50 protein-coding genes and 1 pseudogene are annotated in these 52981 nt (G+C 67.0%); 25 read left to right on the top strand and 26 right to left on the bottom strand.

Features of this window, described 5'->3' with window-relative positions:
* Positions 1–1022: 1022 nt before the first annotated feature.
* Positions 1023–1619 (top strand): chalcone isomerase family protein, encoded by a 597-nt coding sequence (locus DA1_RS26065; protein WP_034389622.1) that lies wholly within the window; start codon positions 1023–1025, stop codon positions 1617–1619.
* Here DA1_RS26065 and DA1_RS26060 read toward each other — a convergent pair.
* The 9 genes and pseudogenes from DA1_RS26060 to DA1_RS26025 form a co-directional block, all read right to left on the bottom strand.
* Positions 1594–3009 carry a sensor histidine kinase gene (locus DA1_RS26060; RefSeq protein WP_013804691.1) on the bottom strand — a complete coding sequence of 472 codons (1416 nt, stop codon included), beginning with the start codon at positions 3007–3009 and terminating at the stop codon, positions 1594–1596. The two genes, DA1_RS26065 and DA1_RS26060, sit on opposite strands and share 26 nt — an antisense overlap.
* A complete protein-coding gene (locus tag DA1_RS26055; RefSeq protein WP_013804692.1) occupies positions 2978–3664 on the bottom strand; it encodes a response regulator transcription factor in 687 nt (228 codons plus the stop codon). The genes DA1_RS26060 and DA1_RS26055 overlap by 32 nt, the downstream gene beginning before the upstream one ends.
* Complete coding sequence (locus tag DA1_RS26050) at positions 3642–4142, bottom strand: hypothetical protein (RefSeq protein WP_034389620.1); 501 nt, start codon at positions 4140–4142, stop codon at positions 3642–3644. The genes DA1_RS26055 and DA1_RS26050 overlap by 23 nt, the downstream gene beginning before the upstream one ends.
* A gap of 170 nt (positions 4143–4312) precedes the next feature.
* Positions 4313–5005, bottom strand: a complete 693-nt coding sequence (locus DA1_RS26045; RefSeq protein WP_034389616.1) for a hypothetical protein — start codon at positions 5003–5005, stop codon at positions 4313–4315.
* A 232-nt stretch (positions 5006–5237) separates the two neighbouring features.
* Positions 5238–6176 (bottom strand): polyamine aminopropyltransferase, encoded by a 939-nt coding sequence (speE, locus tag DA1_RS26040; protein ID WP_446717862.1) that lies wholly within the window; start codon positions 6174–6176, stop codon positions 5238–5240.
* Positions 6177–6182: 6 nt separating this feature from the next.
* Positions 6183–6533 (bottom strand): annotated as a pseudogene (gene speD, locus DA1_RS31610) (adenosylmethionine decarboxylase); the annotation flags it as partial.
* A gap of 152 nt (positions 6534–6685) precedes the next feature.
* The gene (locus DA1_RS26035; protein WP_034398059.1) at positions 6686–7363 is read right to left on the bottom strand and encodes a phosphoglycolate phosphatase; all 678 of its coding nucleotides are present in this window, start codon (positions 7361–7363) and stop codon (positions 6686–6688) included.
* A 152-nt stretch (positions 7364–7515) separates the two neighbouring features.
* Entirely contained in the window at positions 7516–9270 is a 1755-nt protein-coding gene (locus DA1_RS26030) for a methyl-accepting chemotaxis protein (protein ID WP_034389614.1), read from the bottom strand.
* 71 nt (positions 9271–9341) lie between these two features.
* Positions 9342–9818 carry a chemotaxis protein CheW gene (locus DA1_RS26025; RefSeq protein WP_034389613.1) on the bottom strand — a complete coding sequence of 159 codons (477 nt, stop codon included), beginning with the start codon at positions 9816–9818 and terminating at the stop codon, positions 9342–9344.
* 332 nt (positions 9819–10150) lie between these two features.
* On the opposite strand from DA1_RS26025, the gene DA1_RS26020 reads away from it, so the two are divergent.
* From DA1_RS26020 to DA1_RS25995, 6 genes are all read left to right on the top strand, one after another.
* On the top strand, positions 10151–11848 hold the full coding sequence (locus tag DA1_RS26020; protein ID WP_034389611.1) for a methyl-accepting chemotaxis protein: 1698 nt from the start codon (positions 10151–10153) through the stop codon (positions 11846–11848).
* Between the two features lie 74 nt (positions 11849–11922).
* Positions 11923–13158 (top strand): HD-GYP domain-containing protein, encoded by a 1236-nt coding sequence (locus DA1_RS26015; RefSeq protein WP_034389609.1) that lies wholly within the window; start codon positions 11923–11925, stop codon positions 13156–13158.
* 267 nt (positions 13159–13425) lie between these two features.
* Positions 13426–13797, top strand: coding sequence for a response regulator transcription factor (locus DA1_RS26010; RefSeq protein WP_034389607.1), 372 nt, complete (start codon positions 13426–13428; stop codon positions 13795–13797).
* Entirely contained in the window at positions 13797–14561 is a 765-nt protein-coding gene (locus DA1_RS26005; RefSeq protein ID WP_034389605.1) for an HD-GYP domain-containing protein, read from the top strand. The genes DA1_RS26010 and DA1_RS26005 overlap by 1 nt, the downstream gene beginning before the upstream one ends.
* A 9-nt stretch (positions 14562–14570) precedes the next feature.
* Complete coding sequence (locus DA1_RS26000; protein ID WP_034389603.1) at positions 14571–15410, top strand: ABC transporter substrate-binding protein; 840 nt, start codon at positions 14571–14573, stop codon at positions 15408–15410.
* Between the two features lie 26 nt (positions 15411–15436).
* Entirely contained in the window at positions 15437–17962 is a 2526-nt protein-coding gene (locus DA1_RS25995) for a sensor histidine kinase (RefSeq protein WP_034389600.1), read from the top strand.
* Positions 17963–17994: 32 nt separating this feature from the next.
* Here the strand turns inward: DA1_RS25995 and DA1_RS25990 are convergent, their stop codons facing one another.
* Positions 17995–20598, bottom strand: a complete 2604-nt coding sequence (locus tag DA1_RS25990; RefSeq protein ID WP_034389599.1) for a putative bifunctional diguanylate cyclase/phosphodiesterase — start codon at positions 20596–20598, stop codon at positions 17995–17997.
* 243 nt (positions 20599–20841) lie between these two features.
* Positions 20842–21756 carry a LysR substrate-binding domain-containing protein gene (locus DA1_RS25985; protein ID WP_034389598.1) on the bottom strand — a complete coding sequence of 305 codons (915 nt, stop codon included), beginning with the start codon at positions 21754–21756 and terminating at the stop codon, positions 20842–20844.
* 162 nt (positions 21757–21918) lie between these two features.
* On the opposite strand from DA1_RS25985, the gene DA1_RS25980 reads away from it, so the two are divergent.
* From DA1_RS25980 to DA1_RS25955, 6 genes are all read left to right on the top strand, one after another.
* Entirely contained in the window at positions 21919–22668 is a 750-nt protein-coding gene (locus tag DA1_RS25980; protein ID WP_013804706.1) for an SDR family NAD(P)-dependent oxidoreductase, read from the top strand.
* A 74-nt stretch (positions 22669–22742) separates the two neighbouring features.
* A complete protein-coding gene (locus tag DA1_RS25975; RefSeq protein WP_034389596.1) occupies positions 22743–23744 on the top strand; it encodes a TRAP transporter substrate-binding protein in 1002 nt (333 codons plus the stop codon).
* A 17-nt stretch (positions 23745–23761) separates the two neighbouring features.
* Entirely contained in the window at positions 23762–24316 is a 555-nt protein-coding gene (locus tag DA1_RS25970) for a TRAP transporter small permease (RefSeq protein ID WP_034389591.1), read from the top strand.
* A gap of 13 nt (positions 24317–24329) precedes the next feature.
* The gene (locus tag DA1_RS25965; protein ID WP_034389590.1) at positions 24330–25589 is read left to right on the top strand and encodes a TRAP transporter large permease; all 1260 of its coding nucleotides are present in this window, start codon (positions 24330–24332) and stop codon (positions 25587–25589) included.
* A 33-nt stretch (positions 25590–25622) separates the two neighbouring features.
* Positions 25623–26483, top strand: a complete 861-nt coding sequence (locus tag DA1_RS25960; protein WP_034389588.1) for a transketolase — start codon at positions 25623–25625, stop codon at positions 26481–26483.
* Positions 26480–27487: a transketolase family protein gene (locus DA1_RS25955; RefSeq protein ID WP_034389586.1), complete on the top strand. Its 1008-nt coding sequence runs from the start codon at positions 26480–26482 to the stop codon at positions 27485–27487. Before DA1_RS25960 ends, DA1_RS25955 begins: the two co-directional genes overlap by 4 nt.
* 58 nt (positions 27488–27545) lie before the next feature.
* Here DA1_RS25955 and DA1_RS25950 read toward each other — a convergent pair whose 3' ends face one another.
* Positions 27546–28232, bottom strand: a complete 687-nt coding sequence (locus tag DA1_RS25950; RefSeq protein ID WP_034389584.1) for a winged helix-turn-helix domain-containing protein — start codon at positions 28230–28232, stop codon at positions 27546–27548.
* Positions 28233–28265: 33 nt separating this feature from the next.
* Positions 28266–29432, bottom strand: a complete 1167-nt coding sequence (locus tag DA1_RS25945; protein WP_230590696.1) for a hypothetical protein — start codon at positions 29430–29432, stop codon at positions 28266–28268.
* A gap of 12 nt (positions 29433–29444) precedes the next feature.
* Here DA1_RS25945 and DA1_RS31425 point away from each other — a divergent pair, with 12 nt between their 5' ends.
* The 3 genes from DA1_RS31425 to DA1_RS25935 all read left to right on the top strand — a co-directional run bounded on the left by DA1_RS31425 (position 29445) and on the right by DA1_RS25935 (position 31699).
* On the top strand, positions 29445–30038 hold the full coding sequence (locus tag DA1_RS31425; RefSeq protein WP_230590695.1) for a hypothetical protein: 594 nt from the start codon (positions 29445–29447) through the stop codon (positions 30036–30038).
* A 128-nt stretch (positions 30039–30166) separates the two neighbouring features.
* Positions 30167–31213, top strand: coding sequence for a porin (locus DA1_RS25940; protein ID WP_013804713.1), 1047 nt, complete (start codon positions 30167–30169; stop codon positions 31211–31213).
* A 198-nt stretch (positions 31214–31411) separates the two neighbouring features.
* Positions 31412–31699 (top strand): CzcE family metal-binding protein, encoded by a 288-nt coding sequence (locus DA1_RS25935; RefSeq protein WP_224986389.1) that lies wholly within the window; start codon positions 31412–31414, stop codon positions 31697–31699.
* Between the two features lie 67 nt (positions 31700–31766).
* Here DA1_RS25935 and rpe read toward each other — a convergent pair whose 3' ends face one another.
* Entirely contained in the window at positions 31767–32450 is a 684-nt protein-coding gene (gene rpe / locus DA1_RS25930; RefSeq protein ID WP_012202654.1) for a ribulose-phosphate 3-epimerase, read from the bottom strand.
* Positions 32451–32566: 116 nt separating this feature from the next.
* On the opposite strand from rpe, the gene apaG reads away from it, so the two are divergent.
* The 4 genes from apaG (at position 32567) to DA1_RS25910 (ending at position 37569) form a co-directional block, all read left to right on the top strand.
* Complete coding sequence (gene apaG, locus DA1_RS25925; protein WP_034389582.1) at positions 32567–32974, top strand: Co2+/Mg2+ efflux facilitator ApaG/CorD; 408 nt, start codon at positions 32567–32569, stop codon at positions 32972–32974.
* A 52-nt stretch (positions 32975–33026) separates the two neighbouring features.
* Positions 33027–34994 carry a transporter-like protein TlpB gene (gene tlpB, locus DA1_RS25920; RefSeq protein ID WP_012202652.1) on the top strand — a complete coding sequence of 656 codons (1968 nt, stop codon included), beginning with the start codon at positions 33027–33029 and terminating at the stop codon, positions 34992–34994.
* 198 nt (positions 34995–35192) lie between these two features.
* Positions 35193–36455: a cation:proton antiporter gene (locus tag DA1_RS25915; protein WP_034389577.1), complete on the top strand. Its 1263-nt coding sequence runs from the start codon at positions 35193–35195 to the stop codon at positions 36453–36455.
* Positions 36445–37569 carry a YbdK family carboxylate-amine ligase gene (locus tag DA1_RS25910; RefSeq protein ID WP_013804717.1) on the top strand — a complete coding sequence of 375 codons (1125 nt, stop codon included), beginning with the start codon at positions 36445–36447 and terminating at the stop codon, positions 37567–37569. Before DA1_RS25915 ends, DA1_RS25910 begins: the two co-directional genes overlap by 11 nt.
* 20 nt (positions 37570–37589) lie before the next feature.
* Here DA1_RS25910 and DA1_RS25905 read toward each other — a convergent pair whose 3' ends face one another.
* From DA1_RS25905 to DA1_RS25890, 4 genes are all read right to left on the bottom strand, one after another.
* The gene (locus tag DA1_RS25905) at positions 37590–39710 is read right to left on the bottom strand and encodes an alpha/beta hydrolase domain-containing protein (protein WP_034389576.1); all 2121 of its coding nucleotides are present in this window, start codon (positions 39708–39710) and stop codon (positions 37590–37592) included.
* A gap of 108 nt (positions 39711–39818) precedes the next feature.
* Positions 39819–40802 (bottom strand): Bug family tripartite tricarboxylate transporter substrate binding protein, encoded by a 984-nt coding sequence (locus tag DA1_RS25900; RefSeq protein WP_034389575.1) that lies wholly within the window; start codon positions 40800–40802, stop codon positions 39819–39821.
* Positions 40803–40850: 48 nt separating this feature from the next.
* The gene (locus DA1_RS25895) at positions 40851–41222 is read right to left on the bottom strand and encodes an AtuA-related protein (RefSeq protein WP_034389574.1); all 372 of its coding nucleotides are present in this window, start codon (positions 41220–41222) and stop codon (positions 40851–40853) included.
* Positions 41219–42643: an acyclic terpene utilization AtuA family protein gene (locus tag DA1_RS25890; protein ID WP_051940484.1), complete on the bottom strand. Its 1425-nt coding sequence runs from the start codon at positions 42641–42643 to the stop codon at positions 41219–41221. The genes DA1_RS25895 and DA1_RS25890 overlap by 4 nt, the downstream gene beginning before the upstream one ends.
* Before the next feature lie 70 nt (positions 42644–42713).
* Between DA1_RS25890 and DA1_RS25885 the strand changes: the two genes are divergently transcribed.
* The 5 genes from DA1_RS25885 (at position 42714) to DA1_RS25865 (ending at position 47477) form a co-directional block, all read left to right on the top strand.
* Entirely contained in the window at positions 42714–43613 is a 900-nt protein-coding gene (locus DA1_RS25885; protein ID WP_034389573.1) for a LysR family transcriptional regulator, read from the top strand.
* 65 nt (positions 43614–43678) lie between these two features.
* A complete protein-coding gene (thiL, locus tag DA1_RS25880) occupies positions 43679–44644 on the top strand; it encodes a thiamine-phosphate kinase (RefSeq protein WP_034389571.1) in 966 nt (321 codons plus the stop codon).
* A gap of 38 nt (positions 44645–44682) precedes the next feature.
* Positions 44683–46344 carry a DUF4139 domain-containing protein gene (locus DA1_RS25875; RefSeq protein WP_034389570.1) on the top strand — a complete coding sequence of 554 codons (1662 nt, stop codon included), beginning with the start codon at positions 44683–44685 and terminating at the stop codon, positions 46342–46344.
* 130 nt (positions 46345–46474) lie between these two features.
* A complete protein-coding gene (locus DA1_RS25870) occupies positions 46475–46975 on the top strand; it encodes a phosphatidylglycerophosphatase A family protein (protein WP_174549418.1) in 501 nt (166 codons plus the stop codon).
* Between the two features lie 10 nt (positions 46976–46985).
* Entirely contained in the window at positions 46986–47477 is a 492-nt protein-coding gene (locus tag DA1_RS25865; RefSeq protein WP_034389567.1) for a CinA family protein, read from the top strand.
* Here DA1_RS25865 and DA1_RS25860 read toward each other — a convergent pair.
* The 8 genes from DA1_RS25860 to DA1_RS25825 form a co-directional block, all read right to left on the bottom strand.
* Positions 47458–47772 (bottom strand): helix-turn-helix domain-containing protein, encoded by a 315-nt coding sequence (locus DA1_RS25860; protein ID WP_034389565.1) that lies wholly within the window; start codon positions 47770–47772, stop codon positions 47458–47460. The two genes, DA1_RS25865 and DA1_RS25860, sit on opposite strands and share 20 nt — an antisense overlap.
* 33 nt (positions 47773–47805) lie before the next feature.
* Positions 47806–48630 carry a YecA/YgfB family protein gene (locus DA1_RS25855; protein WP_016450524.1) on the bottom strand — a complete coding sequence of 275 codons (825 nt, stop codon included), beginning with the start codon at positions 48628–48630 and terminating at the stop codon, positions 47806–47808.
* A gap of 149 nt (positions 48631–48779) precedes the next feature.
* On the bottom strand, positions 48780–49301 hold the full coding sequence (locus DA1_RS25850; RefSeq protein WP_255288198.1) for a hypothetical protein: 522 nt from the start codon (positions 49299–49301) through the stop codon (positions 48780–48782).
* 12 nt (positions 49302–49313) lie between these two features.
* Positions 49314–50408 (bottom strand): type VI immunity family protein, encoded by a 1095-nt coding sequence (locus DA1_RS25845; protein WP_034389561.1) that lies wholly within the window; start codon positions 50406–50408, stop codon positions 49314–49316.
* A 34-nt stretch (positions 50409–50442) separates the two neighbouring features.
* Complete coding sequence (locus tag DA1_RS25840; RefSeq protein ID WP_051941052.1) at positions 50443–51531, bottom strand: type VI immunity family protein; 1089 nt, start codon at positions 51529–51531, stop codon at positions 50443–50445.
* Between the two features lie 38 nt (positions 51532–51569).
* Entirely contained in the window at positions 51570–52325 is a 756-nt protein-coding gene (locus tag DA1_RS25835) for a hypothetical protein (protein ID WP_034389558.1), read from the bottom strand.
* A complete protein-coding gene (locus DA1_RS25830; RefSeq protein WP_034389556.1) occupies positions 52322–52726 on the bottom strand; it encodes a hypothetical protein in 405 nt (134 codons plus the stop codon). Before DA1_RS25830 ends, DA1_RS25835 begins: the two co-directional genes overlap by 4 nt.
* Positions 52723–52981 (bottom strand): DUF4123 domain-containing protein (locus tag DA1_RS25825; protein WP_155737670.1); only part of this gene is annotated, 259 nt, incomplete at its 5' end. The genes DA1_RS25825 and DA1_RS25830, both read right to left, overlap by 4 nt.

Below are 52981 nucleotides of genomic sequence, written 5' to 3'. Positions count from 1 at the left end.
GGCGTGGGCTGGGTCAGGGTTGTGGAAGCGGTACTCATGGCGCAACCCCTCCCACGGCAGACGCGCCAGCGTGGGGCGCTTGATGGGTGGAGGGGAAGGCAGAAAAAGAAGTGCCGTACATGACGTACATGATTTACTCCTCAGCGAGACGGGAACCACCCGTCTGTGTTCTTACGCACAAACAGGTGGACGGGATGTTAAGAACACGTGCTGAGCCGTGCGGACGCCCTTGCGGGTAGCCCCATCCCGCCCGTAACCGCAGGGACGTGGGCATGCACCCACGATCCGACAATTCAGACGTGACAAGGCCTCCTTAACGGCGAGGCCGCACCGCTCAACAGTCAAGTGTTCTTACGCACCAGCCCCTGAACAGGGGGCCGCCGCAATGATAGAGGCTTTCAAGACGGCAAATGCCCCGAAGCCCCAGGCCGAGCACAGCGAAGGCCCGCCCCCACTCCCCGTATGTCAGCGCCTGCGCCGTGGTGGTTGCGGGGTTGCAGTCCTGCCGAAGGACAGGACTGCTTCGTCATCTGACTCGCCGTGATTGTTTGAACGTAGCGCGCAGCGCGAAGTGAGTTTCACGGCGAACCCCGCAACCGCCACGGCGCAGGTTGCCCCGCAGCGCAGCGAAGGGGTCGCGGACATTCGGGCGCTTTTCTTTGCTCACTTTCTTGTAGCGAGACAAGAAAGTGAGTCGGCCGCCGGGCCGAAACCCGGCCTCGAAAAGAAACGCCCCGACAGGGGCTTGCAAAGAGAACCAGCGGTGCAACGCACAGACAAGGTGGACGGGATGTTAAGAACACGTGCAAAGCCGTGCGGACGCCCTCGCGGATAGCCCCATCCCGTCCATAACCGCAGAGCCGTGGGCATACACCCACGACAAGAACAGCGGACCGAGCAGGATGATAGCCACCCTCCATCGGCCCGCGAAAACCCTGTTGCCACCCCCACCCGATCCCCACAACATGTCGCCCGGACGTAACAAACCGCAACCGGGCCACAGGCCCCGCGCAGGAGACACCATGACCGCCTTGCCCCGCTGGATGAAGACAGCCGCCCTGGCCATGGCGCTGGCGATGCCGCTGGCCGCCACTGCCCAGGAGCCGCCGCGCACCGTCGCGGGCGTGGCCTATCCCGCCCAGGCGGGGGTGGGCGGCCAGACGCTGCAGCTCAATGGCGCGGGCATTCGCTACAAGGCCATCTTCAAGGTCTACACGGCGGGCCTGTACCTGGAAAAGCCGGCCGCCAGCCTGCAGGAGATCGCGGCCCTGCCCGGCCCCAAGCGCGTGAGCGTGACCATGCTGCGCGAGATCGATTCGACCGAGCTGGGCAAGCTGTTCGCGCGCGGCATCGAGGACAACATGGAGCGCGCCCGCTTCTCGCGCCTGGTGCCCGGCGTGCTGCGCATGAGCGACATCTTCACGCAGCACAAGAAGCTGCTGCCGGGCGAGAACTTCTCGGTGGACTGGGTGCCGGGCCAGGGTGCCCAGGTCTTCGTCAAGGGCCAGGCCCAGGGCGCGCCCTTCCAGGAGCCCGAGTTCTTCCAGGCGCTGCTGGGCATCTGGCTGGGCCCTCACCCGGCCGACGATCAGCTCAAGAAGGCATTGCTGGGCGGTTGAACGGCTGCGCGGGCTCCTGCACCGGCCCGGCAAAGCGTGCCTGGATCTCCAGCCCCGTGGCACCGGGCAGGGCCGTGAGCGTCCAGCCATGGGCGCGCGCAATCTCCAGGCAGATGGGCAGGCCCAGGCCTGCGCCCAGGTCGCGCCGCTCGCTGCTGCGCCAAAAGCGCTCGAAGATGCGCGGCAGGTCCTCGGGCGGCACGCCACGGCCCTGGTCCAGCACCGAAAAGCCCAGGCCGCAGGCCTTCACGGTGACGGTGGCGCCCTGCGGGCTGTGCTGCACGGCGTTCTCGATCAGGTTCTTGAGCAGCACGAACAGCGCGCCCCGGTCGGCACGCCAGGCAGGCGAGCCGTCCTTGACTTCGCAGTGGATGTGCACGCCGCATTTTTCGGAGGCGCGGGCCATGAAGTCGCAGACCTCGCCAATGATGTCGGCCGGCGCAATGTCTTCCATGCGGTAGCGCTGGTGCTCGCAGACCTCGGCCAGGTGCAGCAGCTGCTGGACCTGGCGGGCCATGTGGTCCACGTCCTTGAGCAGCTCGGGGCTGCGCCGGTCCTCGGGCTCCAGCTCGATCTGCACGCGCATCAGGGCCAGAGGCGTCTTGAGCTCATGCGCGGCCATGGACAGGAATTCCTGCTGGTTCCTGAAGCCGGCCTGCAGCCGGTCCAGCACGTGGTTGAAGGCCTCGACCAGGGGCGCGAACTCGCGCGGCAGATCCTTGGGCTGCAGGCGCGTGCCCAGGGTCTGCGGGGTGATGCGCTGGGCATCCTGCGCGGCCACGCCCAGCGGCCTGAGCATGCGCTGCAGCGTGCGGTGCGTGGAGAACAGGAACACCACCAGGAAGACCACGCCGATGGCCACCATGCCGCGCCACAGCGCGGGCAGGCCCACCGATTCGCGCAACCAGTCCACCATGCGGTCGCTGACGGCTATCTGCACGTGCCACGTCGTGCCGTCGTGGACCAGCGTGGCCGTGCCCGCGCGCATGACCACGCCGCCGCGCTCATAGGCAAAGGCCTTGAGCTCGGGGTCGAAGCCCTGGCCGGTCTGCGTCAGCGGCTGCATTTCGCCGTTGGGGGCGAAGACCACGCGGCCGCGGGCGTCGGTGATGCGCAGCTGCATTTCCTCGCCCAGGCTGGTCAGCATCCAGGCCTTGAGTTCACGCTCGCTGAACCCCTGGGGCACGCCCTTGGCATCGAAGCTCACCCACTCGGCCAGCTTCTCGGCCGCATGCCCCATGCCGCGCTGCAGCGCGTAGCTGTCGAAGGGCTTGGCGACAAGAATCACCAGCGCGCCGACCAGCAGCGCGCTGAACACCATGCTCAACCCATAGACGGCCAGCAGCCGCGAGCGCAGGCTACCGGGCCAGCAAAGGTTCGCGAAGCGCATAGCCCTGACCCCGGATGTTGACGATTTCCATGCACGAGCCGGCCGCGGCCAGCTTGCGGCGCAGCCGGTGCAGGGCCACATCGAGGGCGTTGGGCGTGACCACGCTGCTCATGCCCCAGGCCGCCGCCTCCAGCGTGGAGCGGCGCACCGTGGCGCCGGCCTTGCGCACCAGGCTGAGCATGATCTGCAGCTCCGCCGGCGGCAGCGCGATGGCCGAGCCCGCGCAGTGCATGCACGCCTGCTGCGGGCTGATGCTGATGTCGCCCAGTTGCGGCGCCAGCTCCTGCACCAGGGCCGGGCGGCGCAGCAGGGCGCGCACGCGGGCAATCAGTTCTTCCATGGGAAAGGGCTTGGTCAGGTAGTCGTCGGCACCGGCCTCCAGGCCGCCCACGCGGTCGCTGAGCGCGTCACGGGCCGTGAGCATCAGGCAGGGCGTGGAGCGGCCTGCGGCGCGCAGGCGCTGCACCAGTTGCAGGCCGTCGCCATCGGGCAGGCCGCGGTCGATGACGATGACGCCGTAGTCGATGTCCTGCAGGGCCAGCCAGGCCGTGGAGATCTGGTGGAAGACATCGGTCTCTATGCCGGAGTTGGCCAGCGAGCGGCTGACCAGCGTGGCCAGCCTGGCATGGTCCTCAATTAATGCGATGCGATTCATGGTTTCCGTCGTTGCCGCACAGGGACAGCAAATGCTCCCTGATCCCGGTGATGCGCTGCGGCGCCATGGGCTCGACCAGCACATGGATGACCCACAGGTCCTCGACCATGGCGCGGCATTGCAGGGCAATGTCCTCGGACACCAGATCGTCGGCGCAGGCCGCGTCCACGAAATCAAACCATATGTTCTGGAATCTTGCGCGGGTCAGCAACTGTGCGGCCGTCTTCTGGCCGCGCTGGCGGGACAGGGCATGCTCGCAGACGCAGCGCACGTAGGCGCGCAGGTGGCGCGCAGGGCCTGGCGGCTCCTCGGCCAGCGCCTGCAGCAGGTCCTCGCGGAACTTGAGGATGAGCAGCTCGAAGATCGTCTCCAGCCGCACTGCACGGTGCTGGCTGCATTCTTGGAAGCGCGAACCCAGGGAATACGCCTGGCCCGCCGCCTGGATACCTATCACGTCCTGGTAGATGGAGGCTTGCATTGCGATGGCACGTTCTGTCGTTTCAGGCTCCGTCGGTCCGCCGCGAGAGCAGCAAACCTTCGGGGAAAACGGCCATGCTCCCCGATTGCGTCTTACTGGCGACTTACCGGCCCCTGAATCTGCCCCATTACACCGGGAATATGCAGACGGCCGGTTTGATCAATATTGGCTCAAATATCTTCCCGCCAGCCAGCAACATACCTGACCAGCGCCCACTGTGCCAGCCACAGTGCCATATAGCCAAAGGTCTCCACCAGCTCCTCCAGCACGATCACCTGATAATCAAACCATTGCTGCAGGACAATGAAACCATGACCTTCCGCATTGGTGGATATCACCATGGCCGCGACAAATATCGCCAGACTGAATATCGGCAGCGCATTCTCGCGCACCAGGCGCTTGATGACCTTTTTCCAGACACCGTGGCGCACAAACCAATAGCAGCACAGCAGCAGCATGGCACCCACCACCCATTTGACGGCGGGCCGGTACCACAGCACCTGGGAGCTGATCACCGGCCCCCACCTGCCAGCCTCCAGGCTGGGCAGGAAAGCCGCGCCCCAGGCCAGTTCACGCCCCAGAAAGGCCAGCCAGAACAGGGAGGCGATCCACCACAGTGGCGCTGCAAAGGAGCCCTTTTGCCGCCGCGCCGCAACCAGGGCCGCCACCATGCCCAGCAGCAGGGTCACGGCCTGGATATTCTCCAGGAATCCATTTTCCCAGCTCAGGCTTTGCGGCAATACAAAGCTCAGGGGAAAGCTCAATACCAGTCCCGCCAACAAAGCCCAATTCCAAAGCCGCAGCAAGGAATCATCATGGTATTTGGACGCGGATATTCTTGTTTTTGAAAGGGAAGCAGTCATTTTGATACAGGGCGTCTGGCGCTTTATCTGTTGATATGGTTTTTGCAAGCACGCAATATCCCGGAATACTTACCAGGAAGCCGGAAAAATGGCGGGCGCACGGGCCTTCCCGCCGTTTTTCATTACAGCAGACTTGCCACCAGATTGCAGCACTGTGTCAAATTTGCCCTGCCGGGCGCGCAGTTGCCCCCGCAGCGGGCCGGGCTCGGCCCGTTGCCAGAACGGGCCAGGCTCAGGCGACGCGGACCGCGCGCGGGGGCAGCGCCGCCAGGGGCGCGGGCTGCACCAGGTCGCGGTAATAGTTGGGCAGCGCGAACAGTGCGGGGTGCACTTCGGCGTTGTAGTAGCGCAGGTCGGGCAGGCGGCGCTCGGCCAGGCGCTGGCGCAGCTGGGCGGGGGGCAGCGCCGCCGCGTCCAGCGTGTCGGAGGCCACGGCCAGGCCCCAGTAGGCGCCGTACAGGGGGATGTAGAGGCCGTAGCAGCGCACGATGGCAAAGCGCTCGCGCAGGCTGGCCACCAGCCGCGCGACCTGCCCGCCATGGAAGACGGGGCTGCCCAGGTGCAGCACCAGGGCGCCGCCCGGCGCCAGCACGCGCTTCATGCGCGCCAGGGCCTGGTCGGAGTACAGCGCGCTGGCAGGCGTGTCGGGGTCGGTGAGGTCCATGAGCGCGAGGTCGAAACGCTCTTCGGTGTGCTCCACCATGGCCATGCCGTCGCCTATGCGCAGCTGCAGGCGCGGGTCATCGAACACGCCGCGGTGCACCTGCTGCAGGTGCGTGCGTGCGGCCTGGACCACGGCCTCGTCCAGCTCGGCCACCACCACCTGCTCCATGGACGGGTGCTTGAGCAGCTCCTCGGCCGCGCCGCCGTCGCCGCCGCCCAGGATCAGCGCCTTGCGCGGCGCCGGGTGGGCCAGGGCCGCGGGGTGGACCAGGGCCTCGTGGTAGAAGAATTCCTCGCCTTCGGAGGTCATGAAGCGCCCGTCCAGGCGCAGCACCTTGCCGAACTGCGGCGTGTGCAGCAGCTCCAGTTCCTGATGGGGCGTCTGCACGGTTTCGCGCCGCGTGGCGCGCCAGCCAAAGCGCGCATGGGGCGTGAGCGCCTCCAGCGCCCAATCGCCCTCATCGGCCGCCGCCTCGTCCTTGGCGCCGGGGCCGATGTCGCCGCGCATGAGCTGCTGGCGCACGACGCGGCCCGGCGCGTAGGCGGCGATCACGCCCTCCATCAGCGCGCGGGCCTTGCCCGAGTTGTCGGCGGAGAAATTGCAGACGTAGACATCGACGGTGACGCACCCGGTCTCGGGCCAGGTGTGTATGGCCAGATGCGATTCGGCCAGCAGCACGGTGCCGGTGACGCCGCCGGGCTGGCCCTGGTAGTCCGGGAACTTGACCCAGCGGTCCTCCACCAGGGTCAGGCCGGCCTGCGCGGTCTGTGCGCGGCACAGGGCGGCGATGGCGTCGGCGTCGAGCATGTGGCGCGCGTCGCCCTGGCATTGGTAGAGATCGGCGGTCAGGTGCAGTCCGTGCATGTCGCGTGCTTCCTCCTTGTCTGTGGCCGGATTACGGCCAGGATGGCAAAGCAGACGACTCTAGCAAAAACATAAATCGCACCGTCAAAGTGCGTTAACCATCACCAAACCTCATTCTTCTCTCAACAACACCGACACCAAGCCCCAGCAGGTCAGGCCAGCTCGGTCAGCGCATCGACAAAGCCGTCGGCATCGACCTGGCGCACGGGCTGGCCGTGGTTATAGCCGTAGCTGACCAGCACCACGGGGCAGCCCGCGGCGCGCGCGGCCTGGGCGTCGTTGCTGGAGTCACCCAGCATCAGCGTGCGCGCGGGGGAGGTGCCCAGGGCCTCGCAGGTCTTGAGCAGGGGCAGAGGGTCGGGCTTCTTGCGCTCGAAGGAGTCCCCGCCGAAGACCTGCTCGAACAGCGGCGCCAGGCCTTTTTGCTCCAGCAGCGGCTGCGCGAAGGACAGCGGCTTGTTGGTCAGGCAGGCCAGGCGCAGGCCGCGTGCGCGCAATGCCTGCAGGCCTTCGAGCACGCCCGGGTAGACATCGGCGAACTGGCCGTTGAGCTGCAGGTAATGGTGTTCGTAGCGTGTCCAGGCCTGGTCATAGGCGGCGTCCACGTCGGCCGCGCCCACATGGGCCAGCACCGATCGGATCAGGTGCTCCGAGCCCTTGCCCACCATGTTCTCTATGGCCTGCGGGGCGATGGCCGGCAGTTGCAGGTCCGCCAGCATGCGGTTGAGGGCTTCGGCGAAGTCGCCCAGGGTGTTGACCATGGTGCCGTCGAGATCGACGATGGCGGCATCCAGGTGCGTGGGGTTCAACGGAATAAGGTTTGCAATCATGGCCATGGAGTATCGATAACCGGGGGCTGCCTGCGCAGGAACAGCGCTGAAAATATCAGAACTTGCACGGGCCCTGGACTTGGGCCCTGCGGCCCCTGGCAGACCCGGCATGGCGGCGGCCGCGCACCCCGGCGCTCGCAAGGGGCCGTTGATCAGAACGACACCCAGTCGTCCTGCTCCTGCGCTTGCGCCTGCTTGTGCGCAGGGCTCACCGGGCTCACGGGGCGCAGCACGGGCCGGGCAGCCTGGCGTGCGGGGAGTGCCGCTGTCGCGGGTGCCGGCTTGCGCGCCCGCACCGTCGGTTGCGGGAGCGGCGGGGTTGAGGAAAGCTGCGCCGCATGGCCTCCCAGCTGGAAGATCGACACGGCCTGCACCAGCTGCTGTGCCTGCGTTCTGAGGCTGGCCGCTGCCGCCGCACTTTCCTCCACCAGCGCCGCATTTTGCTGCGTTACCTGGTCCATCTGGCTGACGGCCTTGCCGACCTGCGCTACCCCCGCGCTTTGCTCATCACTGGCACTGCTGATCTCACCCATGAGATCTGTCACGCGCTGGATGGAATGCAGCACTTCCGCCATGGTGGCTCCGGCTTGGTCAGCCAGCTCGGTACCCTGTTTGACGCGAGTGGCGCTGGTGGCGATGAGCTGCTTGATTTCCCGGGCTGCCTGCGCGCTGCGCTGCGCCAGGTTGCGCACCTCACCGGCCACCACGGCAAAGCCTTTTCCCTGCTCGCCCGCGCGGGCCGCCTCGACCGCGGCGTTGAGCGCCAGGATGTTGGTCTGGAACGCGATGCCGTCGATCACGCCCACGATTTCGCCGATCTGGCGCGAGCTTTCGCTGATGTCCTGCATCGCATTGACGACCTCCTGCACGGAGCCGCCGCCCTTGGTGGCCACCTGGCTTGCTCCCAAGGCGAGTTGATTGACCTGCCTGGCGTTGTCCGCGTTTTGCTTGACGGTGGTCGACAGCTGCTCCATCGACGCTGCGGTCTCCTGCAAGGCACTGGCCTGCTGTTCGGTGCGCTGGCTCAAGTCGGCATTGCCATTGGCGATTTCCGTGCTGCCGCCGGCGACCCCGTCGGCATTGTTGCGAACTTCATGGACGACAGAGACCAGACTCTTGAGCATGGCATTGAGCGATGCCTGGACGCTGCCTTCAGGGGCTTGGTGGCGAAGCAATTCAGGGCTGAGATTGCCCTGGGCAATCTGTTGCGCGACGTCGCCCAGTTGTGCCGGCTCCGCACCCAGGGCACGCGTCAGGCCGCGTGCTATCAGTTGCCCCATCAGCACAGCCAGGACAAAGGCCATGACGCTGGCGGCGATCAGTATGTTTCTGCGGTGCGCGTAGGCCTGCGCGGCCTCCTCGATCATCTGCTGTGAACGCAGGCGGGTCAGTTCACTGTACTGGCGGGTGGCCTCGATCAGCTGCGCCAACAAGGGCCGGCACTCTTCGTTCATCTTGCGGATCGCTGCCTCCTTCTGGTTTTGCAGAGCCAGGGACACGATGTCGGTAGCGACCGGTCCATACCGTTGCTCCACGCCCGCAATTTTGGCAACCAGATCGCGTGCATCGGCCGCAACATCCTTCGAAGCCATTTTGGCCTGGAGTTCGGCCAGCGAGGTGTTGACGTCGGTGTGCGCGGAGGTCACGGCATCCTTCTCCGCCGCCAGGTCTGCAGGCGAGGTCACCAGCACCAGGTTGCGCGCCGCGATCGCCCGGCGGTCCACGGCTGTGCGAACCCTCTCTGCCAAGTGTGCACGGGCGTTGATGCCTTCGACAAAGCGGACAAGATTCAGATTTGCCTCGCTCAACGCCTGAAGGGCCAGCAGGGACACCACCATGGTGAGAAGCGCCAGGCAAGTGAAGGCCGCGGAAAGTTTGGTCTTGACAGTCCAGAAGCGAGGATTCATGACGCGTCTCCAGTGGGATGGGCAAATTGCGGTGTACGGGCGGGGAAAAGGGGCGTGCCGGAGCACATTGCTCAGCTCGCAGCGCAGTCCGGCAGGGCTGCCGTGGCCGTCGCCAGGAGCTTGTCGGCATCGATGAGCAGCAGCGAACGCTTCTCGAGCACGCCCATGGCCAGCAGGCAGTCATTGACCAGGCCCCCGCCCATGGCGGGCACGGCGCGCAGGTCCTGCGGCATGAGCGTCACCACGTCGGTGACCCCCTCCACCACCATGCCCGTCACTCCGCCAGGCAGGCGCAGCATGATGGTCACGGTGCAGGCGTCGTACGGCTTGGGCGCAAGCCCCAGCCTGAGCCGCAGATCGATGACGGGAATGACCTCTCCGCGCAGTTCCAGCACGCCGTTGAAGTAGGCAGGGCCGTTGGCAATGCGCATGGGCGACTCGTAGGACCGGATCTCCTGCACTTGCAGCAGGTCGATGCCGAACTCCTCATCGTCCACACGGAAGGAGAGCCATTGCTTGGTGGTGTCGGTCTTCAGTGCATGCGGCATCTTTATCACTCCAATCAAATTTATTTGATGAATTTGATAAAAATTTAACAGAGAGCAAAGAACAGCACAACCGGTTGTTACATTTTTGGTGGGCTTGATGCCTCGCCGCGCGAGCCAGCCGGAACGCGTCACCAAGCGCTGCTGCACTGTGGCGACCGCTTATCCAGAGAGGTAGAGGACTGGGTGATGGCTCGGGCGCAGCGCATCCCGGAGCAATGGCCCAGAGAAACTGAATTGATAAATTCAATCACTCAAGATGGGCGCAAGCTTGGTAAATTATCAAATAAATCATATTGATCAAAATTACCAACCGCATCCCGGGAGCCCCCACCATGTTCCTCCGCCTTCTGTCCATCCGCACACGGCTCATCGTTGCCTTCACCCTGCTCCTGCTGCTGCTCAGCACGGTGGCGGCCATCGGCTCCCTGCAGATCGCCCGGGTCCAGTTCAATGCCAACGACCTGGGCACCAACTGGCTGCCTTCCACCAATGTGCTGGCCTCGATCCGGGCCACGGCCAACGCGGCACGCCGCGCGGGGCTGCGCCACGTGATCGAGGTGGACGCGCAAAGGAAGCGCGCCCAGGAGGACCTGCTGCTGCAGGCCCAAAAAACCCTGGAGTCGGAGCTGGCCGTCTATGAAAAGCTGGTGTCCTCGCCTGAGGAGCGGCAGCTGTATGACAGGATGCTGGTGCTGTGGAACGCGGCCCGCGCCGCTGACCGCAAGATGGTGGAGCTGTCCAGTGGGGGGCCCGAGCAGGCAGCCCAGGCGCGCGCAATGGCCACGGGCGCGGCCGCTCAGGCATTCGCCCAACTCATGGACGTCGTCGGCCAGGACATCGCGCTGAACCAGGAAGGCGGACGCAAGGCCACCGAGCAGGCCGAGAAGGACTACCACCTGGCGCTGTACCTGCTCGGCGGCCTGGCCGCCCTGGCCGTGGTCTTGGGCGCCGTGCTGGCCTGGGCGATCACGCGCTCGATCACCGAGCCCCTGCGCATGGCGGTCTCGGTGGTGGACACCGTGGCGCACGGCGACCTCACGGCCAACATCGTGGTGCAGGGCAGGGACGAGCCAGCCCAGTTGCTCTCCGCCATGAGCAGCATGAACGACAAGCTGCGTGAAATCATGGGCCGTGTACGCCAGAGCAGCGACTCCATTGCCACGGGATCGAGCGAGATCGCCTCTGGCAGCCTGGACCTGAGCCAGCGCACCGAGCAGCAGGCCAGCAACCTTGAGGAGACGGCTGCCTCGATGGAGGAACTCACAGCCACGGTGCGCACGAATGCAGACACGGCCCAGCAGGCCAACAAGGTGGCCTCGGCCGCCTCGGCCTCCGCTGTCGAGGGGGGCAAGTCCGTGGCCCTGGTGGTGCATACCATGCAGGACATCTCGGAGGCCTCGCGCAAGATTGCCGAGATCACGAACGTCATCGACGCCATTGCCTTCCAGACCAATATCCTGGCGCTCAACGCAGCCGTGGAGGCCGCGCGGGCCGGCGAGCAGGGCCGGGGCTTCGCGGTGGTCGCCAGCGAGGTGCGCGCGCTGGCCCAGCGCTCGGGCACGGCGGCCAAGGAGATCAAGGAGCTGATCGGCGCCAACCTGCAAAAGGTCGAGCAGGGCACCGAGGTGGCCACCCGGGCCGGCGAGCAGATGGGCCGCATCGTGGAGCAGGTGCGCAGCGTGGACACCATGATCAGCGAGATCTCCAGCGCATCGGCCGAGCAGGCGGTGGGCATCCGTCAGGTCGGCGAGGCGGTGAGCCAGCTCGACCAGATGACGCAGCAGAATGCGGCGCTGGTCGAGCAAAGCTCGGCCGCTGCAGGCAGCCTGGAGCAGCAGGCCGCCGCCCTGGCGCAGATCGTCTCCACCTTCAAGATGCATCCCGAGCATGGCGCAAGCCAGCCTGGCGGGCCGCGCGCCGCGACCGCCCAGGCCATGGCCCCCAGGCAAGCGCAGCCCTCCAGGCCGCCACGCCTGTCGCCTGCCCGTGCGCAGCCGCAGGTCAAGGATGAGGAATGGGCAGCCTTCTGACCTGGATTCGTACCGAAGCAGGCAAAAGGCGGCAAGATGGTGCATACATGTGAGCCGTTGTGGGGTCCGAGTTCATGATCAAGCGCATCAGCGTGCGCCAGTTGCGGCTGGGCATGTTTCTTGAATGCTTTTGCGGCAGCTGGATGGAACACCCGTTCTGGCGCAGCCGCTTCAAGCTGCAAGACCCTGCCGACCTGGCGAGGATCCTGCAGTCCCCCATCCAGGAAGTGTGGATCGATACCGCCAAGGGCCTGGATGTTGCGCAAGGCGGGCCGTCTTTCACCCGCGAGCAGGTGGACACCGTGATCGACGCCCAACTGTCCGAGATCTCGCAGCTGGCCGAGTTGGAGTGCGAGCTGCGGCCCGTTGCCTTCGAGGAGGAGGTGAAGCGGGCCGCCCGCATCTGCCACCAGTCCAGGCAGGCGATCACCGCCATGTTCCGCGAGGTGCGCATGGGCAGGGAGATCAACCAGGACGAGGCCCGCTCCGTGGTCGCCGAGGTGTCCGATTCGATCATCCGCAATCCGAGCGCCATGGTCAGCATCGCCAGGCTCAAGACCAGCGACGACTACACCTACATGCACTCGGTGGCGGTCTGCGCCTTGATGATCGTGCTGGCACGCCAACTCGACCTGCCACCGCAGCAGGTGCGCGAGGCGGGCTATGCGGGCCTGCTGCACGATATCGGAAAGATGGCTGTCGCCACCGCCATCCTGAACAAGCCGGGGCGCCTGACGGACCAGGAGTTCATCGAGATGCGTGAGCATCCGGCGCGAGGCCTGGAGTTGCTCAAGGCCGGTGGCGTCGATGACCCGGTCGTGCTGGACGTCTGCCTTCACCACCACGAGAAGGTGGATGGCACGGGCTACCCCCACAGGCTGCGCGGCGAGGACATCAGCCTGTTCGCGAAGATGGGCGCGGTTTGCGATGTCTACGACGCCATCACCTCGGACCGCCCCTACAAGCGCGGCTGGGATCCTGCGGAGGCGGTGCACAAGATGGCCGAATGGAGTGCCGGCCACTTCGACAAGACCGTTTTCCAGGCCTTCGTCAAAAGCATAGGCATCTATCCGGTGGGCTCCCTGGTGCGGCTGACCACGGGCAGGCTGGGTGTGGTCATCGACCCGGGCCGCCAGTCCCTGACCTGTCCGCAGGTCAAGGTGTTCTATTCCACGGCCAGCGGCATGCGGATGGCACCGGAGACCGTTGACCTGGCCCGGCCTGGGTGCACGGAGAAGATCGTCAGCCGGGAAGACCCTGCGAAATGGGGCTTCACCGATCTCGATGCACTGTGGAAGGACGAGGCCTAGGAACGGGCCCTGCGCACAGGCGCAGCGGCAGGTCTGCGACGAACCTGCCTCAGGGCTGCCACCTGCCCGGCTGGCGGCTCAGTTGCGCCTTCTGCCCCCCAAGCGTTTTGCCTGCCTGCGACTTGTCGCGATCGTGCATGGGTCGCGCCCACCGGAGCACCTTGCCCGGCGTGGATCTGATAGAAAATTTCAATAAAATTTGATGAAATTGATATTTATGATTCACATGTCGGATCAAATTTCCGTTTCGGCATGAAAGATCTCCCCATGCAAAAAATACTCATCGTCGAAGACCATGCAGACATCCGCAAGCTGCTGCGCATGACGCTGGAACTCCGTGACTTCGAAGTCGTAGAGGCTTGTGACGGCGATGAAGCCTGGACGATGGCCCAGAGGCTCAGGCCCGACATCGTCCTGCTCGACATCATGATGCCGGGCACCATCAATGGCCTGGAGGTTTGCAGCCGCATCAAGAGCTCCTACGAGCTGCTGCATACGCTGGTCATCCTGCTGACGGCCCGGGGCAGCGCCGAAGACCGCAAGGCGGGCATCCTCGCCGGAGCCGACGAATACCTGGTCAAGCCCTTCAGCACATTGAAGCTGCTGGAGACGATCGAAAGCCTGCAGAGGATCGACTGATGGCCCAGTACCAGACCGGCACCCCGAGGGAGCCATCGCGACGTTTCGATCCTGCAGCCGTGGAGCAGATGGAGCTGCTCATCCAGGACTTCGGCCGCATGTACCGCGAGCGCAACGATCTTCTCAAGGAAGTGACACGTGCCCACCACGAGACCCTGCTGCGCCTGGCCATGGCCGCAGAGCTCAAGGATGACGATACTGGCTCGCACATCGTCCGCATCGGCTACCTGTCGGAGGCCCTGGCCCTGCGCCTGGGCTGCCGCATCGAATTCGCCAGCCTGCTGCGCAAGGCGGCCCCGATGCATGACATAGGCAAGGTCGGCATTCCGGACACCATCCTCAAGAAGGAGGGCCCGCTGGGACCCGAAGAGCGCCTCGTCATGAACCGGCATGCCGAGATCGGCGCACGCCTGCTGGGCCAGTCACGCATCCCCGTGTTCCAGATGGCCGCCGAGATCGCCGCAAGCCACCATGAACGCTTCGACGGCAAGGGCTACCCGCAGGGATTGGCAGGCGAAGAAATCCCGCTGTCGGCTCGTATCACGTCCATCGTCGATATCTTCGACGCGCTCACCATGGACCGGGTGTACCGGCCGGCGTTCGGGCTGGAGCAGGCCCTGGAGATGATCGCGGCGGAACGGGGCAAGGCCCTGGATCCCGGAATCGTCGACGCTTTCATGGACAACATCGAAGAGCTCGATGCGCTGCGCCTGGCGCTGACCCGGCAGGCTCCGTCCTTCACCGAACTGATCGACACACCCTGAAAGCCCGCCATGCGCCCATCATCGACCTGTTTCGGCGCACCGCCTCAACGGCGCGTGCTGGCCCATCTGGCAGCCGCTGCCGGATTGCTGCTGTGTCTTGTGCAATGGTCCGGTTGCGCCGAGGCAGGCGAGGTGCTGGACCGGATTGCTGCCACGGATGCCCTGCGCGTATGCATATGGCCAGACTACTACGGCATCACGTTCCGTGACGCGCGCACAGGCAGGCTGACGGGCATCGATGCGGAGCTCTCGGTGGAGCTGGCCAAGGACCTGGGCGTGCGGGTGCAGTATGTGGACTCCTCCTTTCCCAGGCTGATACCTGACCTGCTGGAGTCGCGCTGCGATGTCGCCATGTTCGCCGTGGGCATTCTTGCCCAGCGCCAAAAGCAGCAGCGCTTCACGCGGCCGTATCTGAGCAGCGACATCTACGGTGTGACCACCAAGAGCAATCAGACCGTGCAATCCTGGGCGGACATCGACCAGCCTGGCGTGCAGGTCGCCGTGCAGCGCGGCACCTTCATGGAGCCTGTGATGCGCGAGACGCTCAGGCATGCGCGCCTCGTGCCCATCGAGCCACCCCAGAGCCGGGAAAAAGAACTCATGGCGGGGCGCGTGGACGTGTTCATGACCGACTACCCCTACAGCCGCAGGCTGCTCGACAGCTCCGACTGGGCCCGGCTGATCGCGCCGCCCAAGCCGTTCCATGTGCTTCCCTACGGCTACGCGACCAGTCCGGCCGACACCCGGTGGCTCGCTCGCCTGGACCAGTTCGTCTCCGACATCCGGCGCGACGGCCGCCTGGCCCGGGCGGCCCGCAACAACGGCCTGACCGCGATCGTTGCCCCCTGACCCTCCTTGCGCAGGAGCCCATCACCATGCCGCACAGAGCCGCCATGCATCGCTTCCTGGGGGCCAGGCGCAGCGCCCACATCAAAGCCTTGATCCTGAGCTTTGCGCTGTGCGTGCTGGCGGGGCTTGTGCTCTTCATCTGGGGCCAACTGCACACCCAGGCCGAGCAAAGCAGATCCCAGGCCGCATTGCTCAGCCGTGTACTGGAAGATCAGACCGGCAAGACCTTCGAGACCGGCGATGTCGCCCTGGCGAGCCTGGCCCACAATCCGGTCATCCTGTCCGCCGACAGCCCGCGCGCCGCGCGCGAGGCGGCCATGGCGCAAGTGGTCGCCCAACTGCCGGTTCTGCGCAGCATGGCGCTGCTCGATGGCCAGGGCCACATCCTGGCGAGCACGCAGGCGGGCGAAGCCGGCCTGCAGATCGAGGTGCAGCAGTTGCTGCCGGACAACGCATCGGCTCCGGTCCTGGGCAAGGTACAACTGGGACGCCTTGTCAGCGGCCGCAGCCTCTCTTCCCTGACATTGGCCCCGCATGCAATTCCGCGGGGCGTCCACTACCTGCCCCAGATCCTGGCCTTCGAAAACGACAGCGGCGCACCCGCCTTGCTGGTGGGCCTGATCAATCCCGATGCCGTGGCCAACTTCTACCAGGCCACGCTGGAAACCCTCAGCTACGAGGCGGTGCTGCTGAGCTACGACGGCCAACCGCTGGCCAGCACGAACGCAGGCGGGGGCGTACAAACGGCCTCTGCACGCAAGACCCCCATCTTCCAGAAATGGCTGCCAGGCAGCGAATTCGGCTCCTACATTGGCGCCGGCCTGCTAGGCCCCCATGAGATCGTGTCCTTTCGCACGGTCCGCAACTGGCCCCTGCTGCTGGTGGTGGAGGAGCCCTACGCGGCGGCGATCGCGCGCTGGCGTGACGATGCCTTCGCCTTCTTTGGGGCCGGACTTGCACTTCTTGCCCTTGTGTTGGGCCTGAGCGCGTCGGTGCTCAAGACCCGCAGGGTGCAGAAGTCGGCACAGCAGGCCATGGAAAAGGCCCAGGCGCGCATAGCCCGCAGCGAGCATGAAATGGCCGTGCTCATGCGCAGCGTGCAGGAGCTGATCTTCCGCACTGACAGCCACGGCCGGCTGACCTTCGTGAACGCCCGCTGGGAGCAGTGGACCGCGCAGCCCAGCGCCGAGGCGGTAGGGCAGCCGCTGGAGGGCATCGTGCATGAAGCCTGCAGGCCCCAGATCCAGGCACTGCTCGACCCCCAGGCCAAGCTGGTCCTGCGCAACTGCCAGGCGCGCTTTCGACTTCCCGACGAAAGGGAAATACTCTGCGACATCGCCGTGGTTCCCCTGCTGCGCGAGGGCCGGCTGGTGGGCTTTGCCGGCAGCGCCGTGGACGTGACCGCCCGCTGGAAGGCCCAGCAGGAGCTGCAGACCCAGCTGGCCTTCCAGCACCTGCTGTTCGAGACCACGCCCCTGCCCATGCTGGTCACGAACGCGGGCCAGCGCGTGGCCCTGGTGAACAAGGCCTGGGAAGACTTCTTTGGTAGGTGCCGCTACGCCGTGCTTGGCCATGAGGTCGAGGGCCTGCACTCTGGCGACCATGACCTGCTGCAGATGCACGGCAATGAGGATGTGATGCGTTCAGGCCAGCCCATGGTGCTGGAGGCCCGGCTGCCCCATGTGGACGGCAGCTACCGCGACGTGCAGATCTCCAAGGCGGCAGTCAAGGATGCCCAGGGCCGGATCACCGGCGTGCTCAGCATTTTTGTGGACGTGAGCGAATTCCGCGCGGCCGAGCATGCCATCCACGAAGCCCGCGACGCGGCCGAAGAGGCCTTCCGCGTGAAATCGGAATTCGTGGCCAACATGAGCCACGAGCTGCGCACCCCGCTGCAGTCCATCATGGGCTTTGCCGAGCTGGGCGGCCTGCGCTCTCTCGGCAATGCCGCGATGGCAGACATGTTCAACGATATCCATGCAGCCGGCCAGCGCATGCTGGCCCTGGTCAACGACCTGCTGGATGTCGCCAAGCTGGAAAGCGCCGTGGGAACCATCCACCTGGAACGCACCGACCTCAGAAGCCTGATACGGCCCGTGGTGCGCGAGCTGGAGCCGCAGCAGCAGCACAAGCTCATCGACCTGCGGCTGGAGCTCGACGAAACGCCGCTGATCGCCAAGGCCGACCCCGTGCGCTTTCAGCAGGTGGTGCGCAATGTGCTGGCCAATGCCATCAAGTTCTCGCCCATCGGCGGACGCATCGATGTGCAGGGCCGCATCGACGGACAGGGCGACATCTGCATTGCCGTCTCCGACCAGGGCCCTGGCATTCCTCCGCAGGAACTGGACAAGATCTTCCAGCCCTTCGTGCAGTCCAGCAAGACCAAGGACGGCTCGGGCGGCACGGGCCTGGGCCTGGCCATCTGCCGCAAGATCATCGACACCATGGACGGCACCGTCGTCGCCAGCAACGGCCCCGCAGGAGGCGCCATGTTCTGCATCACCTTGCCCACCCGCAATGCCATGGAAACCCGTCCAGCAGAGTTGACATAGCCGGCACCGGCGCCGGTGCCGGGACGCGAAGCTCAGGCCTCGGACGGCATATGCCGCCCATGCGCCAGCCAGTTGTCCCCGGCCTGCCAGCGCGCGGCCCAGGCGGGCAGCTGGTCGGCGGGCATGGGCCGGGCGATGCCGTAGCCCTGGGCCACGTGGCAGCCCATGTCGCGCAGGCGGCGCGCATGCTTGGGCGTTTCCACGCCTTCGGCCACCGATTCGAGCTGGAAGGTGCTGGCCAGCTGGATGACGCCTTCGACGATGCCCAGGTCGTCCGGGTCGGCCAGCATGTCGCGCACGAAGCTCTGGTCGATCTTGAGCGACTGCACGGGCAGCTTGCGCAGGTAGGTGAGCGAGGAGTAGCCGGTGCCGAAGTCGTCCAGCGCAAAGCGTATGCCCAGCTGCCGGCACTGGCCCATCACCTGGATGGCCTGCTCCATGTCGGCGATGGCGGCGCTTTCCAGGATTTCCAGCTCGATCAGGTGCGGCGGCAGGTCCGGGTGGCAGGCCAGCACCTGGGCCATCTTGGCGTGGAAACCGCCGTCCAGCAGCTGGTTGGCGCTGACGTTGATGCTCACGCACAGGTCCAGTCCCTGGCCGAACCAACGCGCCGCCTGGGCCACGGCCTCGCCGATGACCCAGTCGCCCAGCGGCCGCTCCAGGTCGCTGCCCGCGATAAAGGGCAGGAACTCGCCCGGCGCGCGCAAGCCCTGGCGCGGGTCATGCCAGCGCAGCAGGGCCTCGGCACCCACCAGCTTGCCGCCGCCCAGCTCCACCTTGGGCTGGTAGTGCAGCAGGAATTCACCCTTCTCCAGCGCCTGGCGCAGCCAGCCCAGCTGCAGGCGGCGCGCATGGGCCTTGCGGTCGTTTTCCGGATCGAACAGCTGGTAGCGGTTGCGCCCGGCCTGCTTGGCCACGCACATGGCCTGGTCGGCATGGCGCAGCAGCAGGTCGGGGTCGGCCTGGTCGTCGGGGTAGAGGCTGACACCCACGCTGGCGGTCACGGACAGCACCCGGTCCTGCACGGGCACGGGACGGCTGGCCGCCTCCAGCACCCGGTCGAGGATGGTGGAGCAGTGCTCGGCCGAGCCGATGTGCGACAGCAGCAGCACGAACTCGTCGCCGCCGAGCCGGGCCAGCGTGTCCTCGGAGCGCAGCACGCTCTTGAGGTGGGCGGCCACGCCCACCAGCAGCGCATCGCCCGCGGCCGCGCCGTGCAGGTCGTTGATTTCCTTGAAGCCGTCCAGGTCCAGGAAGCACACGGCCAGGGAGCGACCCTCGCGCGCGGTGCGCAGCATGGCTTGGTTGAGCCGGTCGATCAGCAGGCGGCGGTTGGGCAGGCCGGTGAGCAGGTCGTAGTGCGTGACGCGCTCGAGCTCGGCCTCGTGCGCCTTGATGTGGCTGATGTCGGTGAAGACGCCGATGTAGTGCTCGATCTCGCCACCGGCGCCCTGCGCGGCGGAGATGGACAGCATCTCGGCGAAGATCTCGCCCGTCTTGCGGCGGTTCCAGATCTCGCCGTGCCAGAAGCCGTCGCGCTCGATGCAGGCCCAGATCTGCCGGTAGAACTCCGGCCCGTGCAGGCCCGAGGACAGCACGCGCGGTGTCTTGCCGATCACGTCCTCGGGCGCATAGCCGGTGATGCGGGTGAAGGCGGGGTTGACGCGCGTGATGAGCCGCCCCGGATCGACCACCATGATGCCCTGGTGGCTGCTGTCGAACACCACGGCGGCCTGGGCCAGCTCGCGCTCGAAGCGCTTGCGCTCGGTGATGTCCCGGGAGATGCCGAACAGGCCCGCGATGTGGCCTGCGGTGTTGCGCACCGGGCCCTTGGTGACCAGGAGGTCCAGCGTCCGCCCGGGCGCCACCGTCAGTTGCTCCTCATGCGTGGCCACCTCCTGGCGCAGCACATCCCGGTCCTTCCTGCGGATGGCGCTGGCGATGCCGAAGGGAAAGAGCGCGAAGTCGTCCTTGCCCACGATGTCCTCGGCCTGGCGGCCCACCAGGCTGGCGGCGGCCCGGTTGACCAGCAGGTAGCGCCCGCGCAGATCCTTCACGAAGACGGCGTCCGAGGTGCCCGAGATCACCGAGTCCAGCAATTGCCGCTGCATGTTGGCCTTGCGCAGCGAGCGCTGCAGCGTCTCAGCCAGCACGCTCACGGCCAGGCCGTTGACGGCCACCACGCCCCACTGCGCCCAGTCGCGCACGGCGACGCCGTCGGTCTGGTCCAGGCTGTAGGCGGCAAAGGCCGTGGCCAGCAGGCCCGGCCCCAGGCCGCCGATCAGCGCACTGACCAGCACGGGCAGCATGAACAGCAGCAGCAGCGAGCGTTCACCGAAATGGCTGGCCAGCGTGCTGCTGGCGGCCAGCACGGCCAGGCTCATGGCCAGGGCAAACAGATAGGAGGCCCAGACCGGAAAACGGCGCGGCCCCATTTCCTGGGTGATGGCGGAGGCGCCGCCGCTGTGCGCGGCCGGCACCGAGCACAGCGCGAAGAACAGCAGGAAGTCCGTGGCCAGCACAAAGAACAGCCCTTTGACGACGGAAAGCCAGCCGATATCCGCACTCCCTGCCAATGCGAACAACAGCTTGTCGGACAGAAGGATCCAGCCGAATGCGAACAATCCGTAGCTCACCGTGATCAGTCCGATAAATCGGCGTCTTGCTGATTTGGCCATTTCAGCGTGGCACTCCCTGTGTGTATGGCTGTCCCGAATTATTGCCAATCCCTGCTGGCAATCACGTCGTCATTCACCGAAAACAGGGGCAATAAAACCATTTGCCGCACACTGGCTCATTCATAGAGAAATTGCATCGCAGGTTTTTCGCAATGGGTGCAGGAATATCCGTTCTGCCCTTTTTCGGGGCTGGCGGCCAACTCAGTCCGGGCTTTGGCGGCAGGGCTGCTGCTCGGTGCGGGCAGCCTCGGCATGCAGCCAGGCCAGGAAGGCCGCCACGGCGGGCCGCCGGGCGTTGCGCGCGGGGTAGACGGCAAAGTGGGCCTTGACGCGCAGGGCCCGGTCCACACCGAAGGGGGCCACCAGCCGGCCGTCGGCAATGTGGCCGCCCGCATTCATGGCGCTTTCCAGCGCCACGCCCAGGCCCTGCGTGGCCGCGTCCAGCGACATCTGGGCGCGGTCGAAACGCACGGCAAAGCGCTCTGGCGCGCGCAGCTGCGAGAACGACTGGAACCAGTCCGACCACTGGACGATGCTGACGTTGCTCTGGATCAGCGGTACATGCAGCAACTGCTGCACGCGCTGCAGCCCATGCTCGGCCACGAAGGCGGGGCTGGCCAGCGGCAGGATGTGCTCCTCGAACAGGGGCTCCACCTCCAGCTCCGGCCACTGCGCAATGCCGTAGCGGATGTCGATATCGGCCTGGCCCAGCGCGAAGTCGCTGTGCGAATGCGCAGCCGACAGGTTCAGCGCAATGTGCGGGCAGGCCCGCGCAAAGTCCCGCAGCCGGGGCATGAGCCAGAGGCTGGCGATGCTGGGCGCGCAGTGCACGTAGAGGCTGTTGCTCATGCTGTGGCGCAGGTCCTCGGTCGCCGAGACGATGGCCGCCAGCGCGCCACCGACGCGCTCCAGGTAGGCCTGCCCCGGGCGGCTCAGGCGCACGCCATGCGCGCTGCGCTCGAACAGGCGCACGCCCAGCTGCGCCTCCAGCTTGGCCACCTGGTGGCTGACGGCCGAGGCCGTCAAGTGCAGCTCGGAAGCGGCCAGCGCGAAGCTGCGCCGGCGCGCCACGGCCTCGAAGGCCTGCAGGTGGGCACTGCTGGGAATGGATGCCATGGCAAGTTCCTCGAAGACGCGGGCAGCTCACGGGCAGACCCCGGGAGACCCCGTACGTGAGCTGAAGAACCGTCATCTTAGGCTGATGAAACATCGTTTGTCTTCATGCTCATGACAGCCCAAGATGGCTGCATCCACCACCACTACAGCGGAGACAGGCACATGCTGCTCAAGGACAGGGTCGCCATCATCACCGGCGGCGCAGGGATCAACGGACTCGGTTTTGCCACGGCGCGCCAGATGGCCGCCCAGGGGGCCCGCGTGGCCATCCTCGACCTGGAGCGGGCCGATCCGGCCGGCGCGGCCGCGCGGCTGGGCGACGGGCACCTGGGGCTGGTGGCCGACGTGACGGACAAGCCCTCGTGCGAGGCGGCGGCCGCCGCCGTGCTGCGCGCCTTTGGCCGCATCGACGCGCTGGTCAACAACGCGGGCATCACGCAGGCCGTGGGCACGCTGGAGATCGGCGGGGCCGACTACGACCGCGTGCTCGACGTGAGCCTGCGCGGCACGCTGTACATGTCCCAGGCCGTGCTGCCGGCCATGCGCAGGCAGCAAGCGGGCGCCATCGTCTGCATCTCCTCCGTCTCGGCGCAGCGCGGCGGCGGCATCTTCGGCGGGCCGCACTACTCGGCCGCCAAGGCCGGGGTGCTGGGCCTGGCCCGCGCCATGGCGCGCGAGTTCGGCGGCGATGGCATACGCATCAACTGCGTCACGCCGGGCCTGATCGAGACCGATATCACCCAGGGCAAGCTCGGCCCCGAACGCAAGCGCGAGATCTCCGCCACGATTCCGCTGGCACGCCTGGGCCGCGCCGACGATGTGGCCGGCGCCTGCGTGTTCCTGGCCAGCGACCTGGCTGGCTATTGCACGGGCATCACGCTCGATGTGAACGGCGGGATGCTCATCCACTGACTGCATCCTCACCCGCACCCCACCGGCCTGGCCATGGCGCGCATGGCCCCCCAAAAAGCAAAGGAGACAAGACCATGCAGAACAAGCATTTCCAACGCGCTGCCCTGGCCGCAAGGGCCTTGGCAGCCTGCGCCCTGCTGCTGCCGGCACTGGCCGGCGCCCAGGCCGTGAAGCTCACGCTGGGCCACGGCGCGGCGCCCGACAATCCGCGCCACCTGGCCTCGCTGAAGTTCGCTGAACTGGTGAAGGCGCGCAGCGCGGGCCGTATCGAGGTGCAGGTCGCCCCCTCGGCCCAGCTGGGCGACGACGCGGCCATGGTGACGGCCCTGCGCACGGGCGCGCTGGACCTGTCGGCCAATTCCCAGGGCGCGGTGGCAGCGGCCGTGCCCGAGTACGCGGCCTATGGCATGCCGTTTCTCTTCGCCACGCCGGCCCGAGCCTTCCAGGTGCTGGACGGGCCGCTGGGCCGGGAGCTCGCCGACAAATCGGCCGCCAAGGGCATGGTGGTGCTGGGCTACTGGGACAACGGCATACGCCACATGACCAACAGCAAGCGGCCCCTGCGCAGCGTGGACGATCTCAAGGGCCTGAAGATGCGCACGCCGCCCGACGCGGTGCTGGTGGACATCATCCAGGCCCTGGGCGCCGAGGCCCAGCAGATCAAGTTCGCCGAGCTGTACGTGGCCCTTCAGCAGGGCGTGGTCGACGGCCAGGAGAACCCGCTGGCCAACTTCCACGCCAGCAAGCTGTACGAGGTGCAAAAGCACCTGACGCTGACGGGCCACATGTTCCAGATGACGCCACTGATCATGGGCAAGCGCAGCTGGGACCGGCTGCCGGCTGCCGACCGCACGCTGCTGACCGAGGCCGCGCAGGAGGCCACGGCCTACCAGCGCCAGCTGGCGCGCGAGGCCGACGACAAGCTGCTGGACGACATCCGCGCCAAGGGCGTGGAGGTCAGCACCATCGACGCGCGGGCCTTCGCCCAGGCCACGGCCAAGGTGCAGGACAAGTGGCTGGCCAGCCCTGCGGGCCCCTATATCGCCAAGGTCGTCAAGGCCGCAGGCGCGCAGTGAAGTGCAGGGAGCCATCCATGAACCTCATCGAACGCCTGGTCACGGGCCTGTGCCGCGCCGTGCTGTGGGCCAGCACCCTGGTGATCTTCGTGATCCTGGTGTGCAACACCGCCCTGCGCTATGCCAGCGGCGCCAGCCTGCAATGGGCCAACGAGGTGCCCGAGCTGCTGTTTCCCTGGCTGGTGATGTCGGGCGTGGTGCTGGCCGCCGCCCATGGTGCCCACATCACCACCAGCTTTCTGGTCGAGGCCCTGCCGGCCCGCGTGCAGCGCGCCACGGCCGTGCTGGGCTGGCTGGCCGTGGCCGCCCTGTACGCCACGCTGGCCTGGTCCACGCTGAACATGCTGGAGATCGTGCATGACGAGCGCAGCCAGATCCTGGGCATTCCCGGCTCGCTGACCTATGGCTGCGTGATGGTGGGCATGGCGCTGCTGGCCTTGCTGGCCCTGCAGTCGGCCTGGCGCGCCTGCATGGCGGGCGGGGACCGGGCATCCGCAGGGGCTGCAGATGCGGCCGATGCCCCAAGTGCCGATGCCGAACCCGCGCGGCCCGTGGCCGCCGTGCACTGGTGAAGGGGGCAGGTCCATGTCCTTCATCATGCTTTTCGTCTTCATGGCGGGCGCCGTGATCGCCATGCCCATTGCCCACGCGCTGCTCATGGGCGCCATGGCGGCGGCCGCCACCTCGGACCGCGTGCCGCTGGACCTGCTGGTGCAGCAGATGGTGGCCCAGGTGCAGAGCTTTCCGCTGATCGCCATCCCGTTCTTCATGCTCACCGGCTCGCTGATGATGGGCGGGCGCCTGGGCGAGGCCCTGGTGGGCGTGCTGTCGGCGCTGATAGGGCGCTTTCACGGCGGGCCGGCCCAGGTGGGGGTGATGTCGTCCACGCTGTTCGGCGGGGTGTCGGGCTCGGCCGTGGCCGATGCCTCGGCCATCGGCTCGCTGATGATCCCGTGGCACAGGCGGCTGGGCTACCCGCCCGCGTTCTCGGCGGCCACGCTGGCGGCGGCGGCCACCATCGACATCCTGATCCCGCCGTCGATCCCCATGATCCTGTTCGCGCTCAGCGCCAATGCCTCGATTGCGGCGCTGTTCGTGGCGGGCATCCTGCCGGGGCTGCTGATGTGCGCGGGCTTCATGGGCGTGTGCTGGTGGGTGGGCCGCAGGCGCGGCTTTCCGCGCGACACCACGCCCTTTGCCTGGCCCGCCTTCCGGCGCCACCTGCTGTACGCCAGCCCGGCCCTGCTGCTGCCGGTGCTGATCATCGTGTTCCTGCGCTTCGGCATCGCCACGCCCACCGAGGTGGCCGTGCTGTCCACGCTGTATGCGGGCCTGGTGTCGGCCGCCATCTACCGCGACCTGGGCTGGCGCCGGCTCAACGATGCGGTGGTGCATGCGGGCCTGGCCACGGGCGTGGTGCTGCTGGTGATCATGGCCTCGTCGGCCATCGGCTGGCTGCTGACCTTCGACCGCATGCCCGACGGCATCGTGCAGTGGGTGCAGTCGCATGTGCATTCGGCCTGGCTGGTGATCGTGCTGATGAACCTGCTGATGCTCTTCATCGGCATGTTCATCGACCTGCCGGCCGCCGTGCTGCTGCTCACGCCGGTGTTCGTGCCACTGGCCCAGAGCATCGGCATGGACATGACCCAGCTGGGAATCATGATGGTCGTGAACCTGGCCCTGGGGCTGTACACGCCGCCCGTGGGCACGACGCTGTTCATCACGAGCTCGCTGGCCCGGGTCAAGGTGGGCCATACCGTGCGCGAGCTGATTCCCTTCTACCTGGTGGCGCTGGCGGTGCTGGCGCTGGTGTCCTATGTGCCGGCCAGCATCCTGCGCTGAGCCGCGCGCCCTTCCATCCCGAGGAGACGATGCATGAACCAAGAACTGCAACAGCGCCTGGACCGGCTCGCGGCCTGTGCCTGGCGCATACGCCGCCGCGCCCTGCAAATGGGCGAGGTGCAGGGCCAGGGCTACATAGGCCAGGCCCTGGGCTGGGCCGATGTGCTGGCCGTGGCCTATGGCGACGCGCTGCGGCTGCGGCCCGATGAGCCCGGGTGGGAGGGCCGCGACCGCTTCCTGCTCTCGCACGGCCACTACGCCATCGCCTTCTACGCGGCCCTGGCCGAGGCGGGCATCCTGTCCGACGAGGAACTCCAGACCTATGGCAGCGATGACAGCCGCCTGCCCATGTCGGGCATGGCCAGCTATACACCGGGCATGGAAATCTCGGGCGGCTCGCTGGGCCAGGGCCTGCCGATCGCCGTGGGCATGGCGCTGGCGCTGCGCCACAAGGGCAGCGATGCCTTTGTCTACAACTCCATGTCCGACGGCGAGCTGGACGAGGGCTCGACCTGGGAGGCCGCGCTGTCCGCCGCCCACCACGGCCTGGGCCGGCTGATCTGCCTGGTGGACGTGAACAACCAGCAGGCCGATGGCCCGTCCATGCGCATGCTGGGCTTCGAGCCGCTGGCCGACAAATGGGCCGCCTTCGGCTGGCATGTGCAGCGCGTGGACGGCAACGACCTGGCCCAGGTCGTCCAGGCCTTCGACGCGGCACGGGCGCTGGCCGAGGACCAGCCCCGCGTCATCCTCTGCGACACGCTGATGGGCAAGGGCGTGCCCTTCCTGGAGCAGCGCGAGAAGAACCATTTCATCCGCGTCGATCCGCCCGAGTGGCAGCAGGCCCTATCCATCCTGGACGCATCGCAACCCCTGGAGCCCGCCCTGCCATGAACATGCCTCTTGCCACCCCCAAGCCCCGGCCGACCACCTCGGCCATGATTGCCTCCATCGCCGCCGAGGGCCAGCGCGTACAGGCCGCGCCCTTCGGCAAGGCCCTGGTGGAGCTGGCCGCCAGCCGGCCCGATGTGGTGGGCATGACGGCCGACCTGGCCAAGTACACCGACCTGCACCTGTTCGCCCAGGCCCACCCCGAACGCTTCTTCCAGATGGGCATGGCCGAGCAGCTGCTGATGGCCGCCGCCGGCGGCATGGCCAAGGAGGGGCTGACGCCCTTTGCCACCACCTATGCGGTGTTCGGCACGCGGCGGGCCTATGACTTCATCCACCAGGTGATTGCCGAGGAAAACCTGGACGTCAAGATCTGCTGCGCCCTGCCCGGCCTGACCACGGGCTACGGCCCCAGCCACCAGGCCACGGACGATCTGGCCATGATGCGGGCCGTGCCGGGGCTGACCATCGTCGATCCCTGCGATGCGCTGGACATCACCCAGGCCGTGCCCCAGATCGCGGCGCACCGCGGCCCCGTCTACATGCGGCTGCTGCGCGGCAACGTGCCGCTGGTGCTGGACGAGTACGACTACCGTTTCGAGCTGGGCAAGGCGAAGATGCTGCGCGAGGGCCGCGAGGTGCTCATCATCTCCAGCGGCTTCATGACCATGCGCGCGCTGGAGGCCGCCCAGCTGCTGGCCACGGACAACGTGGGCGCGGCCGTGCTGCACTGCGCCACCATCAAGCCGCTGGATGTGCAGGCCGTCGTGCAGGCCGTGGCCAGCGGGCCGCGCCTGGTGGTGGTGGCGGAGAACCATTCGGTGGTGGGCGGCCTGGGCGAGGCCGTGGCCGGCGCCCTGCTGGAGCGTGATGTGCGACCCGCGCGCTTTCGGCTGGCGGGCCTGCCGGACGCCTTCCTTGATGCGGGCGCCCTTCCCACGCTGCATGAGCGCTACGGCATCAGCGCCCACGCGCTGGCGGGGCGCATCCGGCAGTGGCTGGGCTGAATGCCCGGCGTTGTGGCGGCGGGCGCACCAGGGCAGAGCAGGGCAGTGCAGATCAGGGCTACTTGGCCAGATCCCCGTCGCGCAACGCCAGCAAGTAGCCCATGCCGCGCACCGTGTGCAGCAGCTTGACCGCATAGGGATCATCGAGCTTGCTGCGCAGCCTGCACACCGCCACATCCACCACGTTGTTCAGCGCATCGACGGGCAGGCTCCAGACCTGCTGCACCAGTTCGGCGCGCGTGACCACATCGCCCTGGCGCTGCAGCAGCAGCCACAGCACGGCGAATTCCTGGCGAGTGAGGTCCAGTCGCCGGCCGGCACGCTCGACCCGCTTTTTCGACAGGTCCAGCACCAGATCCGCCAATGTCAGGCGCAGGCCCTCCTGGCCGGCAGAGCCTCGCATCCGCAGCCGTGCACGGGCCAGGAACACCGGCAACCTGACGGGTTTGACCAGGTAGTCATCGGCGCCGTTCTGCAGGCAGAACACCTGGTCCTCCAGACTGTCGTTTGCGGTGACCACGATGGTGGGCGTGCCGCCCGCCTGGAGCAGGTCCTGCAGGACCGCACGCCCGCTCTGGCCAGGCAGGTCCAGATCCAGCACGAGCAGGCTGTAGGCGCGGCTCAGTGCCAGGTTGCGGCCCTGCAGACCGTCATGCACGACATCGACGTTGAATCCGTCCTGGCACAGGCCCTGGCACAGGTACTGCGCCGACGGCGGGTGGGCATCCACGATCAGGATCTTCATGTCATTTCCTTCGCACGCGGGCACAGGCGAGGCTCAGGCCAGCACCTGCCGGAGGATCTGCTGCTGCCGCCTGGCCCATTTCGTGCCAACGCGAATGGCCTCGCGCTGCCGGGAGGAGGCGGAGGCGAAAAAGACCGTTTCACTGATCTGCAGGCGGTGAAACAGCCGCCGCATCTGCAGGGATCGGGCCCTCAGCGAGCCTTCCGGCGCCAGGGATTCCCCGTGCTGCGCCGAGAACATGGACGCGGCCTGCTCCAGGCAGCGCTGGGCATCGGGCGTGGTCGCGGGCACGGCACGGGGCTCGCACAGCCGGGCCTTCGCCACCAGGGGGTTGTGGCCCACCACCAGCCCCCAGGGACGCATGGCGGTCGAGGGATTGACCGACAGCGCCTCCAGCTTGGTGAGCCCGAACACGCGCGCCAGGCGCAGGCGCATGGCCAGCAGCGGGGCATCTGGCTGTACGGCCTCGATGGCCGCGAGGGCCTCCTCCTCGTTGTCACCGCCCACGGGCAGCAGCAAGGAACGCAGCAGCAGCCCGGCCAGCACGTCTCCCTTGGCCGCTGCAGCATGGAGCAGGGCCACGCCCTGTTCCATGGGTTCGATGTGCGTGGCATCACGCAGCACCAGTGCACCCAGGCGGCGCTCGGCCTCGGGCAGTCCGTGACGTGCCGCCTTCTCCAGGCAAAAGCGTGCCAGGGTGGGATTGGCCACCGAGCTGCGGTAGTCGGAGCAGATGCGGAACAGGTGCAGCCAGGCGGTGACGATGCCGCCATCGGCAGCGCGCAGCAGCAGGGCTGCGGCCTTGCGCAGGTTCTGCGCATTCACGAGGTTTTCGGGAGCCAGGTGTGCACAGGGCAGCCCCGAAAGCGCCCGTCCAAGCACGTGGCAAGCGCGCACGTCGCCATTGGCGGCGCATCGGTCCAGGCTGGCTTCGATACAGCCCACGGTCAGCCGTCCCAGGTCATGGCCCGCCACCTCCGCCTGGTGGACCAGGTCGGCAATCAGCTGCTGCATGACCGGGCCATGAGCGGCATGAGGCAGGTCGCGCAGGAGCTCCAGCATCCGCACGGCGCGGTGCGACTGGCCCTTGGCCATGGCCTGCCGGGCCTCGCAGGCCATGACTTCGGCAATGTCCAGCGGCTGTATGGCGCGCAGGATCTGCAACGCCTGCAGCAGCTCGCCGGATGTGTGCACAGACACGCTGCTTGCCAGATGGCTTGGCAGGGCGGCGCTGCACTTGCCAAGGCACTCCAGCGCCAGATCGAGCTCCCCCCGGATGAGATGCCATGCGGCAAGCTTCTGGCGCCCGACATCCTCATACTCCGCCGCGATCCTCAGGGTCTCCAGCAGCCCGTGCTCCAGCAACTCCCTGAGCGGCAGATGCAAGGCTATGCAGACCGAGGCCTGGCGCCTGGCCTGAGGCAGTGCGGCCTGCAGATACTCCAACCCCACCGGGATGCTCCTGGAAACGCCGGGGCCCCCGGTCAGATACGCCTCCCCGAGCTGAAGCCTGGCACCCGTGTCCCCTCGCCTGGCCAGCATCCTCAGCTTGACATCCTCGCGCCGCATTTTTCTGTCCCCTCCTATCTTGCGATACCCGCTCACAGCCGTATCAACAACCCGATACGAATTGATTTTTTCTTCTTTACCGGATTCAACCCACGGGATGCTATCAATCTCCAGAATCCATCTACCCAACAGAAAAGTGACATTCAAGACATATTGAAGAAAGATAACTGCCATGAATGGAATTGCAATCCATTGGTGTTGGCCGGACGGAACATGTTGAGCCCTAAAAACCTGTGATTGGCTTGCCACCCCCCGTCGATTCCTTTTCAAGCCTCCTGGCGCCGTCCTGTGAATTCTAGTATTTACAACAGCATCCGTTTTGAAATGGATGCGCATGGAATCCACATTCAATACAAGGACCAGGCATGAAATTCAATCGTATATTGGCGGCCGCACTGCCCGTCATTTCGCTGGCGGCCAGCGCGCAGTCATCCATCACCCTGTTCGGCATCGTTGACGTCAATGGGCGCTACGTGAAGAACAGCGATCTGCCCAGCAACATGACCATGAACAACAGCGGGCTGTCATCGGGCCGGTTTGGCTTTCGCGGCACCGAGGATCTGGGCGGCGGATTGAGGGCCGAGTTCTGGCTGGAGTCAGACCTCTATGCCGACACCGGCACGACAAACGCCAATGGCAAGTTCTTCCAGCGCCGCTCCACGGTGAGCTTGGCGGGCGGCTTCGGCGAGCTGCGCCTGGGCCGCGATTTCACGCCGGCCGCGCAAAATCCCACCAAGTTCGACCCGTTCAACGTGATCGGCCTGGCAAACTCCAACATCATCAGCCGCCTGCCTGGCACCTTCTCGAACTACTACCGCAGCGACAACGCCATCCAGTACTTCACTCCCAAATGGAGCGGTTTCCAGGCAGAAGTGATGTATGCCCTGGACGAAGACCCCGTGAGCAGCGCCGGCCGCCATTTCGGCAGCCGCCTGACCTACGACAACGGTCCTCTGAACCTGGCGCTCACCTATGGCTCGACCGATGTGAATGCTGCGGGCACCAAGCTCAAGCAATACGGCGCAGGCGCCTCCTACGATTTCGGCTTTGCCAAGCTGATGGGGTATTTCCAGCGCGAGGACCTGCCCTATGGCACCTATGGAACCCGCATCGCGGGCTCCGAGGACCGCTGGCAGGTCGGCCTTACCGTGCCCGTGGGGGCGAACTACATCCGCGCCTCCTATGTGCGCACCGATTCGCGCCGTGGCCCGGTGGCCTTCAATGGCAGCGATGCCAACAGGTATGCGATCGGCTATGTGCACAACCTGTCGCGGCGCACGGCGCTGTATGGAACCCTTGCACGCGTGACCAACAAGGGCGGGGCCAATTTCAGCCTCAATGGCGGCACCACCGGACTGGCTGCGGGCGGCAGCTCCACAGGCGCTGAACTCGGCATGCGCCACAGTTTCTGAAAATTTCCACGCATTTGCGGCAATATGGCTGAAATGTCATCCGGCTGCCCTGATATATAGAAGCCGATGACTCTACAGTCTCCGCCATGGACTGAATACAGTTCATGGCGGATTTCATGAATCCGCCCATGTATCCGCCCTATTTCGGAGGCATATTCAATGAAATCCATATTCATATTGGGCACCGCAGCAATCGTCATGGCTGCATTGCCGGCCCATGCGGAACGCTTTGCAAACGGCAAATCCTATTACGGATCGCCCGCGCCTGCGGGCGTCTACCGTACTGTCGATCTATCGCAGAAAGCGCCCATCAATATCGCCTGCGGCGAAACCGTGAATTTCACCAGCCAGGGCCGCACATTCGCGTGGAAGGTCAGCTCCATCCAGCACAACCATGTCCCGGTAGCGCGCTTTGCGCCGCCCGGTTTCGACACGCAGGGCAAGAGCATCTTCGTCATGCCCGGAGAGCATGAGCTGGGCGGCTGAAAGCGCCGTTGGCAACGAAAAGGGCCCGCAATTCGCGGGCCCTTTTTTGCTGGAGGCAGGCCGAAGCTCAGGCGGCCAGGGCGCCGCGCATGGCGTCGATCACGGCCTTGTAGTCAGGCTTGCCGAAGATGGCGCTGCCCGCCACGAAGGTGTCGGCACCGGCATCGGCCACGCGGCGGATGTTGGTTTCCTTGATGCCGCCGTCCACTTCCAGGCGGATGTCGCGGCCGCTGGCCTCGATGCGCTTGCGCGCGGCCTCGATCTTGCGCAGCGTGCTGTCGATGAAGCTCTGGCCGCCGAAGCCGGGGTTCACGCTCATCAGCAAGATGAGGTCGATGTCGTCGATGACCCAGTCCAGCACGTCCAGCGGGGCGGCGGGGTTGAACACCAGGCCGGGCTTGGCGCCCTGGGCGCGGATGTTCTGGATGCTGCGGTGCACGTGGGCCGTGGCATCGGGGTGGAAGCTGATGTAGTCGGCGCCGGCCTTGGCGAAGGCCGTGGCCAGTTCGTCCACGGGCGAGACCATCAGGTGCACGTCGATGGGCACGGGCTGGCCGTCGGGCGTCTTCGCATGGGGCTTCAGGGCCTCGCAGATCATGGGACCGAACGTGAGGTTGGGCACGTAGTGGTTGTCCATCACGTCGAAGTGGATCCAGTCGGCGCCGGAGGCGATCACATTCTTGACCTCATCGCCCAGACGGGCGAAGTCGGCAGACAGGATGGAGGGGGCGATGCGGTAGGTGGGGCTCATGGCCTGCGATTGTCGCAGCTAGCCCATGCCGGCACCAGCGACGGCACAAAGCCATGGACGGCGGCGCGTGGGGACGTTCGCAAGCCGGTACATTGCGGGCAGTTACCATTGCCGCCATGCCCATGAACGAGTTCCAGGTCCAGGTACGCCCCGCCTTTTTGCCAGAGCAATCCGCTCCAGCGGCGGGCGTATACGCCTTCTCCTACACGATCACCGTGACCAATACCGGCCAGGTGCCGGGCCAGTTGATCGCGCGCCACTGGATCATCACCAACGAACTGGGCCATGTCGAAGAGGTCAAGGGCCTGGGGGTGATCGGCCGCCAGCCGCTGCTGCAGCCTGGCGAGACCTTCGAGTACACCAGCGGCTGCCAGCTGCGCACGCCCAACGGCAGCATGCAGGGCAGCTATCTGTGCATCAGCCACGAGGGCGAGGTCTTCGAGTGCAGCATTCCGCGATTCCAGCTGATATCCGGTGCCGGCGGCGACAGCTTTCCAGACCCTGACAACCGCGTGCTGCACTGAGCGCGTTCCTCGGGGGAGGCGCTAGTCTTCCGCCCTGCCGCAAGACCCCTACATGAAGCGAATCACCCAAGACCTGCCCGGCCTTCTGGCCGCACTCGACCCCGAGGCCGACCTCGCGCACCGCCATATCTGGCTGATCCACCTGCTGGAGTGGGTGCGCGCGCCCAAGCCGTCGGTGGACGGCGCCGTGCAGCGTGTGCAGTTGCTGGTGGAGGCCGTGGAGGCCGACCCGGCCGTGCGCCAGCGCCTGCATGCCTGGTGGCTGCGCTTCATCGACACCGTGGACATCACGGCGCTGCTGGCCGATTTCGGCTTTGCGCCGCGCACCAACATGTTCAGCGAGCTGTCCGAGCGCGCACGCTACAAGCTGCTGCCCAGCACGCCCGAGACGGTGGATGCCTCCGAGCTGTTCATGCTGGCCATGCCCGACGAATTCGACGCGCGCTGGCTGCACGCGCTGGAGGCGCCGCTGCTCGAACGCATCGCACTGCTGCTGACCGACGGCAGCGAGGGCCAGGGCAGCAGCTTCTGGCAGAACAGCCTGCTGGGCTCCATCACCTATTGCACGGGGCAGATCCTGTCCACGGGCTTTTCGCCCGAACTGCGCCTGCGCATGGACGAGCAGGCGCGCGACGACCAGCCCTTCCACGCCCTGATCCACGACGCCGAGAGCCTGCGCGTGGAGGTGATGCACGCGCTGCGCACCAATGACCGGCGCGATGCGGCCGAGGCCCGGCTGCGCGAGCGCCTGGATGCCTGCCGCGCGGCCGTGACATCGGTCTACACACATTTCGAGTCCGAAGGGATTTCGGTGGGCCTGGTGTTCCGCCTGCGCCAGCTGCGCGCGCGCATCCTGCGCGTCAGGCGGCTGCTGGACTGCCTGGTGGCCGACAACCGCGCCACCGAGACGGCCGACCTGCTGGCCAACCTGGTGTCCGTGGGCATTGAGCGGCGCAGCCTGCGCGCGCTGCTGTCCACCAACACCTCGCTGCTGGCGGCCAAGGTGGCCGAGCGCAGCGCCGAGACAGGCGAGCACTACATCACGCGCACCGGCCGCGAATACCTGTCCATGGCGACCAAGGCCGCTGGCGGCGGCTTTGTGATGGCCTTCACCACGCTGCTGAAGTTCGCGCTCTACGCGCTGGGGCTGTCGGCGTTCTGGGGTGGGCTGGCGGCGGGCATCAACTACTCCATCAGCTTTGTGCTGATCCAGCTGCTGCACTTCACGGTGGCGACCAAGCAGCCGGCCATGACGGCACCGGCCATGGCCGCCAAGCTCAAGGACCTGCGCGCCAGCGAGGCCATCGAGGAGTTCGTGGACGAGGTCGCCCACCTGGTGCGCTCGCAGGTGGCGGCCGTGCTGGGCAACGTGCTGGTGGTGCTGCCCATGGTGCTGCTGCTGTCGCTGGGCTATGCCCAGCTGTTCGGCCACACGCCCATCGACGGGCCGCATGCGATTGCCGTGCTCGACTCGCTGAGTCTGCTGGGCATGTCGCCGCTGTTCGCGGCCTTCACGGGCGTGCTGCTGTTCGCCAGCAGCCTGATCGCGGGTTGGGCGGAGAACTGGTTCGTGCTGCGCCGGCTGGACTCGGTGATCCGCTACAACCCCGGCATCACGCGCTGGCTGGGCGCCAAGCGTGCCGACCGCTGGGCGCATTTCTGGCGCAAGAACATTTCGGGCTTTGCCGCCAACGTCTCGCTGGGCATGATGCTGGGCCTGGTGCCCGCTTTCGCGGCCTTCTTCGGCCTGGGGCTGGAGGTGCGCCACGTCACGCTGTCGGCAGGCCAGATCGGTGCCGCCATGGCGGCCCTGGGCTGGCAGGTGCTGCACTCCGACATGTTCTGGTGGGCGGTTGCCCTACTGCCGGTCAATGGCGCGTTGAATGTCACTGTCAGCTTTTATCTGGCATTCCGCGTTGCGATGAGGGCACACAATGTCAGCGGAGTCGACCGCTCGCGCATCTATTCGGCCATCCGCCGCCGTCTGCGCACAGCGCCGCTGAGTTTCTTCCGCCCCTGAGCCTGCGGGACCTCGGGAACCACGCGGAACCCACGTGCTGGCGTGCCCGCCCGGCCTTGCAGCCCGGCAGTCACGCCAGTGGATCGCCAACGAAGTGTCCCCGTGCCAGGCGCACGGGACGCGGGCTTGCCCGCGCCGCAGGGAAGGCCCTGCGGAGCTTCGCTTGCGGGCCACTGGCTCGCGCAAAGGACCTCGCTTATGAATGACATGCTGAGCTTCTGGGAACCGTGGCTGCGGCCATCGGCCGGGTTGGCCACGGTGCAATGGTCCCTGCTGCTGGCCGTGGCCACCATGGTGGGTTACGCCTGCCAGCGCCATGCGGCCCTGCCCAAGGTGGTCGGCTATTCGCTGGTCGGCGGCATTGCCGGGCTGATCGGCTTTGGCGCCAACACCGCCTGGCCGCTGCAGGGCACGGGATTGTTCCTGCTGGAGCTGGGCGTGGCCATCGTGCTGTTCGAATGCGGCGGGCGCATCACGCTGCGCTGGTTCCGCCACAACCCCATGGTGCTGGTGCAAAGCGTGGCCGAATCCGCGTTGACCTATGTGCTCGTCTCCCTGGTGCTGCGCTGGCTGGGCGTGGCCCCCGAAGTGGCCGGGCCGCTGGCCCTGGTGGCCATGGCAGCCTCGCCCCTGGTGCTGACGCGCGTGGTGGCCGACATGCGTGCCGCAGGCGCCGTGACCGATCGCGGCCTGGTGCTGGCCACCCTGTCCACGCTGTATGCGCTGGCCCTGGGCAGCGCCAAGGCGGGCATGCTGACGCAGCCCAAGGCGGGCTTCGTGGCCTCGATCATGCCGGTGCTGGTGGTGCTGGGCGTCTCGGTGGCCGTGGCCCTGGTGCTGGCCGTGCTGATGCGCCTGGCGCTGCGCTTCATGAGCCCGGCCAGCGAGAACACCTCCATCCTCTTTCTCACGCTGATCTCGGCCAGCGTGCCCGTGGCCTCGTACCTGGGCGGCTCGGCGCCGCTGGCGGCGCTGCTGGGCGGCATCCTGCTCAAGCAGTTCAACCCGCGCCCCTGGGCCTGGCCGCGCCAGCTGGGCACGGCGGCCTCGCTGCTGACCATGCTGATGTTCGTGCTGGTCTCCACCGTGGCCGCGCAGGCCGACTGGAGCGCGCCGGTGGCCGGCGTGGTGGGCGCCGTGATCCTGGCACGCCTGGTCGCCAAGACCATGGGCGTGGCCGTGGGCAATGTGGGCACGGGCGCCAACTGGCGCCAGGCCTTCTGGGTGGGCTGCGCCATGGCACCCATGTCATCGGTGGCGCTGCTGATTGCATCGCAGTTCGTGGCCGCCGCGCCCGAGCTGGGCGCGCAGATCGCAGGCGTGGCCCTGCCCACCATTTTGGTGATGGAGGTGCTGGGCGCCGCCCTGGCCACCGTGGCCATCTACCGCTCCGGCGAAAGCTCCCGTCCCTGGAAGCCGCTGAGCCGCACGAATACCGCAGGAGATGAACGTGAGTCTTGAAGCCTTCAACTCGTCCGAACCGCTGACCCTGGGCGTGGAGCTGGAACTGCAGCTGGTCAACACCCACGACTACGACCTGGCCCCCTACGCCGAGGACATGCTGCGCCTCATGCTCAAGAACCCGCTGCCCGGCAGCGTGGTGCCCGAGATGACGAACAGCATGATCGAGATCTCCACCAGCGTCTGCCATTCGGCCTCGGAGGTGCTGGGCCAGCTCAGCCAGATCCGCGATGCGCTGGTCAAAAGCGCCGACAAGCTCAACATCGCCGTGGTGGGCGGCGGCACCCACCCCTTCCAGCAGTGGCATGAGCGGCGCATCTACGACAAGCCGCGCTTCCAGGAGCTGTCGCAGCTGTACGGGTACCTGTCCAAGCAGTTCACCATCTTCGGCCAGCACGTGCACATCGGCTGCCCCGACGCCGATGCGGCCCTGCTGATGCTGCACCGCATGTCGCGCTACATCCCGCACTTCATTGCGCTGTCGGCCTCCAGCCCCTATGTGCAGGGCCATGACACGGCCTTCGACTCGGCGCGGCTGAACTCGGTGTTCGCCTTTCCGCTGTCGGGCCGCGCGCCCTGCGTGCTGCACTGGAGCGAGTTCGAGCAGTACTTCGACAAGATGACGCGCACGGGCGTGGTCAAGAGCATGAAGGACTTCTACTGGGACATCCGGCCCAAGCCCGAGTTCGGCACCATCGAGATCCGCGTGTTCGACACGCCACTGACCATCGAGCGCGCAGCCGCCCTGTCCGGCTATGTGCAGGCGCTGGCTGCCTGGTTCATGGACACCCAGCCCTTCACGCCCGTGGAGGACGACTACCTGGTCTACACTTACAACCGCTTCCAGGCCTGCCGCTTCGGCCTGGAAGCCGTGTACGTGGACCCGGCCACGGGCGAGCACATGCCGCTGGCCGACCATATCCTCAAGACCATGGATGCCGTGGCCGACTACGCGGCCCGCCATGGCGCCGCGCCCGCCCTGCACCTGCTGCGCAGCGACGTGGCCGCCGGCAGCAACGATGCCCGCTGGCTGCGCGAACGCCAGCGCAGCGAGCAGTTGCTGGCCGAGGTCTCGCGCCAGGCGGCCATGCGCTTTCGCGGCCAGGCCGTCTGAGGCCTGCGTTCAGCGCAGGCTCAAGGCAGCACCGCCGCCGCACGCGCGGCGGTGATCTGCGCGTCGGCGTCGCGCTGCAGCAGCAGGCGCTGGCGCACCAGGTCCTGGGCCGCGGCCGTGACGGCGCTCACGTAGCCGGCCTGATCAACATACAGCTCCTCCAGTGAAGGCCGCGCGTCACCGGCCGCCAGCCGCGCCGCGCGCGTCTTGTGGAAGGGGATGAAGCTGCCCGTGAGGTTGGACAGGTCCACGATGCCCGGCGTGGCCACGTAGTTGAACTCCATGCTGGTGCCCAGCGGTGCCCGCGCCTCCACGCTGCGGATGCCGGCGCGCGTGAGGCCGGTGGCCGCATCGACCTGGGGCACGAGGATGGCGTAGTCCTTGCCCGTGGCGCGCGGCGGCTGCAGCGTGGCGATGCCGCTTTCGTCCTGCGGCACGTACTGCGGGCCGAAGTCGAGCAGCGCAAAGCCGTTGTGGCGCGCCAGGTAGCGGAACTCGGGGATGGCGGTCTGCACGCCGCCCACGCTCCAGCTCAGGCCCTTCATGGCGGGAAAGACCAGCTTGTCGGGCCGCACCAGGGTGCCGTCGGCCAGCTTGGGCACCTGGCTGGCCGGCGGCTCGGTGCCGCGCACCACCCAGTCCTCCAGCGCGACGAACAGCGCGCGGAACGTGTCGTTGAAGTGCACCACGGTGCCGGCCGGATAGACATTGCGCGTGGGCGCATAGCCGATGCTGGCCGTGCCGCCTGCGCCGCCGTGCTGGGTGCTGGCGTAGTAGTAGATGCGCGCATTGGCGGGCTGGGCGATGTCGCGCAGGCCATTGGCATCGGTCAGCACGGGCGAGCCCTGCAGCTGCCAGAACTCCGTGCCCGACAGGCCCAGGAAGAACTTGGGGCAGGTGTTGCTGGCTTCGCAGCGCTTCATCACGCCGCCCTGGCGGCCGCTGACCTCGTCGCTGTAGTCCTTGTCCAGGCCACGCGGCGCGGTCTGTCCGAAGGCCGTGTGGTCGGTGCGCAGGCCGCCCCCGCCGCCGGGCACGGCGAAGCGCGTGTTGATGTTGGTCTGGCGCGCGGCCACATGGGCATACATGCCGTCGAAAACCTTGCCGCCATCGAGCGCCTGGTTGAAGCCCAGGTGCAGGAAAGTCTTCATGGCATTGCCCGACTGCGAGGTGCCCTGGCCGATGGTGTGCGTGATGCGCCCGGCCAGCGGATTGGCCTTGCCGTCGGCGTCGGCCGCCTTGGCGCGGAAGAAGCTCACCGTGTCGCGCAGCGCGGCCAGGCCCACGCCCATGACCTTGGGGTCCTTGGCCACGTAGACCAGCTCGTAGAGGTACTGCGGGTCGAACCCGCCCTTCAGGCAGACATTGGTGGCGCTGGGTGTGCCGGGGAAGGGATTGGCGGCGGCATCGCAGCTGGCGAACTTCCAGTCGCCCGCAGGCACGGTCTGGCGCGCATCGGTTTCGTTGATGCGGCGCGTGAGCGAGTAGCCGGCCTGCGTGTTGTCCAGGCTGGCGGGCTCGTAGGGGATCATGGTCCCGTTGAACACGCCGCCGGGCAGGGTCATGGAGGGCACGGCGGCGGCCGGGACCAGCTCGGTGCGGTAGCTGCCCGTGATGCTGCTGCCGTCCTTGTTGCGGGCCACGGGCACGGTGACCGTCAGGCGCGCGGGCGTGGACTTGGGCACGTCGCCCTGCCAGGCCGAGTACAGCAGCACATAGCCGCGCTCCAGGTAGACCGCATCGCCGGGCGTGGCCGTGGGGTTGGGCATGGTCAGGATGTTGCCGCGGTTGGGCGCGTCATAGCGCAGCACGCCGCTGGCCTTGGACATGTCCTTGGGCTTGAGCATGACGAAGTCGGTGCTGTACTCGACCATGCCGCGCGCATTGACGGGCGCCAGCGCCAGGTCCTGGATCACGGCGTTCTTCGGGTCGGCCGGGTCCAGCTCGCCGCGCAGCACGCCGGTCACTTTCTCATAGGCGCCGACACTGCCGTAGCTGCCGGCAAAGTCCTCGGTGGCGCTGATGCTCAGCTGCATGCGAGGCGCCTGCGAGCCGGCGGGCGAGTCACTGCCGCCGCAGGCGGTCAGCAGGCCGGATGCGGCAAGGGCAAGGGCCAGTGGATGGGTGGATCTGATGTGCATGTTGTCTCCTTGGGGTCATGGCACAGGCAAGGCTCCGCCCTGGCCGCCGTGCATTGCGGCGGCCTAGGACGGTTCGGAAAAAAAGGGAACGGGAGAGCGGGGAGCGGCCTACTCGGGCTGGATGCCGGCGGCCTTGATCACCTGGCCCCACTTCTGGGTCTCGCCCGCCTGGAAGGCAGCCAGCTCCTGGGGCGTTGCGGTCCAGCCCTCGGAGCCGGACATCTCGAAGAAGGACTTGGCGCCCGCGCTGTGCACGGCGTCGGACAGCAGGCGGTTGAGCCGGGCCACCACGGCCTCGGGCGTGCCAGCGGGCGCGTAGGCCGCGAACCAGTAGCCCATGTCATAGCCCTTGACGCCGGCTTCCTCCAGCGTGGGCACCTCGGGCAGCTGCGGGCTGCGTTTGGTGGTGGAGTAGCCCAGGGCGCGCAGCTTGCCCGACTTGACCTGGGGCACGCCGGTGGAGGTGTCGGTGATCATCAGGTCGATCTGGCCGCCCAGCAGGTCGGTGATGGCCAGCGGATTGCTCTTGTAGGGCACGTGCATCAGGTCCACGCCGGCCAGCTGCTTGAGCATTTCACCGGCCACGCGGCTGGAGGAGCTGCCGCTGCCGAACGACAGCTTGCCCGGCTGCTTCTTCGCCGCCGCCAGCAGGTCGCCCACGTTCCTGTACGGCGCATCGGCGCGCACCACCAGCACCTGGCCGCCCTTGCCCAGCCCGGCCACGGGCGCGAAGTCCTTGACCGCGTCATAGGGCAGCTTCTTGTACAGATGCTGGTTGGCCGCATGCGTGGTGTTGGTGGTGATCAGCACCGTGTAGCCATCGGCCGCCGAGCGCGCCACCTGCTGGGCCGCGATCATGCCGCTGGCGCCGCCCTTGTTCTCGACCACCACCGCCTGCTTGGTCGCCGTGGTCACGGCCTGGCCCAGCGCCCGTGCCAGCTGGTCGGTGGCGCTGCCGGCCGCAAACGGCACGACGAAGGTGATGGGCTTGGACGGATAGTCCTGTGCCAGCGCCGGTGCTGCGGCGGCTGCCAGCGCGCAGGCGGCCAGCGCGAGCACATGGCGGCGGGGGAAGTTGTGCGAAAAGTGCATGTCTGTCTCCTTTGTTGTGATGAATGTGTGACGGGCGGGTGCTGCCTGCTACTCCGGCGCCAGGTGGGGCAGCAGCGAAGCCGGTATGTGGGCCTGCATCTGCAGCAGCCAGTACGACAGCGCCTTGCCGTGGCTGTCGAGGTTGAGCGCGTCGTTGACGCCGCCGTCCAGCACCGCGTCCAGCACCCAGTTCATGGCCTGCAGGCGCTGCAGCACGAAGCGCTGCACGCGCGCAGGGCGCCGGGCTGCGAAGTGCGCGGCCACGCGCACTTCGGTGATCTGCTCCACCAGCACGGGCCAGCAGGCGGCATTCCAGGCGATGAGGCTGATGTTGGAGCGGTTGCCCTTGTCCCCCGTGCGCCCGTGCGCCAGGCGGTACAGCGGCACGGTGACGGGCATCGTGGTTGGCAGTGTGTTCATGCGGCGTGCTCCCCGGCTTCTTTCCCGACCTCTTCCTCGGCCCACTTCCATCCGGTGGCGACGCTCTGCTGCGCCAGCAGGCAGGACACCGTGCCCAGCCGCGCGCGCAGCGCCGTGCGCACGCCGCCGCCGCCGGCCGGCCCGCAGGTGTACAGCGCATTGACCTCGCGCGGCAGGCGCCGCGCCTGGGCCTGCGTGGGGCGCAGCCAGGCGGCGCGCAGACGCACGTCCTGGGGGGCGGCTGCGCCGGCCGGCTGCGCGTCGCGCCAGCGGCCGGCGTCGTCGCCCAGCACGCTGGCCACGCCGATCCAGTCCAGGCGCAGGTCGCCTGCGGCCTCGCCGCCCAGGCGCTCGCGCAGCACCTCGCCGGCCAGCCGGGCGCGCTCCAGGGCGCGCGGGCCGGCATAGGAGATCTCACCCTCGGCCAGCCAGCCCGAGGCATGGCAGACATTGACCTTGTAGTGGCCGTTGTGCGCATGGCCGCGCACGCCGCTCAGGCGCACGGCGTCAGGCCCCACCTGGTGCACCTCGGCCTCGGACAGGTCGGCCACCACGTCGGGCGTCAGGTAGGCGGCCGGGTCGTGCACCTCGTACAGCAGTTGTTCCTTGACCGTGCGTTCGCTGACCAGGCCGCCCGTGCCTTCGGGCTTGGTGATGGTGCAGTCGCCCGAGGGCTCGATGATGGCAATGGGATAGCCCAGCCGCGCCAGGCCCTGCACGTCCTTGAAGCCCGGGTCGGCGAAGTAGCCGCCCGTGACCTGGGCGCCGCATTCCAGCAGGTGGCCTGCCATGGTGGCGCGCGCCAGGCGGTCCCAGTCGTCCCAGGCCCAGCCGAAATGCGCCATGGCCGGTCCCAGGGTCAGCGAGGGGTCGGACACGCGGCCGGCCACCACGATCTCGGCGCCGGCCTGCAGGGCCTCGGCAATCGCGCGGGCACCGATGTAGGCGTTGGCACTGACCAGCGAATCCTCGGGAAACTCCGCGCCCAGCGCGGCCCGCAGCGCCTCGCGGTACGCCGGGCCGCTGACATCGTCGCCATGCACCACGGCGATGCGCGGCACGCGCAGGCCCAGGCGCTGCGCCAGCCGCTGGATGCAGCGCGCCGCACCTTCGGGGTTGGCGGCACCGAAGTTGCTGACGATGCGTATGCCATGCGCCAGGCAGTCGGCCAGCACGGGCTCCAGCAGGTCCTCCAGCAGGGGTTCATAGCCCGCGTCGGGCTGCTCGCGGCGCGCGAGCTGGGCCAGCGCCAGCGTGCGCTCGGCCAGGGTCTCGAAGATCAGGCAGGCGCGATGGCCGCTGGCCGCCAGCGCGCGCACCACGGGCGCGGCGGCATCGGTGCGGTCGCCCGAGAAGCCGGCTGCGCAGCCCACCCACAGCGGGGGCTTGTCCGGGGCAAAGGAGGTTTCCAGGTGGTCCATGCAGGCCAATGTAGGCAAGGGCTGCTAATCTGTGAAATCGATTATTCGGATCAACTCATCCAAAAACCCGATGAATATCTCCTCCCGCCAGCTCGATGCCTTCATCGCCCTGGCCCAGCTCAGCAGCTTCACGCTGGCCGCGCAGCGCTGCCATCTGTCGCAGCCGGCCTTCAGCGCCCTGATCAAGGGCCTGGAAGACGGCGTGGGCGTGCGCCTGTTCGACCGCAGCACGCGCCATGTGGCGCTGACGCAGGAGGGGGCGCAGTTCCTCGATGCCGCGCAGCGCATTCGCGCCGACCTGGGCGATGCCGTGCAGGGCCTGCGCGAGGCGGCGGCGCTGCAGCGCGGGCGCGTGTCCATCGCCCTGCTGCCTTCGCTGGCGGCGGCCTGGCTGCCGCCCGTGCTGGCACTGTTCCATGCGCGCCATCCGGGCATACAGCTGCAGGTGTCGGACCTGCTGTCCGAGTCCTGCATCGCCCAGGTGGCCTCGGGCCAGGCCGACCTGGCGCTGGCCGCCATCCGCGCCGACACCGAGGAGCTGCAGGCCGAATGGTTCTGCGCCGACCGGCTGCACCTGGTCTGCCGCGCCGACCATGCGCTGGCAGCGCTGCCCGCGCCAACCATGGCCGACCTGCGGGACCAACCCTTCATCCAGCTCGCCCGCCACAGCAGCGTGCGCCAGTACCTGGAATCGCAGGAGCAGGCCCCGCCCCTCAACACCTTGCTGGAAGTGGAGCACCTGGCCACCGTGATGGGCATGGTGCGCGCGGGCCTGGGCATCAGCGTGGTGCCGGCCCTGGCGCTGTTCCACTTCGTGCAGCCCGGCCTGGTGACGCGCCCGCTGGCCGATGCCGACCGCCGGCGCGACCTGTACCTGGTGCGCAGGCGCCAGCGCAGCCTGTCGCCTGCCGCCCAGGCCTTCCACGCGCTGGCGCTGGAGCATCGGCCCGGTGTGGGCGAGACCACCTGATACGGGGCAGCACGAACCTCGCAGCACAATAGCCCGATCGCCAAACGCATCCGAAAGCCGCCACCGTGGGTGAATTCGACCTGATCCGCCGCTTCTTCCAGCGCCCCGTGCGCCGCGCCGCCCTGGGCGTGGGCGATGACTGCGCCCTGCTCGCCCCGGCGCCGGGCATGCAGCTGGCCGTCTCCAGCGACATGCTGGTCGAGGGCCGGCATTTCTTCGCCGACGTGGACCCGCGCCTGCTGGGCCACAAATCCCTGGCCGTGAACCTGTCCGACCTGGCGGCCTGCGGCGCGCGCCCGCTGGCCTTCACCCTGGCCCTGTCCCTGCCGCGCGCCGATGCGGCCTGGACCGAGGCGTTTGCGGCCGGACTGCTGGCCCTGGCCGACGCCCACGGCTGCGAGCTGGTCGGCGGCGACACCACCCAGGGGCCCTTGAACATCTGCATCACCGTCTTCGGCGAGGTGCCGCCCGGCCAGGCCCTGCTGCGCAGCGGCGCGCGCGCGGGCGACGACATCTGGGTCAGCGGCAGCCTGGGCGATGCCCGCTTGGCGCTGGAAGCCCTGCTGGGCCACACCACCTTGCCACCCGGCACGCTGGCCGCCGCGCGCCAGCGCCTGGAAGCGCCCACGCCGCGCGTGGCCCTGGGCCAGGCGCTGCGCGGCATTGCCAGCAGCGCGCTGGATGTGAGCGACGGCCTGCTGGGCGACCTGGGCCACATCCTCGAGCAATCCCGCGTGGGCGCCAGCCTGGACACGCGCCTGGTCACGCCGCTGCTCGATGCCGGCCGGCACACGCCCCTGGCCATCGACCTGCTGCACCAGTGCACCCTGTCCGGCGGCGACGACTACGAGCTGTGCTTCACGGCCCCGGCCGACCGGCGCGATGCCGTGCAGGCCGCAGGCCGCGACACCGCCACGCGCGTCACGCGCATCGGCTGCACCGAGGCCCCGCCCGGCCTGCGGCTGATCGGCCCGGACGGAGCGGCCATGGCGCCCCGGTGGACCTCATTCGACCACTTCGCTGCGGCCTGACGCCGCGCCAAACCACTTTCATCCGAGAAGGACTGCCCATGGTTCAACGCTCCGCCCTGCCCGCCCTGCCCGCCCTCTCGGCCCTGGCCGCCGCCTGCTTCCTGCTGGCAGGCACCCCGGTCCAGGCCCAGGCACAAGCCCAGGAAGCCACCATCGCCCGCGCCCCCATCGCGCGCGTCACCCTGTATGCGGGCGTGGCCTCGGTGGAGCGCACGGCGCGCATCACGGCCGCCACGCGCCAGCTGGTGTTCGAGTGCCTGCCCGGCTCCATCGACCCGCAGAGCCTGCAGGTCAGCGCCGATGCCGGCGTGCGCCTGGGCGACTACAAGCTGCAGTCGCAGCCGCGCGAACTGGCCTCCAAGGCCTGCGCCAGCCCGCTGGAGCAGCAGATCCGCACGCTGGAAGACCAGCTGGCCGCGCTGGAGGCCGACGAGTCCGCCGCCAAGCTCGTGGGCGACTACCTGCAGGGCCTGGCCAAGCCCGGCGATGACGCCAAAGCCCCCGCCCTGCCCGCCGCCAGCCAGCTGGGCGCCGCCACCGAGGCGCTGCGCAGCACCAGCCGTGGCAACACGCTGCGCGCCCACCAGATCCTGCGGCAAAAGCAGGCGCTGCAGGAGCAGCTCAGGCCGCTGCAGCTCGAACGCGACCGCACGGGCGCAGGCAACGCCCAGGTGATGAAGGTCACCGTGCAACTGGCCAGCCCGGCCGATGCCAATGTGCAGCTCACCTACCAGGTGCGCGGCCCGAGCTGGCAGCCCACCTACCGCGCCCAGTTGGACCCGGCCAAGGGCACGGTGGCCATCGAACGCCTGGCCCTGGTGGCCCAGAACAGCGGTGAGGACTGGAGCCAGGTGCAGCTGCTGCTGTCCACGGGCCAGCCTTCGCGCAGCACGCAGGCGCGCCTGCCCAATCCCTGGACGCTGGATGTGGAACGGCCCCGCCCCGTGGCCGCCATGGCCCCTCCGCCAGCGCCGGCCCCGGCGGCCCCTGCGATGATGCTGGAGCGCGCCCGCAAGCCCGGGGCGGCCGGCGAGGCCGCCGAACTGCCGGTGCTCGATGTCGCCAGCCTCAACACCGCCTACGCCACGCAGTTCTCCGTGCCCTACCGCATCAGCGTGCCCTCCAGCAGCGAGCGCGTGACCCTGGCCCTGGGCTCGCAGAACCTGCCGGCCACCCTGCTCACGCGCACGGCGCCCGCCGTGGAAGAGGCCGCCTACCTGGTGGCCCAGCTGGCCGTGCCGGCCGGTGTCTGGCCCGCAGGCCCCGTGGCCCTGTTCCGCGACGGCGCCTTCGCCGGCCAGGGCCGGCTGGACTTCGGCAACGCCACCGCGCTGGCCCAGGGCCTGTCCTTCGGCCGTGACGACAAGGTGGTCGTGCGCAACCTGCCCGTGGACTCGGCCACGGGCAGCGGCGGCCTGCTCAGCAGCAGCACCGAACGCCAGGTCACGCGGCGCTTCCAGGTGGACAACCGCCATGACCGCGCCATCGAACTGCAGGTGGTGGACGCCGCACCCGTCTCGCGCAACGAGCAGATCCGCGTGCAGTCCCAATACAGCCCGCAGCCGGCCACCACGCGCTGGAACGACCGCAACGGCATGATCGCCTGGCAGCAGCCGCTGGCCGCTGGCGCCAGCGCCAGCTTCGAGGCCCGCCACCAGATCCGCCATCCGCAGGATCTGGCGGTCGAAGAGCGTCAGTGAAGCACCAGGGCCGCGCTTATGATCTGGCCCCATGAGTGACGCGCCGCTGCGGCCGGAAGTTTCCGGCGATCCTGCTACCCCCACCTTTGCCTCTGCGGCGCGCCCACCGGAAGGCCCGCCGCAGGGCGGCATGGCTCGCCCCACGCTGGAATTCATGATGTCCCACCCGGCCCACTTCATCGCCATGGGGCTGGGCTCGGGGCTGGGGCGCATCGCGCCCGGCACCGTGGGCACGCTGTGGGCCTGGCTGTCCTTCCTGCTGCTGCAGCACTGGTTCACGTCCCAGCAAATCGGCCTGCTGATCGCGGGCAGCATTCCCCTGGGCTGGTGGGCCTGCACGGTCACGGCGCGCCACATGCGCGTGGCCGACCCGGGCAACCTGGTCTGGGACGAGATCGTGGCCTTCTGGCTGGTGCTGTGGCTGGTCATGCCCACGGGCTTCTGGGGCCAGCTCATCGCCTTCGCGCTGTTCCGCTTCTTCGACGCCGCCAAGCCCCAGCCCGTCAAATGGGCGGACCGGTGCTTCAAGGGCTTCGGCTGGCGCGGCGGCTGGGGGATCATGTTCGATGATCTGGTGGCCGCCTTCTGCACGCTGCTGGTCATCGCCCTGTGGCGCCATTTCATTGGCTGAAGGAGCTGGCATGAGCGCATCCAACGAACTCGTCGAAACCCTGGCAGGCCTGCTGCTGCAGCGCAGCTGGATGCTGGCCACGGCCGAGAGCTGCACGGGCGGCATGATCGCTGCGGCCTGCACGGACCGCGCCGGCTCCAGCGAATGGTTCGAGCGCGGCCTTGTCAGCTACTCCAACGCGGCCAAGCACGACCTGCTGGGCGTGCCCGAGGCGCTGATCGCCGAACACGGCGCCGTGAGCGAGCCCGTGGCGCGCGCCATGGCCGAAGGCGCCGTCGCCCACTCACGCGCGCAGTGCAGCGTGGCCGTGACAGGCGTGGCCGGGCCGGGCGGCGGCAGCGCCGCCAAGCCCGTGGGCACGGTCTGGTTCGGCTGGAACGTGTACGGCACCACGCACAGCGAATGCCTGCGCTTTGACGGCGACCGCGCCGCCGTGCGCCAGGCCACCGTGGCACACGCCTTGCAGCGCCTCAATGCGCTGATCAGCGCAAGGCTTTTATGAGCTTGTGCGCGATCTCCTGCAGCGGTGCAGGCAGGGCGCGGTAGCTTTCCAGCAGGCGCTGCTCGTCCACGGGCAGCGGCGCGTTGTCGTCTTCCAGCCCGGCCGTCAGCTCCAGCGCCGTGGTCTGCAGCGCAAGGGCCACGCGGGCCAGGGTGTCGTTCTTGAGGGTGCGGATGGCCCCCGATTCGATCTGCGACACGGCCGAGGCCGTGATGCCTGCGGCCTCGGCCAGCCGGCCCTGGGTCATGCCCAGTTCGGCGCGGCGGGCGCGTATGCGTTCACCGATATGTCTCATGGCCCGTGCATCCAAAGCCTGTGGCGCGGGCGCTCAGGCGCCGTGGCACTTCTTGAACTTCTTGCCGCTGCCGCAGGGGCAGGGGTCATTGCGGCCCGGCTGCTCGCCCTTGACGATGGTTTCCTGGCGCGGGCCCATGCTCTTCCAGATCTGGCGCAGGTCGTACAGCGCCCAGATGGCCTCGCCGAACTGCTCCACGCGCTCCTGGCTGGTGCTCGCGGGGCCGTCCTCGTCGTACATGCAGACTTCGGGCTTGCCGGTGTCGTCCTCGGTCAGGGCCACGACGGCGTTGAGCGCCTCGTTGAGCCAGCCGGCCGCTTCCTTGTCGCGCGGGGCGGCCCATTCCTCGGCCCAGTTCTCGACCACGAACATGAAGCCCAGCGCCCAGATCTGGCCGAACGAGGGAATCTCGCCGTCATCGGGACGCTCTTCCTCGGGCAGCGACAGGATGGCGCCGCGCATGTCCATGGCCTCGGGCTGGAAGGTGCGGTCGTCTTCCAGCGTCTTCACGTCGGCGTCCAGCTGGGTGCGGATCTCGTCCATGCGCAGGCCCACCAGCTCCAGAAAGCGCGCCTGCTGCGCAGCGTCCTTGAACACTTCCATCAGCGGCAGCGGCTGGCCCTCGGCCGCCTCCAGCGTGCCGCCGTCGCCCAGCAGCATGGGCAGCCACTCGGCGGCCGGCACCTCGCGGCGCGTGCAGATCAGCGCCGTCAGGAAACCGTCGCAGAACTCCCACTGCGGAATCTCCTCGCCGCGCGTGCGCAGCTCGTCGAGCAGATCGTCAAGCTCCTCCAGCGCCTCGGGCGTCAGGGCAGGCTCGTCGGGCAGGGCGGTGGCTTCGTGGGCATCGTTGGACATGGCGGAAATCTCTAGGGAAAACAGGGGGAAGGAACCGGCCACGGCCAGCCCCTCGAATGAATGGCCCGCAGTGTAGCCGCGCCGCCATGCCCGTGGCGCCCGGTCGGAACTGGCGCCCACGGGGCCCTATCGCCCACATGGCCCACCCGCTACCCGGCTCCCTGCCAGGCCGGAAGCATGGAAAGCCCCACCCATTCCCCGACCCGGCTCATCGTCAAATTCTGCAAAGCGCCGCTGGCGCCGCCAAAGACTGCCACCAGTGCCCATGTCTGCTCGTCGAAACCGCGGGTCGTGCAGCAGGCCATCTGGGGCAGGCACAGCGCCTCGGACTGGTCCTGGGCCAGCAGGCTGACGAATTCCTGCGCGGTCACGGTCTCCGGATCCAGGCCCATGGGCCAGGACCCCTTCCAGCGCTGCGCATCCAGGGTCACGCTGTGCACGCCCCATGTCGGAGCGCCTGGCATGTCGCCCCAGGCCAGGCGTTGAAGGACCAGGTCCAGCCCCCTCTCCGCCCATGTCACCGGGTAAGGCGGGGCGTGATCGATCTTCAGCAGCTGCGCATCGCTCAATCCCGCCTGGCGCAGAGCCAGGCGCAGGTAATCCTGCCGGCTATGCCGTCCCAGCGTGCGCAACACGGCATCCATCAACGGGGCGGTGGGCTGTGGCTTCATGGTGCTTTCCATTCAGAACTCATCAAAACGACGCATATAGGCGTCGCATGCCAATTGCCACGCGTCTTCGTCGTTGGATCCTGATGGCGGGGCACCGATAAAGTCATTGAGCCGGGATTTGGCACGGACAGGCTTGAGCAGACGCGCCGCCTCGCCAAAGGCCGGCAGTGTCAGTCCCTTATCCATGTCCCCCAGCCCCGGAAAATCTCCTGCACGAATTCCCAGGCAGTTGCCCACATCTCCGGCAGAAAGGTATTGGCTGGCCTCAACCTGCTTACGCACTGCCTCCCGTCCGCCCAGTTTTTCCAGCAAGGCATCACTGACAAAACTGAGCCAATTGATACTGTACATGGCGTTGTTGAAGTCATGGCTTATCAACGCAAGGCTGCCCAAGGCATTCAATCCAGGAAACCGCTGCAAATAGGGATAGAGTACTTGCTGCCCTTGGCTAATAGGTCCGATATTTCGTTCTTCAACCGTTGACATGACTCCCCACCCTGCAATGGCCCAGAAGGGTTTCATCAATTCCACCACCTGAGAGGTAATGCGACCCACATTGCTTTCTGGCGGCTGGTTGATGATCCACCACGCGGGAAATGCCATGCGAATGAAAGACATGGAAGGACCTATTCCAGGGGAGGTGTGCCGGTCATGTAGCCATGTGAACTCTTCGTTAGCGATGCAACAGCGAAGACGAAAGTTTTGTGCATTATCCGTCCACGCTTCCGGCGGCTTTGGCGAGCCAGAGGCCAGGTGAAACATCATTGCATAACCTTTAGGATTATCCAGGCTCTTTTGCTTCTTCGTGGTCAGTTTCTTCTGCGCCGCACTACTGATTAATCTAGCCGGCATACCATCATGCCAGTAAACCAGCTTCTCTTTACCGACAGCCTCACAAAAGAGATCAACCACCTTCCATGCACGCTCACGCACAGCCAGAGAATCTCCTTCATGAAATACCATTTCAATGGTCCAGCCTGCTCGTGCGCAAATACATCCAAATCTATCCTGCAACGCCAGCCCCTTGAGAATATCCAGTGTTTCCACCATGTTGGTGCCCGATTTTTCATTGACTGATGGCCAGTCGAAGTCATGTCTTGCATCCATTGCCGCTCCTCCACTCCTTAATAATCCCCGGAAATCAGAACAAATCAAACCGACTCATATAGGCATCGCACGCCAGCAGCCATGCATGCTCATCATTGGAGCCAGAAGGCGGCGGTCCGATGAAGCTGTTGAGGCGGGATCTGGCACGGACAGGCTTGAGCAGGCGCGCTGCCTCGCCAAAGGCGGGCAACGTCAGCCCCTGGTCCATATCCCCCAGCCCCGGAAAGTCTCCTGCACGAATTCCCAGGCAGTTGCCCACATCCCCGGCAGATAGATACTGGCTGGCCTGCACCTGCTTTCGCACGGCCTCTCGCCCGCCCAGTTTTTCCAGCAATGCATCGCTGACAAAACTCAGCCAGTTGACGCTGTACATGGCGTTGTTGAAGTCATGACTCTGCAAGGCGTGGCTCCCTAAAGCATTCAAGCCTGGAAACCTCTGAAGATAGGGATATAGCACTTGCTGGCCCTTGCCATCGGGTCCGATATTTCGTTCTTCCACTGCAGGCATAATGCCCCAGCCTGCAATAGCCCAGAAGGGCTGCATCAACTCCACTAGCTGGGTGGTGAGGCTGCCCACATTGCGCTCGGGCGGTTGATCCAGAATCCACCAGATAGGAAATGCCATGCGAATGAAAGACATGGCAGGGCCTATGCCAGGGGATTGATAGCGATCCTTCATCCAAATCCCTTCGTCGTTGCTGATACGACAGTAAAGACGAAAGTCTTGTGCATTGTTTTCCCACACTTCAGGGGGCTTTGGCGTACCCGAGGCCATATGAAAGATCAGAGCATAACCTTTTGGGTTATCCAGACTTTTCTGCTTCTTCGCAGACAGCTTATTTTGCGCCATCGCACTGGTCAGCATGGCTGGCATTCCGTCGTACCAATAAACCAGCTTCTCCGTCCCTACAGCCTCACAGAAAATATTGACCACTTCCCATGCACGCTCACGCACAGCCAATGAATCTCCGTTATGGAAAACCATTTCAATGGTCCACCCTGCACGTGCGCAAACGCGTCCAAATCGATTCCGCAATACCAGAGCCTTGAGAATATCCATCGTCGCCACGGTGGCTTTTTGTAGTTCTCTGGTGCTCAAAGGTTTGTTGAAGTCTTTTGCCATATCCATCCTCCATATTTCGCTGTACCTAAACCATCGCTTCAAAAGGCCAATCCGAGGACTCTTGCGAGTGCGCTCCCCACCGCACCTACACCTCTGAGTGCCCGCCCCAGCGCAGTCGCACCAGCCGCAGCCCCGACCGCCGCCGCCGTATCCTTATTCACCCGCTCGGACAAAGAGATGGCCTTTTCCCTGTTGGCCTGCCATCGCGTTGCCTGGTTCAGCACACTTTCGTTTGCGTTTTCGCCATCCCAGTCGCACGCACAGCTTCCGGCGTCCAAGGCTTCCTCGAGGAACTTGTCTTCAAAAATATCTCTATATGCCTGAAACTGATTCATGCCATCTGGCCCTTCAACACTGGAAAAGCCATCTCCCGGAAACTTCATCTCATAGACCCGCTGCACGTTGTCCAGCACAGGCGGCAGGCGCGGGTTCTTCACCACGACCACATCGGGAATGCGCGAGCCCGCAGGCCGGCTGCGCGTGGGTCGTACGGGCTCCCTGCGCGACATGACGGGGGCCTTGTTCAGGTACGGCACTTCCTGCTTGTAGTAGCCCCGGTAACCTTCAAACCCGTCGGCCTGCATGACCACGCCGGCCACGCAGCGCTGGCCCAGGCCGCCGGTCATGCAGCAGCAAAACAGCTCGCACAGCGCCCTGCGGTCCAGTTCATTGTCGAAGTCCCGGGTGCCGCATACCTTGTTGAAGCCCACAAGCACGACGGCCTTGCACAGGTCCCTGGACCGCTTCAGGCGATTGAGGGCAATGAAGGCGGGGACCAGTTGCTCGCAGCTCATGCACCCGGGCCCCCCAGGGGCGAGGAGGACTCGCCCGCAGGCGTGCGCCGCCGCACCACGTCCCAGATGCCCATCGGCAGTTCAAGCATCATCAGCTGGATGCGTCCGTCAGACGGCAGGTCGGTGCGCGAGAGAAACTTGCACACGGCGGGAAACTCGTCGAAGCGCTCGCCAAACTGGTGGCGCAAGGCCAGGAAGCCGATGACATCGTCCGGCGTCGACAGGCCCCAGCCCACCGCGCGGTCAAGGCCTCGCCGGGTATGGGCCAGCAGCCTGTCATGCGGCCAATCCTGCTCGCTGAGATGGCAGGTCTGCCGCACGATGGCGGCAATCCCTCCCTCGCTGGGCACCAGGTTGCGGCGCAGCGTGCGCTGCATTTCCAGGGTTGAAATTTCCATCATGGCGAAGACACCTCCCATTGCCTGTTGTCCAGGCGCGCCAGGCCTGTGACGTGGTCCAGAAACTTGCGCTGCGCCAAGCCGACCCAGATCCCCTCGGGATGCGGTGCCAGGCAGGCGAGGATGCTGTGGCCGTGGAACCAGTCCCCCAGATGCGCCGGGTCGAACTGCGCCAGCAGGCGAGGCAGCACGCGCGGGTCGTAAAAGCGCAGCCACAGCCGCTGGCCGCCGTCTCCCCTGGCCTGCAGAAACCGCTTG

Source organism: Delftia acidovorans NBRC 14950, assembly GCF_001598795.1.
Classification (GTDB): Bacteria; Pseudomonadota; Gammaproteobacteria; order Burkholderiales; family Burkholderiaceae_C; genus Comamonas; species Comamonas acidovorans.
This window is presented reverse-complemented; position numbering and strand designations above follow the sequence as displayed.

Bases quoted from the DNA above. Each gene is read 5' to 3' on its own strand.
- DA1_RS26065 (WP_034389622.1), top strand. From the start codon at position 1,023: ATGACCGCCTTGCCCCGCTGGATGAAGACAGCCGCCCTGGCCATGGCG.
- DA1_RS26060 (WP_013804691.1), bottom strand. From the start codon at position 3,009: ATGCGCTTCGCGAACCTTTGCTGGCCCGGTAGCCTGCGCTCGCGGCTG.
- DA1_RS26055 (WP_013804692.1), bottom strand. From the start codon at position 3,664: ATGAATCGCATCGCATTAATTGAGGACCATGCCAGGCTGGCCACGCTG.
- DA1_RS26050 (WP_034389620.1), bottom strand. From the start codon at position 4,142: ATGCAAGCCTCCATCTACCAGGACGTGATAGGTATCCAGGCGGCGGGC.
- DA1_RS26045 (WP_034389616.1), bottom strand. From the start codon at position 5,005: ATGACTGCTTCCCTTTCAAAAACAAGAATATCCGCGTCCAAATACCAT.
- speE (WP_446717862.1), bottom strand. From the start codon at position 6,176: ATGCGCGGCGACATCGGCCCCGGCGCCAAGGACGAGGCGGCGGCCGAT.
- DA1_RS26035 (WP_034398059.1), bottom strand. From the start codon at position 7,363: ATGATTGCAAACCTTATTCCGTTGAACCCCACGCACCTGGATGCCGCC.
- DA1_RS26030 (WP_034389614.1), bottom strand. From the start codon at position 9,270: ATGAATCCTCGCTTCTGGACTGTCAAGACCAAACTTTCCGCGGCCTTC.
- DA1_RS26025 (WP_034389613.1), bottom strand. From the start codon at position 9,818: ATGCCGCATGCACTGAAGACCGACACCACCAAGCAATGGCTCTCCTTC.
- DA1_RS26020 (WP_034389611.1), top strand. From the start codon at position 10,151: ATGTTCCTCCGCCTTCTGTCCATCCGCACACGGCTCATCGTTGCCTTC.
- DA1_RS26015 (WP_034389609.1), top strand. From the start codon at position 11,923: ATGATCAAGCGCATCAGCGTGCGCCAGTTGCGGCTGGGCATGTTTCTT.
- DA1_RS26010 (WP_034389607.1), top strand. From the start codon at position 13,426: ATGCAAAAAATACTCATCGTCGAAGACCATGCAGACATCCGCAAGCTG.
- DA1_RS26005 (WP_034389605.1), top strand. From the start codon at position 13,797: ATGGCCCAGTACCAGACCGGCACCCCGAGGGAGCCATCGCGACGTTTC.
- DA1_RS26000 (WP_034389603.1), top strand. From the start codon at position 14,571: ATGCGCCCATCATCGACCTGTTTCGGCGCACCGCCTCAACGGCGCGTG.
- DA1_RS25995 (WP_034389600.1), top strand. From the start codon at position 15,437: ATGCCGCACAGAGCCGCCATGCATCGCTTCCTGGGGGCCAGGCGCAGC.
- DA1_RS25985 (WP_034389598.1), bottom strand. From the start codon at position 21,756: ATGGCATCCATTCCCAGCAGTGCCCACCTGCAGGCCTTCGAGGCCGTG.
- DA1_RS25980 (WP_013804706.1), top strand. From the start codon at position 21,919: ATGCTGCTCAAGGACAGGGTCGCCATCATCACCGGCGGCGCAGGGATC.
- DA1_RS25975 (WP_034389596.1), top strand. From the start codon at position 22,743: ATGCAGAACAAGCATTTCCAACGCGCTGCCCTGGCCGCAAGGGCCTTG.
- DA1_RS25970 (WP_034389591.1), top strand. From the start codon at position 23,762: ATGAACCTCATCGAACGCCTGGTCACGGGCCTGTGCCGCGCCGTGCTG.
- DA1_RS25965 (WP_034389590.1), top strand. From the start codon at position 24,330: ATGTCCTTCATCATGCTTTTCGTCTTCATGGCGGGCGCCGTGATCGCC.
- DA1_RS25960 (WP_034389588.1), top strand. From the start codon at position 25,623: ATGAACCAAGAACTGCAACAGCGCCTGGACCGGCTCGCGGCCTGTGCC.
- DA1_RS25955 (WP_034389586.1), top strand. From the start codon at position 26,480: ATGAACATGCCTCTTGCCACCCCCAAGCCCCGGCCGACCACCTCGGCC.
- DA1_RS25950 (WP_034389584.1), bottom strand. From the start codon at position 28,232: ATGAAGATCCTGATCGTGGATGCCCACCCGCCGTCGGCGCAGTACCTG.
- DA1_RS31425 (WP_230590695.1), top strand. From the start codon at position 29,445: ATGGCTTGGCAGGGCGGCGCTGCACTTGCCAAGGCACTCCAGCGCCAG.
- DA1_RS25940 (WP_013804713.1), top strand. From the start codon at position 30,167: ATGAAATTCAATCGTATATTGGCGGCCGCACTGCCCGTCATTTCGCTG.
- DA1_RS25935 (WP_224986389.1), top strand. From the start codon at position 31,412: ATGGCTGCATTGCCGGCCCATGCGGAACGCTTTGCAAACGGCAAATCC.
- rpe (WP_012202654.1), bottom strand. From the start codon at position 32,450: ATGAGCCCCACCTACCGCATCGCCCCCTCCATCCTGTCTGCCGACTTC.
- apaG (WP_034389582.1), top strand. From the start codon at position 32,567: ATGCCCATGAACGAGTTCCAGGTCCAGGTACGCCCCGCCTTTTTGCCA.
- tlpB (WP_012202652.1), top strand. From the start codon at position 33,027: ATGAAGCGAATCACCCAAGACCTGCCCGGCCTTCTGGCCGCACTCGAC.
- DA1_RS25915 (WP_034389577.1), top strand. From the start codon at position 35,193: ATGAATGACATGCTGAGCTTCTGGGAACCGTGGCTGCGGCCATCGGCC.
- DA1_RS25905 (WP_034389576.1), bottom strand. From the start codon at position 39,710: ATGCACATCAGATCCACCCATCCACTGGCCCTTGCCCTTGCCGCATCC.
- DA1_RS25900 (WP_034389575.1), bottom strand. From the start codon at position 40,802: ATGCACTTTTCGCACAACTTCCCCCGCCGCCATGTGCTCGCGCTGGCC.
- DA1_RS25895 (WP_034389574.1), bottom strand. From the start codon at position 41,222: ATGAACACACTGCCAACCACGATGCCCGTCACCGTGCCGCTGTACCGC.
- DA1_RS25890 (WP_051940484.1), bottom strand. From the start codon at position 42,643: ATGGACCACCTGGAAACCTCCTTTGCCCCGGACAAGCCCCCGCTGTGG.
- DA1_RS25885 (WP_034389573.1), top strand. From the start codon at position 42,714: ATGAATATCTCCTCCCGCCAGCTCGATGCCTTCATCGCCCTGGCCCAG.
- DA1_RS25875 (WP_034389570.1), top strand. From the start codon at position 44,683: ATGGTTCAACGCTCCGCCCTGCCCGCCCTGCCCGCCCTCTCGGCCCTG.
- DA1_RS25870 (WP_174549418.1), top strand. From the start codon at position 46,475: ATGGCTCGCCCCACGCTGGAATTCATGATGTCCCACCCGGCCCACTTC.
- DA1_RS25865 (WP_034389567.1), top strand. From the start codon at position 46,986: ATGAGCGCATCCAACGAACTCGTCGAAACCCTGGCAGGCCTGCTGCTG.
- DA1_RS25860 (WP_034389565.1), bottom strand. From the start codon at position 47,772: ATGAGACATATCGGTGAACGCATACGCGCCCGCCGCGCCGAACTGGGC.
- DA1_RS25855 (WP_016450524.1), bottom strand. From the start codon at position 48,630: ATGTCCAACGATGCCCACGAAGCCACCGCCCTGCCCGACGAGCCTGCC.
- DA1_RS25850 (WP_255288198.1), bottom strand. From the start codon at position 49,301: ATGAAGCCACAGCCCACCGCCCCGTTGATGGATGCCGTGTTGCGCACG.
- DA1_RS25845 (WP_034389561.1), bottom strand. From the start codon at position 50,408: ATGGATGCAAGACATGACTTCGACTGGCCATCAGTCAATGAAAAATCG.
- DA1_RS25840 (WP_051941052.1), bottom strand. From the start codon at position 51,531: ATGGCAAAAGACTTCAACAAACCTTTGAGCACCAGAGAACTACAAAAA.
- DA1_RS25835 (WP_034389558.1), bottom strand. From the start codon at position 52,325: ATGAGCTGCGAGCAACTGGTCCCCGCCTTCATTGCCCTCAATCGCCTG.
- DA1_RS25830 (WP_034389556.1), bottom strand. From the start codon at position 52,726: ATGATGGAAATTTCAACCCTGGAAATGCAGCGCACGCTGCGCCGCAAC.